The following is a 57,671-nucleotide window of genomic DNA, read 5'->3' as shown; positions in this document are numbered from 1 at the left end:
CGTTCAATATAATCCGAATAAGATTTAACGGCTGCGTCACGGTTTTCAATCATTTCTCCGGAAGATAAGAGGTAATAAGGATATTCTTCCATATCAGAGCCGAGAAGATAGAAAGCAATTTTTTCGCCTTCATATTCTCTCCAGTACGTGCCGTCCACATAATTTAATAGACTGATCAGAGCATCGGGAATGTCAGGATAGAGTTCTGTGAGTTTTTCAATGTTGGCTTCAGTAAGACCATGTTTTATCTTTTCAAAATGCTCCCAGATTTCTTTTCCATTATTTTCATAATATGCTTTTTTCAGTCCCGCTATATATTGTTGTGCGATAGGATTCATTTTTTATTTTAAAATTACGGATTTTTGTGGTATTACATTTATTATTCCTTTTCAAAATTAAAACCGTGAGACCGCAGGTATTCATCAAGTTCAATCTCAAAAGGGAGCTGATAGCTGTTATCTAAATCATATATTCCTCCTGCACCATCTGAAGATTCTAAAAATCCGAGTGTCTTGGAATGCACCTGTTCTTTGGCTTTTTTCCAGTATGTTGATAAGAAACTGATTTCAATGCCGGATTGACTTTCCAAAAAATGAGACAGATCCGGCAGGTCATTTTCGTCCAGGTAGGTTTCATAATGGACATGGTTTTCATCCAAAACCTTTTTGCATAATTCCTGAACATCGGTATAGGTGTAGTCTTCAAACCCATGCTCCTTTAAATTCAGTTCATCCATATAGGCTGTTTTGTCGGGAGAATAATATTCGTAATTTGGCAGGGCGAATAAAATGCTCACAGGGCTTTGAGCATAATAATACACACTGATGACCTCGATTTTACGGTCATCTTCCCGGAACTTGTATTTTGAACTTAAGACATCCGCCAGGAAACCGGTGATTGTCATTTCTCTCGGAAGGAGGAAAGTCTCCCTGAATGCTTCTTCTATTTTTGCTTCGATGTTCTTCATGTTTTATTTACACTATAAAAATAGGAAAGGTTTTTATAGAACATATCATAGTTAATCATGTTTCGAAAGGAATTTTGCAAACAAGTCTATTTGAATCTGATCTACATCAAATTTAAAATTTTTTCTAAAAAAGTTTTCTTGATTTACTTTTTTTTGCCTGAACAGTCAGCCAGAGATTTCATCGCTTAATAACAACGGGATGGCTTTAAACAGCTAATTTAAATTATATTTTGAAATGAGGAGTTCTGCGCTTACAATATTTATAATGAATACTATTTTAAAATTATTTGCGGTTCAGATCCGTTATCAATAATTTATTGTCCTGTTGCATCCTATCAATCATCTTTTTGGTTTCCGAAGGAACGGGATTCTGTTCCAATTGCTTGTACTCATCACTGGTAATGCCAATTATTTGTAGAAATGAAACCTCTCCGTGCGGTGTGTCTGTTTTACCAAGTTTGGGATCAAGGGCAAACGCCAGTGCTGTAATGTCAGTATCGTATTCACTACGGATCGGGCCGTTGGCCGGAATCAGATGGTATTCCTCAAACCATTTTCCGGATTTGAAAACGTACCGCGCCAGGTTTTGAAGCAGGTTGCAAACCCAGGATATGTTTTCATCCGGCTGTTCCATTTTCAGCCTGAATGTAAGTTCAAACCCAAATTTACTGAATTCCCCGCCGGCACTTTTTTCGTTGTAATAGAGTTCTGAAAATCCATAGGTCACAAAATGAAAATGCTTCATCTGCTTTTCGCTTTTATAGACACTGATGCCATCCAGCTGGTCGTTGCCTCCGGCTATGTAATGGAGAGACGGGACAAAATGCAGCGGTTCCTGATCGGGATAAATCTTTTTCAGTTCTTTATCGATACATTCCCAGCCGACGGCATCGTCTTCGGTAAATTGTTTTCTGTATTCTTCTGTGTTCATTGGTATTGCCTTTTAAAGAATTAAGGTACGGAAAAATGAAAAATAGCCATTATGCTTTGCTAAGCAGTATTTAAAATAAAGCCGGATTAACAGGCTGAAAGAGGGAAGCTGGATGCCGGAAGTTTTCGTAAGATCAATCATTGTTTGAAAATAGTCTTTTTGAGGAAAAAAGCTTAGAAAATCAGGTTTTTTGGTTAAAAAGAGTTTAGTTTAAAGCTAAAAGATTGATTGTCTTGATTCTATAGATTCGATGATGCATTGAAAAGGGGGAATTATAATTGAATAGTATTATTATAAATTATAAACCGCTCATATTCGAGCGGTTTTGTTTTGTCATGCTTTAAAATTGAGAGGGATAAATTGCCTGTCTCAGATTGATCTTCACCGATCATGTTTTTACTTCATTCTATTGATTTCGGTGGCACTGTAAAGTCCTCCGATGGCTTCGAAAACCGCATCCTGATCTTTTTTATTGGACCATCCTTTTCCGGCAAGTTCTTTTCTTATTTCCTCTTCCGATTTATTTTTAACAGCATGGTAACAGGCAAAATCCACGACTTCGACAGGTATTCTTTCAAGGACATATTTGGTAAGTACCGTCACTATTTTAAGATAAGCGAAAAGTCCGGTTAATCCCAACTGAATAATCCAGCTGATGATCCAGCCAATCCAGCCCAGATTGATCTTATTTACCGTAAATCCCTGAGAAAACCGAATCTTTAAAAAGCTCAAAAATCCGATTCTTTCCAGATTATTCTCACGAAGAATTATTTCATACTGAAAATACTGGCTCGAGGCATAAATCAGTATGATCATAGCGGCTAATATGTATTGAAGCTTTCTAAAATCGGTATAATTTGAAAATTTAATTAAATATTTCATGGCAAACACAAGTGCCGTTGCTACAAGAAATTCAAACAAGCCGATGAGGTACACTCCTTTTACGGAAAGGTACGCTAAGGTAAATCCCAGAATAAGTGAAACGAATAAACTGCCGATTAAGGGAATGGTAAGATCGGGAGTTTTTGTCTGAGCTGGTTTTGGCAAAGTATCCGGAATGATATAGTCGTCCCAGTTGTTCTTTCTTTCCGCCTCTGTTTCCAATTCCTGCAGTGCTTCCTGATCGAACATTTTTAAAGTTTCCTGGTACGCGTAGATGAATAATTTTACTCTTTTTGAGTTTTTGCCGGCATCCCAGATCTCGTTTCCCAAAGATTCGCTTTTTACGAAAATGTTTCCGTCTTTGTATGTTGCGGTAATGATTTCCGTCCAGCGTTCATTCATCCAGCCGGCTTCCTTGCGTTTTGCTTCGATATTAAAATCGTCTTTGTAAACGAGGTCCCACCCAAGTTTTTCAAATGCTTTTTCCGCAACTGCAATAAAAATGATCTCATTAACCAGTGTCTTAAATTCTTCTTTGTATTTTGGCGAAAAGCTGATCCGGTGCTTTCTGGGAATTGTTTCTTCGTAATTTTTGAAATTTTTATCCATTGATGATCTGAAAATGGTTGATCAGTTTGATTTTACCTGCAAATGTAGTAAATAGGGGGTTTTATGAAGAAAGACATTGTGAAACAATCATGGACTAATTTTTTTATCTTTCCGTTTAATGTGGAATAAACGCGATACTTGCGCCAGTGAAAGAAAGCATCAAGATTTTCTTTTATATTTTCTTTTCCCAAATATAAAAGAAATTCCCAGGACTAAAATACCGGCAATTATACACAGGAGAATCGTTAAATTTCTATTTTCATTTTTCAGTGCTTCGTACCTGGACTCCGCCATGTCGGCTTTTCTTTTTAGCTTTTTAATGTAGATATCCGGCTTATTCGTTTCAAGCTCAAAGTCTTCTATGAAAGGCTTAAAAATCACATCTTCATCCCGATTGAGATATTCTTTCTCCAGATCCTGTAAAATTTTCAGTTCGTCTTTCGTGACGTTTTTCAGAGGTCTGGTATAGCTGCAGAATTCAGAGTAGAGTAAGCCGGTATCGGGTTCGATATAGGCGAAAATCAGATACTCGGTATTTTTATCGTAAGACAGATTGCATGATCTGAGCTCGGATGAAAAAAGGGTTGCATCGTTTTTGTAAAATTCTTCGTAAGCCTGCGACTTATAAATTGTATTGACCTGTATTTTACTGAGATAGTTATTTAAAGTTTTGAATCAGGAAGGGATCTGAACAATGTCATATACTTTTCCCGTAAATACAAAATCTGCATATTTAAACGATTCCTGAATACTCATGTTCTCGCATTTGCATCCGAATAATTTTACTGAAATCAGAAAAGATAAGATAAGTAGCTTTATTTTCATGGTTATTGAATGCTTATTTTTTGCCTGTTTATATTTTCTTTTTCGCCAAAGGCAGCTGCATGACATCGACTCTCCCTTTCCTGTTCGGATAATACAGGAATTTTCCGTCAAGAATAAAAAATTCGTCCCTGATGGTATCTTCTTCTGTAGCAATATCCTCAATGTCAAACTCGAAAACGTTGGAATCTTTGTCTGCCCTGTTGAAAATAATATAATCGTTGAGGTTGTAGGTCCTGAAACCGAGCTGTGAAAAGTCTTTTTTGGGAATGGTTACCGAATTTTCATTATTCAGGATGCTTTGTCTTCTTATATGCGGAGCCCAGCCGCGGTTTCTTACGTAAGGCGATTTCAGGATGTTGATGTCATTTCCTTTTTTGTCAAAATAAACGGTTGCCATTATAAATCCATTGCTTATTGACTTTCCGGAACCGTCTTTTTTTGGAATGTAGTTGATCTTGATGGTAATGGAATCAGAGTCGTTCCTGGATTCTCTCATTTTTATTTTGGCAAATTCTTTCTTAAGGTCAGGATTTAGCAGCACCTTATTCTCGGAAAGTTTCCAGCTTCCCTCATAATTTTTTTCCATAGTAATTGTAGACGAAAGTGGAGTCGGGTTTTAATTCAATATAATTCGCTCCCGGATTGAATTTGTTGAGAAGTCCTTCACCATACATTCCTGCAACGTCTTTGGTTTGGGAATGAAAAACAGAAGCGATTAAAGTTAAAGCAGTCGAAAGAATAGTTCTCATTGATTTTACCTGATGATTTAGAGTTATAAAATAAGTATGCAGGGAAAGAATTCTCAATCACTTAAAGGCTGTCCGTTCAGATCTGTAGTGAGCACTTCGCTCATATAATCAAAGAAGGGACGCATGGCTAATAAAGTGAGAACTGCTTCTTTACGGAAATTATCCGAAAAAACTTCCTGATCGGTAAAAGGTCTCATCACGACATACTGCTTTTTCCTGATAAGGTCGATGGCGGGATGGTTTTTATCGAAGCCTCTCGGTGCAGTTTTCACGGCATCGCCTTTTATTTCTTTAAAATAATAGATGAAGGTATCATCTGACGTGATCTTTTCAATTTCTGCAGTACTGATTTCAAATTCTTTACGGATGCGCAGAAGATCTCTGGCATCCGGTCCCCAGAATCCGCCTCCCACAAAACTGTTGCCGGGTTCAAGATGGATATAATAACCTCCTCTCAGCATCGGTTTTAAGCGGGAATACCCGACTCCGAAATGGTTTTTGTATGGCGTCTGGTCTTTTGAAAACCGGATATCCCGGTAAATCCTGTACATATGAATCCCTGTTACCTGGTCATGGTTCTGAAGTTCGGCATAGATCTGATCGAAAAGCATTTTGTTTTCTTTTACTAATGCGTCATATTCCGCTTTATGGGCGGCAAACCATTCCCGGTTGTTGTTTCTTTCGAGCTGTTTAAGGAATTCAAAGGCTTTTTTCATCTTTATGATTTTTAGTAAATTTAATTATTTTACGCACGGATTACAAAATCCATGAGATCGAGAGGCAAAACTTAAGAGAATCAACTGGTTGGTTTTCTTTTAAATGATCCGATTTCTATTTGTAAAATTTTAATGTGCTGCATTTATATTAATTAGCTATAATATGTAAAAGTCCATCAATTCCACGTTTTCCATATAAACTTACTGATTTGTCTTTCGGAGTATAATCAATTTGTTTAATATCTAAGTGATTTAAGGTCTCAATCAGTTTTCCTTCTTCATAATTTACAATATTCCAATTTACCATTAATAAAGGGTCATTACCTAATTCATTATTTTCTATTTTTGTTTTTATAAATGCAGAAACATTATATTTTTTTGAGAAATTTTCTATAATAAAGTAATCCGGTTTTTTAATATCTAAATTATATTCATTGATTAAGCTCCAAAATTTTTCAGACCAGTTTCCTGTATCCCAAATTTTGATTTTTGAGTTGAGTATCCATTCTATGTTAGATTTGTTTTCTTTATTGTCAACTAACAAATTTGTCAATATATTAATGTCATAAGGGTATTGGGCTTTTTTTAATTTATTAATTAAAAGCTGATCAAAAGGTCTCAATTCTATTTTAGATTCTTGTAAATGAAAAATAAAATTACCGAGATTAACACCGTTATTAATTTTTAAATTTGAAGAAATGAAGTTGTAGCGTTCCGCTTCACTCATCCTTTGAAGGTTAAACGGATCATTTGTTTTACAGCTTAAGATTATGGTAAAGGAAAAGAAGAATAATAATAATCTCATTGGATATTTTTGTTTTGAATGGAAGTTGCAGACATTGTTCTGCTGCTAATCAAACCTGAGAAATCGGTAATCCGCTTGATCGGGGGTGAGTAACATGAGAATAATTCTGGTCACAGTTTGTAAATCCTCAATAAGATGTTTATCTTATAATTCTAACCTGCTTCAAAATTCCTTTTTCATTTTTATACATAAAAATATACGTTCCGCTAGGTACTTTTGATAAATCTATATTTTTATTATAATAAGCAAAACCTTTTCCGCTTTCTTTTCCATCTATTGTATAGACAGTGTATTCAAACTGATTGCTGTTATTTTTATTGCTGATGACAAAACCGTCTCTTTGTGTATTGGTATAGACCTTTGATTCAAATATATCTTTATTAGTGTTTTCAGCGGAAAGTGCTTCTTCGCTGATATCCGCAACCTGAAGGCTTTTAAGGGCTGATTTGGTTGAAGACGTTGTACTTCCGCCGATGATGTATAATTTATTGTTATAGATTTCGGCGGCAGCATGTCTTCTGGGAATCATATTGGATGATAACTGATGCAGTGTATTGGTTTCTGTATCGAAGTAGGCTAGGAAAGTTTGATTATTATATCCTCCTGCAATAAAGATCTTATGACCGGATACCGCCAATGAATGACCGGATATCCCGATAGGCATGGTGTATTGCTCAGTCCAAAGATTTTTGTTGAGATCATACACATTCACCAACCGGGAAGACGTACCGTTGAAACCACCAATAACATAGAGCTTATCATTCACAACTTTGCCTTTTGTTTCTCTGGCCATGGGCATATCGGGTAGGGGATGCCAGGTATCGGAAGCAATATCATAGTACTGGAACCTGTTGGAAAATACAGTGGTGGCAGCATTGTTCAGCCCGCTGCCGCCGAACACATAGATTTTTCCGTTATGGATGGCAGAACCTGCATTTCCCGTGTAGGCACGGTTCACAGCTCCCTTTGTGATCTTATTTGTTTCGAGGTCCAGAATTTCAAGATGGCTGTTTCCCCAGCCGTTAAAAATATAAATTTTATGACCATCAGTCTCCGAATTGGCGAATCTTCTGGGAAGCAGCTTAGCATTGACGACACTCCAGCGGTTATCTTTAATGCTGTATTTCTCGATAAAAGAGGCGTTGCCGTCATTGTCTCTATACCCGTTACTCACATAGATATGGTCATCTGCAACAGCACTGCTGATCCCTCCTCTGCGAACGGACATATCCGCAAGATGTTTAAAATTCAGGGTTTGTGCATTGGCTAAACATAAACCGAAAAGCGAAAGGAGGAATGATTTTGTTTTCAATAAAGTTGGGATTTGATTTTAAAGATAGGAAAAAGTCACGGATTGCAAATCCGCGACATCGGGTTTCCATAATTTAATTTTTTTACGATTCAAAAGAGTTCTAAAGCAATATTGGCAATTTTAGTTTTACTCGCCTAATTCTGAAAAATGTCTTACTACATTTAGTAAAAAGGTTGTCATATTTGTCTTAAGCAAAATATATTCTGGAGTATTAGTAAAAGCCATCCAACAAATATTTCTAGCTTGTCCTTCATCAGCCGCTAATCCTAAACTAACCATAACTTGAAATAAAGCATGATGATCAGAATGTGTTAATGCAGTTGCTAACTGAGCATTTGGATTAGCATTTAGGTAAGCTGTCACCAAGAATTTCTCAGGAGCAACGTATGGATATAAAAAAAAGGTAAATTCATCAGGGTTTTCATGATACAAAGAATACTGTGGATGAGTAATATGATCACCGTCAAAAATGCAACAATATCCAATTTTTAAATGCATTTGACGATAATTTCTTTTATGTCTTAGATAGTCATTTTTAACTTGGTCAATCGGTCCTGAAGTAATTATGTTTATTAGTTTACTAAAATGCTTTTTGTTTTGATTTATAGTCATCAAAATATTTTTAATTATAAATTCTGCTTCAGTGTCTTCGCAATATAATCTTATTAATGGATAAGCATCTAAATCCATTCTTGAAAAGGTAGCATTAACCGATATAGCCGAAATCACTTCAAAATCTCCATTAGTCTTTTTATCAATAAATTTTCTAGATTTTTGTGGTAAGGCAGATAATAAAGTTGGTGAATGAGTCGTAATAATAAATTGTTTTTTATGATGCCATGATATATATTGTATTATGTCTGTAAGACGTCTTTGAATATTTGGATGAATTCCAGCTTCAAGTTCATCAATCATAATTAAAGAGTCTACTGGGGCATCAAATATGTCTACAAGAATATTTATTAGAGATTCTTCACCCGATGCAGCATTAAAACTTGAATATGAATCTTGATGTGGATTCGCAGCAAGATTTGAGGGAATTAATAAATATGAAATTTTGTTTATATGTGAGCCAATTTTATATATTTCAAATGGAATATCATTCTCAAATATATAATTGAATGCTTGCTCAATATCTTCATGTAATCTAACACGATTTGCGCTGTTTGTTTTACGCCTTAAACTTGAAGAAAAATTTCGTGCTGGCAAAAGTCTGTCTAAATCAATTAGTCGAACTTCTTTATCTCTTATTTTAGCATTCATCCTTGTGGAATCACTACTAAATTTACCCAAGCCTGTCCAAGATTGGCTTCCAATAGCTCTCTTTCCTTCTCCAGTTCGGTTTGTATTCCCAACTCTCCAAAATAACTCATAAGAATAACGTCTGGTAGAAGATTCCACAGCAGTAAATGTAAATACATCTCGCCAAATATGAAGTCTCAAAATTGTTTCTGGTTTTGTAGAATCATATTTCTGAAAATTTACATGACTACATGCAATAAGTAAAAGTAAACTAGTTTTACCTATTTTATTTGTTCCAGTTATTACTGTAACTGGATGATCAAATGTTAAATCGAGATTATGTATATGGCGAAAATCATTAACTTTTATTTCATTTAAAAAATAACGGAAGCTATTGTTATTATTTTGAAATATACTTGGATCACAATGAAGTAAATTGTTTTTTGCAGAATTTAAGTTTTGTAGATTTAACATGTCCTTATCTGTTTACATATAGTTAAAAAACTGAATGTTCTTGGTTTTTACTTTGAGCTAGTAACACTTTTATATAGCATTGATTTTTATAGAAATATAATACTCATAGTGTTAATCTTATTAGTGACAGATTTTCTTTTTTTCTGCAAACTAATTGCTATTTGTTTTAAAACTGGAATTTATGTTTAAAAGTGGGATGTAAGGTAAGAAGTAATCGATATTTTTCCATGGTTTAATTAGTTTTCTCAAATATAATTAAAAAAATAATACAAAATAAAAACCGCTCTGAAAATCAGAACGGTTAGTATATAAAATTGCCTCGGTCGCTGACCGTTACATCATTCCGGGCATTCCTCCGCCCATTGGCATGGCTGGTTCGTCTTTTTTCACTTCAGTGATCACACATTCGGCGGTTAATAACATTCCGGATACGGAAGCAGCGTTTTCAAGGGCTACTCTGGTTACTTTCGTAGGGTCGATGATTCCTGCTTCAAGCATGTTGAAGTATTCGTCGGTTTTGGCGTTGTATTCAAATTCTTTTCGTTTATTAAAGCTTACTTATATCATCATACCTCCCAAAACTTCCAGTTCCTGTCCTTTCGTTGGTGGTCCATCCAATATCGGCATGGCTTTCATAATAAGTTCCCGGACACCTTCTACTTTCAGAGAATCGTCATGATTGGTTTTACTAGTCCATATTTCTGTAACATAAACAGAATCTTCATCTCCTTTGTCGTAACTCACAACATACAGCTGGCAGCCTTTAGCCATTGATATAAGTTTAGATGCTTGTATTAAGATATCAGCAAGCTCCTTTCGCTGTCCTGGTTTTGCGGTGAGTTTTCCATGAAGTAAATATTTGTTTTCCATAGTTACTATAATCGTTTTTACAAATATATCTATTTAAAGGGATATTTTTAATGAAATGATAAGTGAATAAAAAAAAACCGCCCTATAAATAAAGCGGTTAGTATATTAATGGTCTCAGCGAAACGCTATTTATAAGCTATTTAAAATACGCTTGAAATTGAAAGGTTAGATTATAAATCCGAAACATTTTGATCCTACAATTCGTTGTATTTTTTTATGTACGTATCTAGCTTGGCTTCATTTATAGTTCCTTCTTCATCAAAAACTTTATCTTGAAATAAAAGCTTCAATTCATCTTTAAAGGAGTTGATTATTTTTTTAAAGAAAAATTTGTCCTGCACAGGAAAATAAAATTTCCAGTAATTTCCTTGTCTTTCCGGAGTATTCTGTAAATTAATAAATAAGACTTCCTCATTATCCTTAAGAGTATAGACTTGAAATTTTGATCCCATGTCTGATCTTTTGTAAGTAAGAACATTTTTTTCTCCCAGAATAACGTTATCATTTTTTAGTTTTATCTGTTGTGCATTTATTAGTGTACCCAACATAAGGATTATTACTAATGAAAGACTTTTTTTCAAGTCTAATTTGGAATTTTTCATTGGATCAGTATTAATTTTTAATATCGTCTATTGTATTCTTTATAATTAAAACCGCCCAGAAATCTGGACGGTTTTAATTTATCTGTATCGGTTAAGACTACATCATTCCCGGCATTCCGCCACCCATTGGCATGGCCGGTTCGTCTTTTTTCACTTCAGTGATTACACATTCGGTGGTTAATAACATTCCGGATACGGAAGCAGCGTTTTCAAGGGCTACTCTCGTTACTTTCGTAGGGTCGATGATTCCTGCTTCAAGCATGTTGACGTATTCGTCGGTTTTCGCGTTGTACCCGAAGTCGGCAGTTCCTTCTGCCACTTTGGCTACGATAACGGAACCTTCACCACCTGCATTCGCAACGATTTGTCTCAATGGCTCTTCGATCGCTCTTTTCACGATTTTGATCCCTGTCGTTTCATCAGAGTTGATTCCTGTAAGGTTTTCCAATGCAGTGATCGCTCTTACCAAAGCAACACCACCACCGGCAACGATTCCTTCTTCAACAGCTGCTCTTGTCGCGTGAAGCGCATCATCCACTCTGTCTTTTTTCTCTTTCATTTCCACTTCAGAAGCGGCACCTACGTAAAGAACTGCAACACCACCAGCTAGTTTAGCCAATCTCTCCTGTAATTTTTCTTTATCATAATCAGAAGTAGACGTTTCCATCTGAGCTTTGATCTGAGCTACTCTTCCTTTGATTTTGCTTTCTTCACCACCACCGTTTACGATCGTTGTGTTGTCTTTGTCGATGGTTACTTTTTCAGCAGTTCCCAACATATCCAGGGTAATGTTTTCCATAGTGAAGCCTTGCTCTTCGGAAATAACCGTACCACCTGTTAAGATCGCGATATCTTCCAACATTGCTTTTCTTCTGTCTCCGAATCCAGGAGCTTTTACGGCAGCAATTTTAAGAGACCCTCTTAACTTATTTACCACTAAAGTAGCCAAAGCTTCTCCTTCAACCTCTTCAGAAATAATCAGTAAAGATTTACCGCCTTGAGCGATCGGTTCAAGAACTGGAAGCAATTCTTTCATCGAAGAAATTTTCTTCTCTACCAAAAGAATATACGGGTTTTCAACTTCAGCAACCATTTTCTCAGGATTCGTCACGAAATATGGGGACTGGTATCCTCTGTCGAACTGCATTCCCTCTACAACATCTACTGTTGTATCGATCCCTTTTGCTTCTTCTACGGTGATTACCCCTTCTTTACCTACTTTTCCGAACGCTTCAGCAATCAAAGATCCGATTGTTTCGTCGTTGTTCGCAGAAACGGAAGCAACCTGCTTCACCATTTCCGTAGAATCTCCAACCGTTTTAGACTGAGATTTCAAGTTTTCAACAACGGCAGTTACCGCTTTGTCGATCCCTCTTTTCAAATCCATTGGATTTGCACCGGCAGCCACGTTTTTAAGACCTTCTCTTACGATAGCCTGTGCCAAAACGGTAGCGGTAGTAGTACCGTCTCCTGCGATATCATTGGTTTTGGAAGCGACTTCTTTTACCATCTGCGCTCCCATGTTTTCTACCCGGTCTTCAAGCTCGATTTCTTTAGCTACAGACACACCGTCTTTTGTTACGTGAGGTGCACCGAAAGATTTTTCAATCACTACATTTCTTCCTTTTGGTCCTAACGTTACTTTTACTGCGTTAGCCAATGCATCAACCCCTCTTTTTAAAGCGTCTCTTGACTCGATATCGAATTTTATTTCTTTTGCCATAATATTTTGATTGTATTAATGTACTTTGTACAATGTATTAATGAATTTTTATACCCATGAAGTCATTTTACATGAATACATTTTACTTTTTACGAATTACCCGATGATTCCTAAAAGATCTCCCTCTTTTACAATTAAATAATCTTTTCCGTCTAATTTCAATTCAGAACCTGAATATTTCCCGTAAAGAACTTTGTCACCTACTTTCACAGTGGTAGGCTCATCTTTTTTACCTGGACCTGCTGCCACAACTGTACCTTCCTGTGGTTTTTCTTTTGCAGTGTCCGGAATAATAATACCTGAAGCTGTTTTAGTTTCTGCAGCGATTGGCTCGATCAGAACTCTGTCTGCTAATGGTTTAAAGTTTACTGACATAATATATTTAATTTTTTAATTATTCTGTCTTGTAATTCCCTAAATGCATGCCATCACTGGTCTTTGGCTGAAATGGCAGGATTTTTTTAAGGCGATGTGAAATTTTGGCAGAAAAAAAGTCACTCTGTTTTCAGGGTGACTGTATTTGTTATTTACAGGATTCTTTATAATCGTCAATCAGCTTTTTATAAATATCCGTATATATCCGGGATCTGTATTTCATATTAATTATGGAGGCTTCCGCTCCTCTTTTTCCTTTAAGCAAAGCCTTTCTTTCGGCATCCGATGCTTTCTTTTTTTCTCTGAATGTTTTATTGGAAAAGTAATCGTTCTGTCTTGCCTCATCTACTTTTTTCAGGAATTCCGGGCAGTCGGCTCCTACCATTTCATACGCCGTGTAGAACTTTTTATACAGACTGTTCATGTTAAGTAATGCCAAGGGCGTTAATGAAGGGTAGTCTACCGGTGCTACGGCAAAAGTATCATTCGGTTTGCTTAAATAAACCATGACATACGTCAGTTGACAATTATCTTCGTTTCCATCAGATCCTGCAGAAAAATTATTTCCGAAATCTGCCTTGCACAGCATGCTCCTGTAACCGTAAAGATTAATTGGTCCTTTTTCCATTAAAGGCAGCATCAGAACTTTTCCTTCGGATTCCAGTTCCTGTTTGTTGTTAATCTCTTTTACAAGACGTTTATCCAGTTGGAACTGTTCCTGTGTCTGTTCGTTGGTATAGATCAGACTCTTGATATCTGAAACCGGAATAAGCTGTACCTGGGTATCGCTTTTTGAGGATTTAAATTTTACTTCTTTGCGGTCCAGATTGGCGTATTTCGGACCTCTTCCCATGATGGTAAAAGTAGCAACATCAGGAAGCATAAAATCCTGTGCAAACCCTGTTTTGCTGCTTCCGTCTTCCATTAAAATTTCAATGGGGATAAAATCTCTTTGTCCTGTATAAAATTGTAAAGACTGGGCAAAGAAGTTCTGTGCTGAAATCAGTAATAGAAGAAGTGTGGTAAGTTGTTTCATGGGATTTTACGCTTTTAATTTAATACGTGCAAATCTAAAAAAAGGATTTACTTTTCGAATGTTTTTTAAAGAAATATTAATTGAAAGTTTTTAATGGAAGTTAAGGACAGATGTTTCCGTAGTCTTCAATTAAAGTGACGTAAGGTTTGATATTGTAATCATTGTCTATTTTCTGGAGAACTTCAACTTCCATATCTTTATCCTTGATACTTTTTCGAGCCTCCTTTTTTTTTGCATCTCTTTCTCTGTTTATTTCTTTCATCAGTTTTTTATCCATTAATTGGTCTACGGCAGCATCTAAGTGTGTCTGATATTGCACACAATCAGAAGTTACCATTTCAAAAGCTTTCTTGAATTTACCCTTTGTTTTGCCGGAATTAAATAAGCCGATATTATCATAATCAAGAGGAATATAAGCATATTCATCATCAGCTCTTTTAAGGTAAGGCAGGGAAAAAAGACATATAATAAAATTTTCCCATAAAAACCGAGACCGAAAATCCATAAAGATTTATTTTACCTTCGGATTGTAGCGGAAGTATGACCGTAAGATCCAAATCTTCAACCTGATATTTTGAGTTGATCGTTTTGAGTTTCATCTTATCAAATCTTGTTGTATCGGAACCGTCTTCATCTATAATAATGATTGATTTGATCTCGGTGAGTGAGATTTCCTGGGCATCTTCATCTTTATTATTTTTGAATTTAAATATTTTTGTATCAAAATGATAAACACTTTCGACTCTTTTAAAATCATTTACTATACCGCTTTCTAAAAACTTTGGGATGAGAAAATCTTTTAAATACCCATGCCTGGTTTGTCCGTTTTCCATCAAAAGATCTGCTTTCACGTAAGGCCTTTTTCCGAAGTTAATGTCTAAGCCCTGACAAAATGATTGAGCGAAAAAGAATCCCAGAAGAAGAATAAATAATTTTTTCATTGTTGAGTTAATAGTTAAAAGTTTGGGTGTAAATCTAAAAAAAAGTACTCAGCTTGTGAGTACTTTTATGAATTCTTTTAGTTTTTCTTTCCTGCCGCCTGCATCGGGTTAACTTTTCCGTTAGAAGCGCCTCGTGTAGCCCCGGCTTCTTTTTGCTTAAACAGGTCGAATTTCGAAACCTGGGTATTTCCGCCGTCATTGCTCCAAAAGTTGTTGGAGGTATCAATGTCAGCGGTTTCCCTCATCGGATCCAGCTGAATGGATTTTAATTTCTTATCGAAATAATACGTCTTGGAAACTTTCTGCTCGTTCAGTCTCCAGATCTGGGCTGAAGATTTGTCTTTCAGTTTTGTTCCGTCCTCAAAAGTAAATTCAAGAATAATTGGCATGACCAGTCCGCCTTTGTTGGTGAAATCGATCTGGTATGCAGTAAGGTTTTTGAATTTATCTTTTTCCTTTTGGGTCAGAGGCTCGGTTCCTTCAAATTTGGAAACATATTCTTTGGTATTGTCCACTTTTTCCTGGCCTCTGTCGTATCGGTAATAGAAATCCTGGGCTTCTTTGTCTTTATCTACATAGAAGGTAATAGTCTTATCGGTTCTGTTCCTGATTTTTGAAATATCTTCAAAATCATTCTGTGCAGGTTTGTCTACCTTGTATTTTGTTTCCTTGGCTTCTCTCGGAGGTGTTTCTAAATCCGGAGTGGCAATGGTGACTTTATCGATGGCAATATCCACAGGATCGGTCCCGAAGAACCATCCTCTCCAGAACCAGTCGAGGTCTTCGCCGCTTGCGTCTTCCATTGTTCTGAAGAAATCCGCAGGCTCAGGATGCCTGAAGGCCCATCTTTTCGCATAGGTTTTAAATGCTTTGTCGAAAAGCTCTCTTCCCATGATGGTTTCACGGAGGATATTAAGTCCCGTTGCCGGTTTTGAATAGGCATTCGGACCAAACTGGATAATGTTTTCTGAGTTCGACATAATCGGTTCCAGCTGATCTTTCGGAAGTTTCATGTAATCTACGATCGTCCAAGCCGGGCCTCTTTTGGAAGGGAATTTATTGTCCCATCGTTCTTCCGTAAGATATTCCACAAAAGTATTCAGCCCTTCATCCATCCATGACCACTGTCTTTCGTCAGAATTGATGATCATTGGGAAGAAGTTATGTCCTACCTCGTGGATTACTACGCCGAGCATTCCGTTTTTGATCCCTTCGGAATAGGTTCCGTCTTTTTCCGTTCTTCCGTAGTTGAAGCAGATCATCGGATATTCCATGCCGTTAGCGGCTTCCACCGACTGGGCGACAGGGTAAGGGTACGGAATCGTGAATTCTGAATATGTTTTAATAGTATGCGCTACCGCTTTCGTTGAATATTTACGGTATAAGTTATACGCTTCTTTAGGATAAAAGCTCATCGCCATGACCTTATTGTTATTTTCAGGGATCGTAACACCCATTCCGTCCCATACGAATTTCCTTGAAGACGTCCAGGCAAAGTCTCTTACATCATTGGCCTCGAAATTCCATGTTTTTCTCTGCTTTGAGTGATTCTTTTCTGATTTTTTCGCTTCATCCAACGTTACAATTTCAACAGGCTCCGATGAAGTTTTGGATTTATTATATCGGGCCAGCTGCTCTGCCGTTAGAACCTGGTCATAGTTTTTGCATTCTCCTGTTCCGCCAACCACGTGGTCTGCCGGAACATTCATGGATACTTTAAAGTTTCCGAAAACCAAAGCAAATTCCCCCCTTCCGGTAAACTGGTGGTTCTGCCATCCGTGGAAGTCACTGTAGACACACATTCTCGGATACCATTGCGTCATGGTATAAAGATCGTTTCCGTCTTCAGCGAAGTTTTCGTACCCGCCGCGGCCGCCCATTTTGATCCGGTTCGGGATATTATAGTTCCAGTCGATTTTAAAGACCAGTTTTTCACCTTTCTTTAATACTTTAGGTAAATCAATACGCATCATGGTTTTGTTGACAGTGTATTTCAGCGGTGTTCCGGAAGCATCGGTTACTTTTTCAAGGTTGACCCCGTAACCGTTATCGATAGCAGGAAGTTCCGTCGGACGGAGCTGCTGGTCATTAGACGCTTTCGGAAGGGTAGAGGAAGATGGGAAATCTGCTTTCTTCACCGTCGACTGCTGGTTTTCGTCCAGCTGAAGCCAGATGTAATCCAGGTCGTCGGGAGAATTGTTGTAATACGTAATGGTTTCCGAACCTTTCAGATTTCTTTTGTCTTCATCAAGATATGCCGTAATATTATAGTCAGCTTTGTTCTGCCAGTAGCCATGGCCCGGTGCTCCGGAGGCAGTTCTGTAGATATTAGGAGTAGGAAGAATGGTTTCCAGCTGTTCGAACCGGTTTCCGTGGTTGCTCCCCGGATTGTTCTGGATATTTTGTGCGGTGAAACCTGTATACGCAAATACAGAAAGGGAAAGTATGGCAACTTTTAGTTTCATAACCGAAATTTGTTTAAGGATTTTCAAATATAATGATAAGTAGCTGAAAATTTGGAAATGTTCAGTGTTAAAAAGGAATTCTTTCCAATGTCATTTTTAAAGACAACGCAAAAACTCCCGAAGAAACGAACAATACCCAATCTTTCTGGTTTACTTTAAAGATTTTCAGTAAAATAAATAAGATAATCAGGATCCCGAAAACGATGGCGATCTGTCCCAGTTCCAGCCCGATGTTAAAGCCCAAAAGCGGTAGGGTGAGGCTCTGGCTTTTGGCGATCATTACCCGTGCGGTGTTGGCAAATCCCATTCCGTGGATCAGTCCGAAGATTAAGGCTAAATAATAATTGGCCTTCATCAGCGTCTGCTTTTTATTTTTCATTACAATATTATCAAGAGAAGTCAGAACGATTGTCAGCGGAATCAGGAATTCCACCCACGCTGAGTTGATCCTTACAATATTAAACGTGCTTAACGCCAAGGTAATCGAATGTCCAATGGTAAAAGCGGTGACCAGAATTAAAATCTTCTTGAGATCGTTAAAAGAATAAACGGCGATCAGGGCCAATACAAAAAGCTGATGATCAAGCGCGTCCAGTGAAATGATGTGTTCCCAGCCGAGGTTGAGATAAAATAAAAAATCCTGCATTATTAAATGATTTTTTCGAAATGCGATGATACAAAATTTATTTTAACTTTGTGTAAAATTGAAGTGATGAATCTGACTATAGAAATCGATAAAGAACATTATTCATTTATCAAAGAACTTCTGGAAAGACTGGAAGGCGTAAGGATTGTGAAAAGCGATTACGAAACCATAGAAGGTCTGCCGGCACATGTTTTTGATAAAATCGAAGCGTATGGTGAATCTCTGAAAGATGAAGATATGATTTCCAAAAAAGATTTCTTTAAATTTATCGATGAAGAAATATGCAGGTTGAATTTTCAGAAATAGCCAGACAGACATTAGCAGAAAACATTGAGTTTCTCAGTAAAGTATGGACCAGACGTGAAGTTACTGTTTTTCTTTATGATGTTAAAAGAATTACCGAAGATCTGGAAAACGGAAAATATCTGCAATTTGAAAATTCATCCCGTAAAACTAAAAGTGTTTTAATCGGTAAAAAGCACGTACGGATGTTCTTCAGAAAAGAAAACGACAATCTGATCAAAGTCCTTCTCTTCTTTGATATGCGGCAGGACCCGCAAAAACTCCTAGATTTGTTGTCATGAAAAAACTCCTTTTCTTTTTTCCTGTTTTATTTGTTTTTTTCTCTTTTACCGGAAGCAAGCACCCTTATCATGTAGGATCGGTGGAAATCAATTACAATCAGAAATCAAAGACTTTTGAAATCACTGGACGTTTTTTTCTGGATGATCTGGAAAACGGCCTAAATACCAAATACGGAAAATCCCTGCACTTTAATGATCCGAAATTCAAAGCCCAGCTCAACGAATCCCTGAAAAACTACACTTCCGAATATTTCAAGCTCAAAGCCAATAACAAATTTCTGAACGTAAATTATGTAGGTTACGAGGAAGATCATGAGTCCGTCAACATCTATCTTGAATCGGAAAAGATCGAAGGACCTAAAAAAGTAGAAGCCGCCGTGAGTTTCCTGTATAACTTATTTGATGATCAGATCAATATCGTCCATATTATCGTGAACGGCGAACGGAAAAGTGAAAAGCTGACCTATCCGAACCGGTATCTGTTTCAGCAATTCTGAATCAGTTTTCCAGCTGCAATAGGGCATTGATTCCTTTTGCGTGTTCCAGCAGATCGGGAAAAAAATCATCATAACATTCCTGAAGGAAATTCTTATTTTTTAAAAAGGCTTCATGAACGGGAATATCCGTGTTTAAATATTTAGCTTTGTTGAGCACATTCCGCATGCTGTATCCGATATTTTTTTCGTACCGGTAGTTGTACAGCCAGTCACCTTCTTCCATTTTTTCCAGCATTCTTCTGAAATTTTCAGGTAGGTATTCGTAATTTTTATTCAAAACCTGATAGACTTTTACAGAATGGTTTTTCCAATCTTTTAAGGAATGTAAAGTCAGATCGTTGGCTACAAAATAATCCATCGAAACATCCACAAAAGCTCCTGCATACAATCTTACTAAAGGCGCGAAAACCTTTTTCGCTTCATGAATGGCCGGATGAGCGTCCGTAAACGTATCAATCGCCCGGTGTAGCGTAATTCCGTCCTGAATCTCTTTCGGGAACGAAAACCGGTCCCTGTTCCGGATAAAATCTTCCAGGAACTGGCCGACAATCTGCCCGTCGGTAAATGTGAGAAAGGAATGGGCCAGGTAATTCATAAACGAATATAAAAATTTTTAAACAAAAATTTATTATTGCTGAATGTCTCTACCCAGACTCCTTTTTCAGTTTCAGACCTTCTGAAATCAATGATGTTTAAGTCAAGTTTATTTGGAGAAATAAGATTCAGGGAAAGTCTTTCATCATCTATGGAGCATTTCAACTGAACGGGAAATGAAAACGGATTCTGGATCTGCAGATCTTTATAGCCGTACACAACGGTGCAGTCTGAGCCTAACGGTGTAAAACGTTCATGTTCTTTATAGATGTCCATCGAATGTGAGAACCTTTCAAGAATTCTCAGTCCGGATTGCAGGGCCATAAAATATAAAATCGAGGAAAACTGGCAGATTCCGCCACCGAAATCACTCGAAATACGAGTGTTAATTAAATTTCTTCCCTCTTTAAAATGATTCTTCTTATTGGGCTTTCCTATTAACTCCCAAAAGGAGAAAACTTCATCAGGTCCGATTATTAAATTGTTTATTTTATCTCCAACTATTTTTAAATTATGAACTTTATTTTCATAAAATTCGCCTTTTCTGATCACCTGATTCAGCTCTAATTTATAGTCACCGATATCTTCTGAGATGTAATTCTTTGAATAAACATATTGATTTTTCTTTTTTTCAAAATACCGCTGTAATAATTTGAATTGCAGCTTACAGCGATAAGGGATGAGATTTTTTATTCGCTGTCTCATATTTTTTCTAAAACGGCAATATGATAGGATGCCCAATTTTTAAGAAAAGTTTTACACAGCAAAATATCCAGTGGTAAAAGATATTTTCTCAAACCTCTGGGACACCTGTGAATTGGAAACAACAATATTCCTGTTGTATTTTTTACTGCAAACCGGTTTTTGGTAAGCTTTGAAATTTCTTCAGCTGTAAAACTGTTGTTAGCGTGCCAGTCTTCCTGAGGCGAAATTATTTTACGTCTTCCTCTTGTCGGGTAATCGAAAATTAAAATTCCGTTTGCTTCTAATTTCTGATAACATTCATTTAAAAAAGATCTTGTTTCTTCTATATCCTGATGCATAATAACATGAAAACAAAAAATACAGCCGAATTCATCCTTGAAAGGAATCGCTGAAATTTCCCCTTTTGCTATAATTTTTTCAGGATGTTTTTCTTTAGCAATAGTTAGCATAGCTTCACTGAAATCCGTCCCGTGGGTTGCAAAATTTAACAGTCTCCCTGTGCCACATCCCAAATCCAGAACTCTTGAGTATTTTTTATCCTTAAAGAAATCCGTTAAAAAAGTTCTTTCCTGCCGATCAATATATTGTCCATATGAATTAGCGAACCGATTTTGATCATACGTTTCTGCGAGAGTATTGTAATAATTAAGAATATTTTTTTTCACGATTAATATGGTGTCTTTGTGTTTAATTAAAAAAGTCTTTCGTGAAAATCTTCAATTTTGCTTACTTCTTCAATTTTGATCCCGTATTTTTTCTTTGGCAGTTTATTTAAATTAGAAATAAAAATTTTCTCATAGCCTAATTTTTCAGCTTCGGTAATCCGCTGTTCAGCCTGAGCGATGGGACGGATTTCCCCGCTTAGTCCGATTTCCCCTGCGAAACAATAATGTTCGGAAATCGCCATATCTTCATTGGAGGAAAGAATGGAAGCTACAACAGCCAGATCCAAAGCCGGATCATCGGTTTTTATCCCTCCGGTAATATTTAAGAAAACGTCTTTTGCACCCAGCTGGAAACCGGCTCTTTTTTCAAGAACGGCAAGAAGCATATTTAACCGTTTGGCATCAAAACCTGTCGAGCTTCTCTGCGGAGTTCCGTACACCGCAGTACTTACCAGCGCCTGGATTTCCAATAGCATCGGCCGGTTGCCTTCCAGTGTCACGGCTACCGAATTCCCGGAAAGTTCTTCAAACTTTTTGGTAATGAGAATTTCAGAAGGATTTTTAATTTCTTTTAACCCTTGGGAAACCATTTCGTAAATTCCGATCTCAGAAGTAGATCCGAAACGGTTTTTATTAGCCCTTAACAACCGGAAAAGGTGATTCCTGTCACCGTCGAAATTCAATACGACATCTACCATGTGCTCCAGTACTTTCGGACCGGCGATCTGTCCGTCTTTGGTAATGTGCCCTACCAGGAAAACGGGAACATTATTTTCTTTGGCATATTTAATGATTTCATTGGAGCATTCCCTGATCTGGGAAACCGTTCCGGGCGAGCTTTCAATCAGTTGGGATTGCAAAGTTTGTATGGAATCAATAATAACAAAATCCGGTTCCAGCTTTTTAGCTTCATGGAGAATTTTTTCCAAAGAGGTTTCCGTAAAAAGGAAACAGTTGGGATTTTGAATATCCGTTAATCTGTCGGCTCTCATTTTAATTTGTGATGCACTTTCTTCTCCCGAAACATAGAATATTTTTTTCTTCATTTTAAGAGCCAGCTGAAGAAGTAAAGTGGATTTCCCAATTCCCGGTTCTCCACCGATTAAAGTAACGGAGCCTAAAACAATCCCACCTCCCAAAACTCTGTTCAACTCTTCAGAAGGGGTTTTAATTCTCGGTTCTTCGCTGGTCTCCACTTCAACAATATTGATGACATGCTGTTTGGATTTTGAAAACGGCGGTGTTTTTGAAGAGGGCTTTTCCACCACTTCTTCCACCAAAGTGTTCCACTCTCCACAGTTTTTGCATTGCCCCATCCATTGGGAATACTGGGTTCCGCAATTCTGACAGAAATATGCTGTTCTTAATTTTGCCATATTGCGAAGTTCAAAATTTTTTTTGAATTTTTCTTTCGAATTTTAATTAATTTTCAGGGATGAAAAATATTTTACTGAAAAGTCTGGTGGTTTTTGTAGCAATGAGTCTTTTAAATGCTCAATGTGCAGAATGGACTGTAAAGTTTTTGAAGTTACCTGGTGGGAGTTATGGGATGTTCTCTATATTAATTCTGATTTTTTGTTCAATAATTACGGCAATAGGATGGTTGACAGTACTGATTTTCAAAAAGAGTTATCATTCAATAGTAAGAATTGCAGCTTTATTTGAAGTGATTTATTTGGCTTTTTTTATAATTTCAGGGAATAATCCATTTTTATATTTTTCAGATGCTACTAATGAAAATCTTTTAGAAATTCTTATTTATATAAATTCATTTGTAGTTTTTCTCATTATGTTTTTATTTGATTTAATCTATTCAAAAACAATTTTATCTAAAGTTGAAAAACTACCATAGATCAAGGTTGAGCTATCCTAATCAACATATCTTTGTTTTAAAATTAATTTAAAAAATAGATAATGAAAAAAACAATCTTAACTTTTGTATTTGCTCTTTTAAGTGTTATTGGTTTTGCGCAGACGGTCTGGAAGGCAGATCCTATGCATTCTTCCGTGAACTTTAATGTTAAGCACATGGGCATCAGTTTTGTGCAGGGTAGATTCGATAAATTTGAAGGGAAAGCTGTAACGAAGGCCAATACTCTTGATAATGCTCAACTTTCTTTTGTGGTTTATGCTAATTCCATCAATACAGGTGTTGAAATGAGGGATAAACATCTGAACAGTGCCGATTTCTTTGACAGCGAAAAATTTCAAACAATGACTTTTAAGTCTGGTTCGCTGATAAAGGATAAAAACAATATGTATACTTTAAAAGGAAAGCTTACCATTAAAGATGTGACCAAAGAAATCACTGTTCCTGTAACTTTTGGCGGTATTGCAAAAAACCAGCAAGGGAAAGAGGTAATGGGTTTCCAGGCTGCATTTAAAGTAAACCGTCTGGATTACAATATCAAATATGATCCTACCGGTGCAGGCGTAGCTAAAGATGTTGATGTCAGTTTGTATTTTGAGTTGGTTAAGCAATAGAAGAATTTCCATCTATAATGTAGTTTAGAAAAAGGTTTTCAATATTTTGGAAACCTTTTCTGTTTTTAGCTGTTGAGTTTGAAGAGTTCAGGTCATATATTTAATTAAAACCATTGTTAGAAATTTAAAATTGAAATGAAATTGCTTTGTATTTCTTTTTCCCATAACTTTGCACAAACCTAATCTAATGAGTAAAAAGAATACAAAGTACATCTTTGTGACAGGAGGTGTAACTTCATCTTTGGGGAAAGGAATCGTTTCTGCTTCTCTGGGACTTCTGCTAAAATCACGCGGCTTTAACGTAACAATCCAAAAATTAGATCCTTATATTAATATCGATCCGGGAACACTGAATCCTTATGAACATGGAGAATGTTATGTAACTGAAGATGGTGCGGAAACAGATCTGGATTTAGGTCATTATGAGCGTTATCTTGATGCTCCCACTTCCCAAAACAATAACGTTACTACAGGGAAAATCTATCAGACGGTTATTGAAAAAGAAAGGAAAGGAGATTTCCTTGGGAAAACAGTTCAGGTAATTCCTCATATTACCAATGAAATCAAGCGTAGAATTAAAATTTTATCAAAGCAGAATTACGATATCATCATTACTGAGATCGGTGGAACGGTAGGAGATATTGAATCTTTGCCTTATATCGAAACGGTTCGTCAGCTGAAATGGGAATTAGGGGAAAGCAATTCTATGGTCATTCACCTTACTTTATTGCCTTATCTGGCTTCAAGCGGGGAATTGAAGACAAAACCTTCCCAGCATTCTGTCCGTCAACTGATGGAAAGTGGAATCATGGCTGATGTTTTGGTCTGCAGAACGGAACATAAAATTCCGAAGGACCAACGCGCAAAACTGGCTCAGTTCTGTAATGTTCCTTTGGATAATGTTATTGAATGTAAAGATTTGGAAACGATCTATGAAGTTCCTATGTATCTTCAAAAGCAAAACTTTGACGATGTGGTTTTGAAGGAGCTGGATCTTAAGAGTGATAAAGAAGCTGACCTTAAAGACTGGAAAACATTTCTTAAGAAGTTCCAGAATCCGAAAAGAACAGTAGAAATAGCATTGGTAGGGAAATATATTTCTCTTCAGGATTCTTATATTTCCATTGCTGAAGCTTTTAAGCATGCAGGTGCCGACCTTGAAACTGAAGTGAAGATCAGATGGGTATACAGTGGTGATCTGACCAATGAAAACATCAAAGAAACCCTTGCAGGTGTAAGCGGTATTCTTATCGCTCCCGGCTTTGGTGACAGGGGAATTGAAGGGAAAGTTCTTACCGCCCAATACGCAAGAGAAAATAAAGTGCCGATGTTGGGGATCTGCCTGGGCATGCAGATTATGACTATTGAATTTGCCAGAAATGTTTTAGGATATTCAAAAGCCAACTCTATGGAATTCGATACATCTACGGAGCATCCCGTAATTTCATTAATGGAAGAGCAGAAAAATGTAGTGGATAAAGGAGGGACTATGCGTCTTGGCGCCTGGAAGTGTGCTGTAAAAAACGGTTCCAGACTAAGCGATATTTACGGAAGCAAACATATTTCAGAAAGACATCGTCACAGATATGAATTCAACAGTGATTATATCAGTGAATTTGAAAAGAACGGTTTCCTGGCAACCGGGACCAATCCGGAAACCGGTTTGGTAGAAGCATTGGAGATGCCTGATCATCCGTTCTACGTGGGCGTGCAGTATCACCCGGAATATAAAAGTACGGTAGCGACGCCGCATCCTTTATTCAGGGCTTTCATTAAAGCATGTGAAAAGAAGTAAATAAGGTAATTTAAAAATTACAAACGTCATAAATAAACTCAGGTTGACTTTTATCAGCCTGAGTTTATTATATAGTAATCGATTATACAATAGAGTTTTGATAAAAAAACAGTATTTTTGTCGACTCAAAATGTATGGCTTTTGCAATACAGTTTCAATAGTAAAAATTTAATTAAGATAAAATGCAACAGAACAACGGACTCGATAAAAGTCAAATGATTAGTTTTGCGGTTTTATGTTTGGTTCTTTTTGGTTTCATGTTTTATTTCCAGAACAAGCAGTCAAAAGAAGAAGAGGTAAAAGCTCAGCAACAGAAAACTGAACAGGCAAAAAACCCTGTAAAACAAACTCAGGCCAGCAATATCAATCCAAACGTAACTCCAAATGCGATCCAGACCGCGAATCTTTCTAACAAACAGCTGAACATTGAGTTCGCCAGCTTAGGAGGGCAGGTTTCCAAAGTGGAGCTTGCGGAGTACAAAGCATATGATCATAAAACGGATAAGGCAGATCTTCCTCTTCTACTGATCACTAAAAGTAATTCCAACTATGGTTTTCAGTTTAAAGATAAAACAGGCAAAATAATCAATACCAAAGATCTGGTTTTTTCTCCGGTTGTTAACGGAAATGTTGCTACTTTAACGGCCAGTTACAATGGCGCAACAATTCAGTTCGTTTACACCCTGAATAATAACCCGAAAGCAGAGTTGAAAGACCAGTATGCGGTAGATTTTAAAGTGAGAACACAGGGGCTTGCAAACATTACCTCAGATAATAAGGCGGATTTCATCTGGGATTACAGTGTCAGAAATCTTGAAAAAGGGAGAGCACAGGAGCAATCCCACTCAGAGTTCTCATATGCTTTCAATAATTATAAAGATTATGAGTATGACGGAAGAACAACGATGGAAGAAGAAAAAGAGACGCTTAACTGGATCGGAGTAAAACAACAGTTTTTTGCCTCAGTAATAGAATCTAAAACCGGCTTTACCCAGAGTAAGGGAAATCAGGAAAATGTTGAAGAGGGAGAGTATCTTAAGAAACTGAATTATGAAGGGTTTATTCAGATGACCGCAGGTGAACTGAATCAGGATTTTACCTGGTACTTTATGCCATTGGATTTGCCCTTACTAAAATCTTACGATAAAAACTTTGACGAAATTCTTCCGTTAGGATGGGCTTTCATCGGAGGAATGAACCGTTATTTCTTTATGCCCATGTATAATATCATTGCAGGGTGGGGAATAACTGCAGGTTGGGTCATTTTCTTAATGACCATTATTGTTAAATTGATTCTGTCACCGATTATGTATAAACAGCATAAATTGAGTGCCATGATGAGAGTCATCCGTCCTGAAATTGATGAAGCGAATGCGAAATTAAAAGATGCAGATGCGATGAAAAAGCAGCAGGCGACCATGGAAATTTATAGGAAAGCCGGCGTCAACCAAATGGCAGGGTGCTTACCGGCATTGGTGCAGATTCCTATTTTCTATGCCTTGTTCCGCTTCTTCCCTAATTTTATTGATTTAAGAGGTCAGGGCTTCTGGTTTGCAAAAGATCTGACGGCTTATGATGATCTGATCAAATTACCTTTTAAAGTTCCTTTTCTGGGAGATCATTTAAGTGTTTTTGCCATTGCATGTACCATTGTAATTTTAATCTATACCATCATGACTTCCGGAAACATGCAGCAGCCGCAGCAGGAAGGAATGCCTAATATGAAAGTGCTGATGTATATTTTCCCGATTACATTCTTGTTTTTCTTGAATACTTCCGCATCTGGATTATCCTGGTACTATTTTGTATCGAATGCCATTAACATTTTAATTATTTTAGTCATTAAATATGTAATTCTGGATGAAAAGAAAATTCATGCCCAGATTCAGGCCAATAAGGAAAAGCCGAAATCTGAAGGCAAATTCCAAAAGCGTATGAGAGAAATGATGGAAAAAGCTCAGGAGCAGCAGAGATATCAGGAGCAGCAGAAAAAGAAAAAATAATCATTAATGATAATAGACAAACGGGAAGCAATTTTGCTTCCCGTTTTTGATTGTATATATAATAAGGTATCTAATAAATCGGTTTCCTTTCTTCTGTCGGTTAATCATATTTTAACCTGAAAGACTGCCGGTGGTATTTTGTAGGTCCAAATTCTATCAAAGCTTGCTGGTGTTTTTTTGTAGCATATCCAAAGTTCGTGTCCCATCCGTATTCCGGATGCTCATCGTGAAGTTCAATCATTAGCCGGTCCCTGTAGTTTTTTGCCAATATTGAAGCAGCGGCAATGGAAAGAAGTTTTGAATCCCCTTTAACAATACATTCGTGAGGAATATAATTATAAGGATGGAATTTGTTGCCGTCTACCAGAATCAGTTCAGGGCGTATGGTTAATTTGTCAAGGGCATTGTGCATAGCATGAATGCTGGCATTTAGGATATTGTGCCGATCAATAAAATCGGGTGATAGTTCAGCGATAGCATAATCTTTAACATGATCTTTTATATACTGATCAAGACTCAATCTGGTTTTAAAATTTAATTTTTTAGAATCATTAACTAAATTTTGGTTAAAATTTTCATCAAGGATCACTGCAGCTGCCACCACAGGGCCACATAAGCAACCCCTACCTACCTCATCGCATCCGGCTTCAACGTAAAAAACTGACCATTTTTTTAACAAATCCATAATTATGTTACGTCTTAAAATACAAAAACATACAAAATTAAATATTTTTAACAAAATATTTGGTCACTTTAAGAAAGTTTTACATATTTGCAGATAATAAAAAAATAATCAATTTAAATATGAAGAAATTAACTACAAGTGTGTTAGCTGTGGTTCTTACCTCTACTTTCGCAATGGTAAGTGCACAGGACACACTGAGAACTCAGAATATCCGAGAGGTTGTTGTTACGGGAGCATTAGGTTTAAAGAAAAAAAATGATGCCTTTACAGGTAATAATGCAGTGGTTAAGACAGAGCAGCTTACTGTTGCAGGAAATCCTAATGCAGTGCAGGCATTGACAGGGAAGGTTTCTGGTTTACAAATTAATATCCCCAATAGTACGGTGAATTCTCAGGCAACAATTAATTTGCGTGGACAGAGATCGATTACCGGAGATAATAGTGCCTTGGTAGTAATAGATGGCGCTATCTCTACAGCAACGATATTTCAGCAATTACCGCCAGAGATTATTGAAAGTGTTAATGTCCTGAAAGGACAGCAAGGGTCTGCCTTATATGGAGAAAAAGGGAATAATGGTGTTCTTATAGTTACGACAAAAAAAGGAACTAATTCAGAAAAAATTACTTTTACACTTACCTCTAATATTGATTTTTCTACTGTTTATAAGCTTCCTATTTATCAAAAAACATATGGTCAAGGTTGGCCAGATGATCCTACTTATGACACTACAGATTATAATGGAACGAATTGGGTACCGTATGAAAATAGTAATTGGGGACCTGCGTACAGTGAATCTATTGGAGGACAGAACGTTATAGTCGGTTTACCTCAGGCTGACGGTTCTTTTAAGACCGGGGCATTTTCTCCAATTGATAATCATCTTAAAAATTTCTTTAAAACCGGAGTTTTGTTTCAGAATGGTCTGTCGATGAACGTTGGGGGCAGAGATTCTTATGCGTTTTTATCAGTTAACAGAACTCAGAACGATTTTGTTGTAGACAGAGACCGATTAATAAGAAATAATATCTTATTCAAGGGTGGTAAAAAGCTTGGGGATTTTAGAGTAGAAGCTACCTTTAATTTAATTGATCAAAATACTTCTGAGACGGATTCTAACCTGTACAGTGATCTATTAAACACTCCTACCAATGTAGATGTTAGACAATTTGCAAATTCGGGAATTATGGGAGGATGGAGTCCTTATATTGAAAACCCTTATTGGACGATTGCTAATTCAAGATATGACAATAAACGCACCAATTTTACAGGGAATATTAAGGCTATTTATGAGATCAATAAAAATATTAGTGTTTCATATTTAGCGAATGTTATAACAGAATCTACATTAGGTGAAAGTCATAATAATGGATTTAAATACGATGAATTTTGGAAAGCACCAGGTACGATATTTGATGGAGGTAATGGTTCAGTAACTTTTGCTGCAACACCTGTTAATTCTAATTATTATAAAAGTATTGGTAAGAGACTTGATTATTATGGAGATTTGATGGTTAATTTTGATTATGATTTAACTAATGATATCAATATGAAATTAAACCTTGGTTTCAATAATACAGATTTAAGCAGTTCTGTTGTTACACAAGGAGGTTCAAACTTGCAAATTCCTGGTTTTTATCATATTAATAATGTGTTAACCTTAGACGCTACCAGAAATTTAGCTAATACACAGTCAAGAAGAAGATCGGTAGCGGGTTTTGCAAATTTAGACTTATCATATAAAGATTATTTATATTTTAATAGTACTTTTAGATATGAGCAAAGTTCTGGTACAGCAAAAAGAGATACCGGTACTGGTGAATTTTCAATAAGCGGACAGCCTTATTATTCTTTCGGATTGTCTTTTATCCCTACAAAAGCATTCGAATTTCTTAAAAATAATTCTGTACTGAACTATGCGAAAATTACGGCAGGTTACACCAAAGTGGGTAATTCCTCAGCAATTGGGACCTATGGTATAGACGAAGTTACCGGCTTAATACCAGTTGGTTTCCCTTTTAATGTAGCTTCATTTGCTATTAATAGGAACCCCGTAGACCCTAATATTACTCCAGAATTTAGTTATTCTAAAGAGGCTTCTGTACAGTTAGGATTTTTTAAAGACAGAATTTCATTAGGGGCAGCGTTTTTCAAAACGGATGTTGATGATCTTATCACAAGAAAGACAACATCATCAGCTGCAGGGATAAGTACTCTATTAGCTAACGTGGGAGATATGACTAATAAAGGATACGAATTAGACTTAGAACTCGTACCTTTTAGGTCAAAAGATTTTGAATGGAGAGTTAGCGGATCATATTCTACTTATAGGTCAGAAGTAACTGCCTTGGATGATCCTTCTGGTGTAGTAAATTTATTAGCTTATGCTACTCCAAATGTGGGAGTTTATGCAAAAGTAGGAGAGCAGTTTCCTTTAATTATGGGGTCTGCTTATGAAAGAGATCCAGAGGGAAGAATTGTTGTTGGTACTGATGGTAATCCTTTGGTAAAATCAGGGCAACAAGTATTAGGTAAGGTTACTCCAGATTATATTTTAGGATTTAGTACCTCAATTAGATATAAAGGCTTTACTTTGTCGGGGACTGCAGATTACAGAACAGGTAATAGTTTTGTAGCATTAACAAAAAGGACTTTGGCTGCTGCTGGTGCATTGGAAGAAACGGCTTCATTTGACCGATCTCAGGGTTATGTTGTTCCAAACTCAGTTCAGTTAGTGGGTGGGCAATACGTAGCGAACACAACACCGGTAGTAGGAGATTATAAAGGGGTAAATAATTATTTTGCTAATGGTCCATATGGTGCTGTGGGTGAGAATTTTGTTGTCGACGGTAGTGCTCTTAAAATAAGAGAGATTGCTCTTAGCTATACATTGCCAAAATCTATTTTGAGAGATACTTTTGTCAATAGTGTTACTTTTGGAGTCTATGCTAGAAATCCGTTTATTTGGTATGCTAAATCAAATAGAAACTATGCAGATCCGGAAACTACCAGTAATTCTGGCTCGATTGATAGAACTCCTGGGCAAGCATTAGGTACAGGGGGACCAAATGCATTAGGAATCGCTTTTACTGGCCAATATCCTACAACAAGAACGTTCGGGTTTAGTTTTAATGCAACCTTTTAAAAATTTACAAAAATGAAAACAATAAAAAATACGATTTTACTACTCGCTCTGTCTTTAGGTGCAGTGTCTTGTAATCAATACTTAGATATCAATGAAAATCCTAATGCAGCTCATATTGAAGATATAACACCTGCTTTTGTTTTTCCTGGCGCAGCTAGCGAAATTCACAGAATTCAGACTGCTGGTGATGGTTCGATGATGCATTATGGAAGTTTAATGGCAAACAATTGGGGATCCAATGTGTATGCCTTTTCAGGTTTTTTTAGTAGAGAATTTAATTTATCCACAGTAGACGCATCTTTCTATTCCGGTATTTGGTCTACCATCTACTTCCAATCTGCTAACCTTAAATTAATTGAGGAGTACCCAAATGCTGATCACAAGCAGGATTATTATGTCGCAATGGCAAAAATTTTGAAAGCTTTTTATATGCAGTATATTGTTGATTTATATGGTGATGCCCCATATTCTGATGCTTTCGGAAGAGGATTAAATACTAAACCTAAGTACGATGACGATAAAGAGATCTATAAGGCTTTAATCAATGATATTGATAATGGTATAGCTCTTATTAATGCAGGTAATATAGACGCTATAAGTCCTGGCGGTACTGATGTTATTTTTGGAGGTAACATGACGAACTGGAAAGCGTTTGCCAATACCATTAAATTAAGAATGCTTTTAAGAATGTCTAATGTAACTGGCGATATGGCTACATTCAGAGATGCTAAATTAGCAACTTTACCTAGTTCTACAGCGGCATACATTACTCAAAATGTGGTTGTTAATCCTGGATATTCTAATGCGACAGCTGAAAAAATGAATCCTTTTTTAGCAGCTTATAGAATTAGTGCTACAGCACTAATTCCACAAGCTTACAATCAAATAACTGCATCAGAACATATTGCATTAGCACTTAATGGTAATAGATTCGGAAGCGTACAGCCATATTCTTCTAATCCGATTTATACTAAATTTAATAATATTACAGATCCAAGAAGTACTAGATTATTTACTGCTATTAACTATCAAGGTTTTCCTCAAGTGAAAGGAGTGAGACAGGGTGCAAGTTCTGGGGATCCTGGAGCTCCTTTAGATGTTACTACCGTTTCTAAATTTGGTACGGGGACATTTGCTGGTTCTACAACAGTGACTTCTAATGCTCAGCTTATCAGTGCTGGAAATGCAAGGGGTGGTATGATTATGTCATTGGCTGAAGCTAAATTTTTACAAGCCGAAGCTGCGTTACGTTATCCTTCTTTGTTCTCCGGGGGATCTGCTAGATTTGAAGAGGGTATAGATGCTTCAGGCGTTTGGTTAGGTGCAAATATGGCAACTTATAAAACACAGATTGCAACAAGGGAAGGTTTAGGTTGGACAGGTAGCAATACACAAATTTTAGAGTCGATTATGACTCAAAAATGGTTGGCGTTGGCTAACGTATCTCCAATAGAATCTTTCCTTGATTTCTTAAGAACGGGTTATCCGGCTACTCCAATGCCTGTTGGTGCAAGTGTTGCTAATAAGCCATACCGTTTAATGTACCCTATAACAGAATTTTCTGCAAATAGTGAGAATGTTCCGAATATTACTTCGGCTCAGTTGTTTGTTAAAAATCAGTATACTCCATTCTGGAATCAAAACTAATTTTGCTAAGTGAATTTTAACACTAGACCGCCTTCGGGCGGTTTTTTTATTTCCTATTTTAAAATTTTGTCAGTAATATACGATATTAATCCTTTTAAAATAAGAAGGAATAATAACAGACAAAAATAAATCTACATGATCTAACTTTTTATCTTGTTTGTGCAAAATTAAAAGTTTAGACAAAATCTTACTTTAAACATGCTGTAAGTGTTAAAATTTTACTTTTTAAATAAAAAAATATATGCAATGCATTACTTGTATTTTTTTATTAACGATAATATTGAGAAATCTTAATAGTTAATCAACTGTATATCACATATAGTAGATGTTTTTTTATCTTTAAAAATTAATTATAGATTATTCTTATAAAAATTTTAATTTAATTAATATTTTTTCATCTTAATGTGATTTTTTTGTTAAAATTTAATTTATTAACATAATTTATTAAATTTTATTGGGGGATTTATCTTTATAATTGATTAATTGTTAATTTTTATGTTAATTGTTTTGTTATTTTGGCAAAGTTTAACACCTTTGTTACAACAAAATCAATTAATATGAAGAAAATTACGGCAGGTGTACTTGTCTTAGTACTATCCTCATCTTTGGCTGTAACCAATGCTCAACAAATAAAGAGTGATACAGTAAAAACTCAGGACATCGAAGGAGTAGTAGTAACCGCACTAGGTATTAAAAGGGAGAAAAAATCTCTAGGCTATGCAACTCAAGAAGTAAAAGGAGATGCAGTAAATAAAAATCCAACTGCTAACTTTTTGAATAACCTCTCTGGTAAAGTAGCAGGCTTAGAGATAAAACAAAGTTCAAATTTTGGTGGTTCAGTGAATGTTGTCACAAGAGGATATAAGTCATTGCTGGGTGATAATCAAGCTCTTTTCGTTATTGATGGGGTGCCAATAATGAATAAAAATATTAATACAGTTAATCAGACAACAGGTAGGGGAGGTAGCGATTATGGAAGTTCCGTGTCGGATATTAATCCTAATGATATTGAAACAATCAATGTTCTAAAAGGAGCTGCAGCAACAGCCTTGTATGGATCAAGAGCACAAAACGGTGCCATTATCATTACTACCAAAAGAGGTAAAAAGAATAAAGATGAGATAGGAATAGAATTTTCTACATCTCTTACTATGTCTACAATAGATAAATCAACATTTCCGGAATATCAAACTCAATATGGACAAGGGTATTATGGTACCAGCTTTAGTGCAACTCCATATCAAGGCAGCCCGAGAGTAGCATTCGGAAATGATGCTTCCTATGGTTCTGCATATGACGGTTCAATGGTATGGCAATATGGAGCATTTATTCCTGGATCGTCAACTTTTGGACAAAAAACACCTTGGCAGGCAGCTAAAAATGGCCCTATCACTTTCTTTGATACAGGAACTAATTATGTCAATAATATATCTTTTAGTGGAGGAAATGATAAGTCAACTTATCGTTTTGGCTATGCTAATACTAAAGCAACAGATATTTTACCTAACAGTGAGCTAATAAAAAATAACTTTAGTGGTAATGCTTCATATAAATTGACTGATAAATTAACTGCCAATCTTTATGCAAACTATGTTACGCAGAAAACGACAGGTAGAAATACAACAGGTTATAATGATAATATTATGACTAATTTCAGACAATGGTGGGCAAACAATACTGATTTAAAACAGCTTCAACAGCTCTATGAAATGTCAAAACAAAATTATACTTGGAATATGGTGAGCCCAACTAACCTAACACCTGCTTTTTGGGATAATCCTTATTTTCAACGTTATGAAAATTATCAAAATGATTCTAGGGATAGATTTGCTGGTAATTTTAGTTTGAATTATGATGTTTCTAAAGAGTTTAACTTGTTATTCAGGGCAGGAACAGATGGCTATACTATGATTACCGAAGAAAGAAAAGCTGTGGGATCATATACAGGAAATAGTTTTGGATTGAATGGTAATACAAATCAGCCATCGGGCTATGCTACAAGTACATATAAATTTTCTGAAACAAATTATGATTTTATAGCAACTTATAAAAAGAATATAACTGAAGATTTTAATATTAATGCATTAGTTGGTGGAAATATAAATGTTCAAAAATCATATTCTAATCAGCAATCCACTTCAGGAGGATTATATATACCGGGGCTATATACAATAGCCAATTCTAAGTCATCTCCAGTAAGGCCGCTTATATCTGATCTCTCTAAAAATATATGGGGTGCGTTTGCTCAGGTTTCATTAGGATATAAGAATACTTATTTTTTAGAAGGAACTTATAGAAGAGATCAATCCACAGCACTTCCGGAAACAAATGCTGTTTATTGGTATCCCTCATTATCTGCAAGTGTCGTATTTTCTAATCTTATAAAAGCAAATTGGCTGAGCTTTGGTAAAGTACGCGCTGCATATGCCGAAGTTGGATCAGACACAAATGCTGATCAATTATTAAACAGGTATTTTGTGCAGCCATCTTATGGCGATATTCCTATTTATGCTTATAATACGACATTAAAAAACTTTGATTTAAGATCGCAAAATCTTAAAAATATGGAATTTGGTATAGAAACAAAAATGTTTAAAAATCGTTTTGGATTTGATGTGGCATGGTTCCAAAACAAGGCTTTTGATCAGATTTTGGCATTACCTATATCTTTGTCATCGGGTTCTATTGCTAAAATTCAGAATACAGGAGAACTTACAACGAATGGTTTTGAAGTTTCTGTTAATGGTACTCCCTTTAAGTCAAATAATTTTTCCTGGGATATTAATTTAAATTGGTCAAATCCTTGGACTAAAGTTACAGCTCTAGCACCAGGTATAGAAAATATAACTATGAGCGGTGCAACCCCTTTACAAGGTGGTGTTAGCATCAATGCTCCTTTAAATGGAGATTATGGCTCAATATGGACAACAGATTATGTATATGATTCTAATGGAAACAAAATCGTTGGTCCCAATGGAATGTATTTATCAACTCCACAAGCTACATCCAATCAAGGCAGTTTTCAGGCTAAATGGTTTGCAGGATTAAGCAATACGATTAATTATAAAAATTTATCAGTAAGCTTTTTAATTGATTGGAGGGAAGGAGGTAAGGTATATTCATTGGATCAATTTTACGGATATGGTACAGGAGTTTATGCAAATTCAGTAGGTATTAATGATTTAGGGAACCCAATTCGAAATACTCTAGCAAACGGAGGTGGTGAGGTTTTACCAGGTGTAATGTTACAGAATGGTGCGTATGTTACCAATACTATTAGACTAGACAGGTCTCAATCCAGTCAGGTTCTAGGAACTGATTATCCAGGTGCGGCTTATGTATATGATGCAAGTTTTGTTAAATTAAGAGAAGCCTCTATTACGTACAGATTTACTAAAGAAGTATTAAATTCTAAATATATACAAGGATTATCATTGAGTTTAATAGGAAATAATCTATGGATTATTCATAAAAATTTACCATATGCTGATCCAGAAGCAGGTCTGTCATCTGGTAATCTACAAGGCTACCAATCTGGAGTTATGCCGACAACAAGAAATATTTCGTTCAATGTAAAAGTTAATTTTTAAATAATGAAAAAATATATAATAACATCAGTTTTTGTTCTTTCACTTATAGGTTGTTCTACTAGTGACGATATAAATTTAGATCCCCATGCTACCTATAATACAACTGCAGAATCATTGGTGACCTATTCTCAGAAAGAGCTGAGTGATTATCTTACTACTTTAAATGTTAATGAGAATAATTTCAGACTGACAATGCAGTATACGCAGGAAACAATTTATGTAAATGAAAGCAATTACGATTTTGCAAATAGAAATGTTTCAAATTCAGTTTGGCAGGATAATTATGTTAATGTATTAAAGAATCTTGATCAAGCAAGAAAGATAACTGAGGCATATTCTCCTACTCCATCTGAATTGGCCACTTGGCCTGTTGAAAAAGCGAATAAACTTGCTGTAATAGATATGATGAAAGTATTTACATATCAAGTATTAGTGGACACATTTGGTGATATACCTTATACACAATCTTTAGATATTGATGCATATCCATTACCAAAATACGATAAAGCCTCTGATATATATTCTTCATTAATTGCGAGATTAAAAATAGATCTGGCAAATTTATCTCAATCTGGAACCATTCTAAGAGGAGGTGATATATATTTTAATGGTGATAATGCTAAATGGGGAAAATTTGGAAACTCATTATTATTAAAGCTGGGTATAGCTTTAGCTGATGTAAATCCTAGCCTTGCCCAAAGTGCTGTCTCTGATGCGATTACAGGCGGGGTGATGACATCTTCAGATGATAATTGCGAATTTAAATATTTAGAATCTTCCCCTAATGACAATCCGATTTATCAAGATATAAGTAGTAGAGATGATTTTGTTGCGGGTAAAACATTAATTGATTTTATGAACAACACCAATGATACCCGAATTACTAAATATTATGGTGATGTAAATGGATCCTATATCGGTCAAATAATAGGTGCTCCTGCTGAATTCGCAGAATTCTCTCCTCTAGGAGAATTTGCATATGATCCAACGACTCCAGGTACTGTTATGAGTTATACAGAAGTACTATTTTATTTAACAGAAGCAGCAGCCAGATGGGGTATAGGAGGTAATCCTACTGCATTATATAGTCAAGCTGTTACGTCATCTTTTACAGATTGGGGTCTTTCTGGTGATGCTGCTGCATATATTGCTGCGCATCCTTATAATTCTGCAAATTGGAAAAAATCAGTAGGAGAACAAGCATGGGTTGCTATGTTTAATCAGCCAAAAGCAGCTTGGAATTTTTATAGAAGGTTGGATTTTCCTCAATTGATTGCTCCATCAACAGCAATTAATAATGCAGAAGGAAAAGTACCAGTTAGGCTGACTTACCCTTCTTCAGAGGCTACAACAAATGGGAATAATTATTCAGCCGCAAGTTCTTCTATAGGTGGAGACAAATTAACAACAAAACTCTTCTGGGATAAATTCTAAAAATAAAAACATATTAATTAATTTCATTCATATTTATTCCGCCTTCGGGCGGTTTTTTTATTTCCGTATATTTGTATTTCGAATTTTTAAATAAAAAGATCATTACGCTCTTATAAATAACAGATAATGAATATCAAAAATATAATAGAAGAAAAGCTGTCGGAGGTGATTCTTAATGTGTATCAGCTTAAAGACATTAGCCTGGAGGTTCAGGAAAATAAAACGGAATTTGAAGGAGATTTCACTGTTGTTACGTTCCCGTTGGTCAAGCAGTTGAAGAAAAACCCGGAAACGATCGGAACGGAATTGGGACAGGCTTTAACCGAGCAGACTGAATTGCTTGAAAGCTTTAATGTTGTAAAAGGGTTTTTGAATGTTAAAGTTAAAAATCAGTTTTTCATAGATAACTTCAGTTCTGTAGCAGATGATTTTGATACCATTGCTAAAAAAAATGCTACGGTTATGATCGAGTATTCTTCGCCCAATACCAATAAGCCTCTTCACCTGGGGCATATCAGAAATAATTTATTGGGATTTTCTGTGGCCGAAATTCTTAAGGAGGCAGGATACGATGTTATTAAAACACAGATTATTAATGACCGTGGGATCCATATCTGCAAATCCATGCTGGCTTGGGAAAAATTCGGGAAGGGAGAAACTCTGCATGTAACAGGAACAAAAGGTGATAAATTCGTAGGCAATTATTACGTAAAATTCGATCAGGAATATAAAAAAGAAATTGCTGAACTGGTAAATCAGGGAATTGATGAAGAACAGGCGAAAAAAGAAGCGCCTTTGATGAAAGAAGCTCAGAAGATGTTACTGGATTGGGAAAACGGGGATGAAAAAGTAAGAAACCTTTGGAGCGAAATGAATGCCTGGGTGTATAAAGGTTTTAACGAAACCTATGACAGATTAGGAGTGGATTTTGATCAGGTTCAGTATGAAAGCAATACTTATATTTTAGGAAAGGACCTGATCCAGGAAGGATTGGATAAAGGAATTTTATACCAGAAAGAGGACGGGTCGGTATGGTGTGATCTGACAGACGAAGGATTAGATCAGAAACTATTACTGCGTTCAGACGGAACTTCGGTATACATGACCCAGGATTTGGGAACAGCTGTTGAGCGTTTCAAACAGAATGATATCAAGAAGCTAATTTATACGGTTGGAAATGAACAGGATTACCATTTCCAGGTTCTGTTTAAAATTTTAGCTAAATTGGGATATGCTTGGGCTGACCAGCTATACCACTTGTCTTACGGGATGGTGGAACTTCCGAATGGTAAAATGAAATCCCGTGAAGGAACTGTAGTGGATGCTGATGACCTGATGCAGGAAATGCATGAAACAGCCAAAGTAAAGACCCAGGAACTTGGCAAGCTTGAAAGTCTTTCGGAAGAAGAAAAGGAAATCTCTTATGAAATTATTGGGCAGGCTGCTTTAAAGTATTTCATGCTGAAAGTGGATCCTAAGAAAAAAATGCTGTTTAACCCAGCGGAGAGTATTGACTTTAATGGTAATACAGGACCCTTTATCCTTTATACCTATGCCAGAACACAATCTTTATTGAATAAGGCCAATTATCAATATAAGGCAGTGGAAAAAATTAATTTCAATACCCAGGAGAAAGAATTGATTATGTTGCTTTCCAATTATAAGGGTATTGTTGAAAAAGCTGCGGAACTGTTAAGTCCTGCTTTAGTGGCCAACTATCTTTATGACCTGGTTAAATCGTACAATTCATTTTACCAGAGCAATCAGATTTTAAAACTTGAAGATGAAAATGTAAAACAGGCACGGTTAAACTTAACGGATTTAACGGCTAAAACCATAAAAAAATCATTGCATCTCTTGGGAATAAAAACCGTAAACAGAATGTAAAGATAAAGAGAGGCCTTCAGAAATTTCTAAAGGCCTTTTTTATATATCATATATTCGAGGATAATGAATCTTTCTGAAGTGTATTCGGTGCTTTCGTATTTTTTTCTTCTTTCAGGCTGTATTGATACATTTTAGCTTCGCTCCACTTGGCATGTTTGGAAGGGACAATTCTATATCCTTTTTTTAGAGCGTACACCTTGGTGTATTCTGCTCCGAAGAAGACCAGCATACAGGAATAATTAATCCACATCATAATTAAGATTACCGTTCCGGCTGCTCCGAAAGTAGAGGTTGGCTGTGCAGTCCCAAAATAAAGCCCTAATAGGAATTTCCCCAGCGTAAACAGGATTGCAGTAAGGAAAGCTCCTCCCCAGATGGGTTTCCACCCGATCTGAACATCCGGCAATACTTTAAACATGAGGGCAAATAAAAGCATAACCACTCCAAAGCCGATTAAATAATTAATCACCTCAATAACCAGATAGGTTTCAAAACCGAAATAAGAAGTAATCCAGTTATTAAAAAAGCTGATCAGATTCGAAAGGATCATCGTGACCATCAGTAAAAATCCAAGAATAAGAATCATTCCCAATGAATTGGCTCTGTCTAGTAAGAACTTAGTAAATGCTTTCTTGGGAGCTGCCTGTACATCCCAAAGGCTGTTTAAAGAACGCTGCAACTGGAAGAAAAGAGTGGTGGAACCGAATACAAGCGAACCGATCCCGATAATTTTCATAATAATATTTTCTTTGTCAATTAAGGCTCCTGCAATCATGGCTTCAACACTTTTTGCTGCCTCAGCTCCCATTACACCTCTTATCTGTTTACTGATTTCTCCGCTGATCGCTTCCTGGCCAAAGAAATAGCCGGCAATCCATATAATAATAATCAGCAGACCCGGAATCGAAAAAATAGCATAATAAGCCAGACTCGCCGAATCATTCGATGCTGAAGAATTGTTCCATTGGGTATAGGTTTCCTTTAATGTTTCCCAGAAAAATTTTGCTCTTTTTACCATGTATAAAAATTTAGAACGGATAACCGATGGCAATGTTCAGAATCAAATTATCTCTCCTCCAGTTGGAATCCCCGAAATTAATTTTATCAAAAGCCCATCGGTCACCTCTTTGATAATAAGGTACCCGAAGCGGCATCGCCAGATCAAGCCTTAAAATTAAAATAGAGAAATCAAGTCTTAGACCAACTCCGGCTCCTACGGCAATTTCGCTAAGGAATTCTTTAGAAAATTTTGCGCCCGGCCTTTCAGCATCTTCATTCACAAGCCATACGTTTCCGGCATCTGCAAAAACGGCAACATTTAAAAATTTATATAAATTAGCACGGTATTCTGCATTCAGTTCCAGTTTCACATCGCCTGACTGATCAAAATAATAACCTTCCTGAATAGTTCTCGGATCAAAACTTCCGGGACCTAAAGTTCTCGCCCTGAAAGCTCTCACACTGTTACTCCCTCCTGAAAAAAACTGTCTTGAGAAAGGAATGTGTTCAGAATTTCCGTAAGGATAAGCTACACCGGCAATAAGCCTTGTTGCTAAAGATGTCTTTTCGGTGAACTTATGGTAGAACCTGAAGTCATTTTCTATTTTGGCATATTGGCTGAACGGTACTCCGAAAATAGTTTTTTCCTTATCTTTTTTTGCATTTGCGCCTGTTACCAAACCTGTAATATTTCCTGCAAGATCTAAAGTTCCTTTATAATAGATTGTATTTTTTCTCGGAAGCATTGTAGTTGTATATGTGTAAGAATAGGTTGGTCCGAAAATTAATTGCTTCTGAACAACTCTTCTCATTGCATCACTGTTTGCTGATATTGAATCATACAAAGGAGTTACTTTTGCGGGCGCAACCAACGTAACATCAAGGATTTTTAAATCATGTTCTTTCCTCACGTTTTCTTTCCATACATATCCGAATGAACCGCTGAATGTATTTAATGTATAATATTCCGTACGGTTCTGGAATTCGTAACCCAATGTGATATTGGTTCTCGGTACAAAGGCGCTGGAAGAATTAAAACGGAAAGGCGCTACGATCCTCGGAATCGAAAGCTGTACATTGCTTCCTGCCCTGAAAATATTTTTGGCATTTTCCGGACCTCCGATCTGTACGTCAAAAGCTCCGTAAACGGAAGCTTTAAACTGCTCCGCACCTCTGAAAAAATTTCTGTGGGTCCAGTTCAGGTTAAGTTCGCTTCCTGCATAGTTGGCGGAATTCGTTCTTCCTAAGGCTTCCAGCCGAAGTGACTGAAGCTCTCTCGGTGTCAGGAGGTAATAGGCATCAAACTTATGCTGCAGAGAGTCTGAAACAACAAATTCATTTTTTACAAATTTAAAAACGCCTAAACTGATCAGTCGGTTTAAAGTAAGATTATGGTTGGTCCTGTTATATAGGTCGCCTTTTTTAAAATATAAAGCCCTGTCAAAAATTTTAGGTTTAAATTTATGCTGGGGGTCGATAACATAAATGTCCTGATAAGCATATTTCTGAATCGAATCCGTATCCATAGGAATCTTGTATTTTCCGTTTTTTACGTCCTGGATATTATAATTAGGGAAAACGACTACTTTATCAATACTAAACTGCTGGGTCGAAAGTTCCGGTGTGTTGTCTTTCAGCTTCACGTTCAGTTCAACCTTATGGTTTTTACTTATCGTACTGTCTGCCTGTACGATAATATTATCGGGATGAAAATAGTAAAACCCTTTTTCCTTTAAACTGTTGTCAATCCTCTGTCTTTCAGATTTAATTATATCAAGATCGAACGGCTTTCCCTTCTTCAAAAAAGTATTTGCAGCAGTATTTCGGATTTCTTTATTAACCAATGAAGAATCCTGTTGAAACTTAACGTCACTGATCAGATATCGGGCTCCCGGCCTTACGGTATAGATCACCTGGGCTTTTTTATTTTTGGAAACCGTATCATAAGTTGCGCTGGCATTGAAGTAACCTTTGTTTTCAGAATAGTTTTCAATAATTTCTTTATTGAACTCACGGTCTACATCACCTAAGAGAACCGGTTTTTCGCCTATTTTATATTTGAGCCAGTAATTAAAGCCTTTTTCTTTCTTAGGTTCTTTAGCAATATTGTAGAAAAATAACTTTGGTCTTAATCCTAAAAATGATGAATTCGGCTTAGGCGTAAGATTGGCTTCAAGAGCTGCTTTAAGATCCTTTTTTTCATTTTTGGAAATGGTGTCATTCTCTATATTAATCTTTGCGCCGGTGTATAGCATCTGTCCTTGCTTCAGGTATTTCGTATTGCTGCAGGAAAGGGTTGCCGAAGCCATTCCGAACGTTAATATATATCTGAAGTATGTTTTATAGTTTTTTTTCATTATTTAAATTCTACAACTTGGTTCTGCTTGTTCTTTCTGGATTCTTTCTGCTTCTTATTTTTTGACTTCTGGAAAATATCCCGGAATTTGTCATAGTCCAAAGTGATGATGAATCCAAGCCCTGTTTCTACAATCTGACCCTGAAGAGCAACCTGATATTCATTTTTACGGTAAGCCCTGAGCATGTACCTCTCATCTTTGGAAAGGCTGTAGTCCACTGTTACATCACCTGCAATATTGGTCATGCTTTCATTCTGGCGGGCTTCACCTTCCAGACCGAAATTACTTCCTACCGAAACCTTCAGGCGGTCATTAAGCAATTTTTTGCTGATATCTACATTCAGATCGGTTCTTGTATTTTGTGTTCCGGTAGAATAATCTTCCGAAGATTCCAGGTCAAAATTCAGATCGACTCCCTTGATAAGATCCGAAGCCAGGTTATTCAGCTGCTGTGATAAAATTTTACTTACACTCTGTCTGGCCATCATCTCTCCGGAAAGTCCGGCCCCGGACTGGAACGGATTTTCCCCGATGAATCTGTTAAGCAGCAGCAGGGCAAAAACCTGTTTGTTCATTTCAGACTCCTGGGTTCTCAGCTGAGACAGTTTTTGGTCTACAATATCTGTAACGGTAGAGGAAACAGCATTGTTTTTTTCAGCGGTTGTAATATCAAAAGTAATAACGGGTTTCAGCAGTTCACCATTCATCTTTAGTAAAGTATTGAAAGGAATCCTCTGTTTAAACTGATTCAGGATGCCTGAACTTTCCCCGCTGATCTGCTGCTCCACAAGATCAATTGGTGCGGCTTCGGTGGTATATACCGCTGTAATGTCGAGATTCGCAGTGGTCGGTTCCCCGGTCCACGTAATGGTGCTCCCTTTCTGAATATCGAACTTACGCTTTAAGACACTGACGGTCATTTCATAACTTCCGGACTCCACTTCGTAAACACCCACCAGAGTGGTTTTTCCTGAAGGATCAATTCCGCCGGTAAGTTCCGCTTCACCCTGGAGTTTTACGAAATCCCCGTTGGCTTTATCAATTAATAAAGAAAGTTTGGCCTCTTTGCTCAGTTCAATATTCACGCTTACATCCATTCCTTTGATATGGGTCTGGCTGTTTAAAGAATCTGCTTTAATGGTTTTATTTAAAGCCACCTGGTCCTGGTCTATAAACTCAACGATACCTTCTCTTTCCTGTAATGTAGGGGAGGATTGAGGAAGTACAAACGTAAAATCCGTATTGTCGGCAACAGCCAGTCTTCCATCCACCTTTGGTAAATCCAGGTTGCCTCTGATATGCAGTCCTGCGTCAATAGCAAGAATTCCATACATGATGGCATCATTGGATTTTTCAGAATTCACCACTTTGAAATCTTTGGCATTCACATCAAAATTAAATGCGAAATCCCTGTAGGTTTGGGTTAGGACCTGCCCGTCAATAACGAGTGAATTCCCATCTTTATCATTGATTTTGAAATCATTGAACTCAATTCCGCGGTTGGTAAAATCAATGTCATCATTCAGTTTTCTGAAATCACTTCCTGTTTTGGCAATTTCCAGTCCTACATCATTGAATTTCACTTTACCTAAAATATTAGGCTGTTTAGGAGTTCCTGTAATTTTCAGGTTTCCTGAAATATATCCTTCCGTGTTGGTAATTGCATTCATGGAGAATCCCTGCACTGATTTCATCTGTAACTGGTTAATGGTCATATTCAGGTCAAAAGTACTTGATGAGGTATTGTAATCTCCGAGAATCTTCACATCATTATTATTTCCTGACAGATTAATATCTGCTCTTAAAAGATTGGAAGATGTATTATTCACTTTTACGGCAAGGTTTCCAACCGGACTTCCATACACAATTAAATCAGAAATATTTAAATCAGAAGTAAAGGTCATCTTCTTCGTCAGATCACGCAATTGTGCTGTTCCGTTAATAGTACCTCTTGCCAGAACCGTATCCTTTTTTATCAGTTCTGTGATGGTCTCTATTTTAAAATCTTTCAGCGAAACATTAAGAGGTGCGTTGGGTGACTGGGTTTCCGACTGAAGTAAAATTTCACTGCCTGCATTCGAAAGTCTAAAGTTATCTGCAAGAATTCCCTTGTTGCTGATCTGGATTTTATTTCCTTCTCCTACAGTCCAGTTGGTATAATTTAATTTCAAGCCATCCGGATTTAATGAAATTTCCGTAATATCGTTCATTGATTTTGCATTACCGGCAATCAGGAACTGGGTTTCATCTTTTTCGTCTTTAGTGGTGATGTTATAATTGATGATGTTATTGGCAACATCTCCACCTACATTTACCCTGTTTAAAGCAAAACTGGAGCTTTTTAATGAGGCAACGCTAAGATTATACTGTAAAGCCTGGTTTTCATTAGTGACCCTGATGGCCGCATTTTCAATAGAATTCTCCCCATACAGAACCCGCGGGATTTGTCCGTCGATTTCAATCTTCTGAGAATCGGCATCATAATTTCCGACCAGATTAATGGTCTCAAAGCTTTTCAGCTCCGGCACAAATTTCCTGATCAGGTCATCATTCTTAATCTTGGCATTAAAGGTGAAAAACTGCCCGGCCTGGATCTTCTGAACTTTTGCGGGTTTCTGGAACTGATAATACTGATTAACGGTTTGAGTTAATGCTCCGAAAATCTGGGTCAGTTTATATTTTCCTCTTAGTTCTACATCCGCAATCTGAGAATTGAAAACAATATTGGTAGAATCATTCGTAGAAGAGGCTTTTAAATTCACTTCCTGGATCGGATAAATTTCTTTTGCATCAGAAAAAGCAAAGTCCTTAAGATTTAAATATCCATTTAGATGATCGGGATCCAGATTCTTAAAATCACCGTCTATTTTTCCGGCGAGGATCATCGGGTCTTTATAGAATCCTAATTTGTTCAGGTCAAGCTTGATCACCGTACCATTGACTTTTACCGTAGGATTTTTATTACTGTAAATTCCAGAAGCAGTCAACATTAGGTTGGCATTCGGATCTTTTGAATTTAAAATGATGTTGTAGGCACCACGTCTGATTTTCCCGGTCAGGTTCATGTTCTGATAACGGTATCCTTTGTACACAGCTGAAGCAACATGCCCTCTGAGGTCCGCATTGGCATTTTTAAAATCAAAACTTTCACCTTTAGCATAAATCTGCGCTGAAATTGCTCCTATATCTTTGTTCTGTATAATCTTTCCGATCTGCAGACCCTGAAGATTGGCTTTCACATCATACAGTTCACGGTTTTTTCTGCGCATATCCACCTTGGCAATAACAGCTGCATTTCCAAGAGTAGAGTAAAGGTTCAGGTTGGCATTTACTACTTTGGTCGTTCCTTTCGCAGTTCCTTTAATGCTCATATTGGAAGGCAGGGAAATATTGGAAGGAATGGTATTTTTCGGAACCAGATTAAAGATGGTTCTTGCTGATGAAGACAATTCTGCGATTTTCAAATCATAATATAAATTCTCAGGATTCATCGCATTCCTGATTCTTCCTGATGCGGCCACTCTCAATTGGTCGAGACCTGAAACTTTAAGGTTGTTGATCAGAAGGTCATTAACATTTCCTTTTACATTCGCATTCACATTGAGAATTGCATTTGGATATTTATTAAACGGAGCTGTACCTCTTAATGTCGGAACCAGATTTAAAATGTCAGAGAATCCTATTTTTGAATCTTTTATATTGGCTGATATTTTTACGGCTCCTAGATTTGAACTTAGCTGCCCAATGGAATTATAATTCAGAATGACCTCATCACGCAAAACCGTTTTCGGGGTTTGAAGATAGAGATCCTTTAAATAAGCTTCCTTTTCATTATATACAAAATCGGTATTAAATTTCTGGATATCCAGTCCTCTGGATTCCTGAATTTCTGCTGAATTTACCTGTCCCGCAAATGTATTGTTCTGCATTTTGAAACTCCTTACCTCAACATTCAGTTTGGAAAAATTGAGATGATTGAAGTCCATTCCCTGTTTTGTAGGAGTAATTGCGGTATTATTGTAAACTACTTTTACATCATTCAGAACCAGTTTGCCTAAAAGCAATGCCAGTGCTTTCTGCTGGTCTGATTTTTTTGAAACTTCAGGTTCGTTTTTGTCTTTAGGATTTGCATTCTGAGCCGGAAGATAAAGATTGGCGTTAATGTCCGCTCCTGAAAGAAAAACATTGTCAACATTATACGCATTGTTTTCCAGATCCAGCTTGTTGACTTTTGTACTTAATTCTTTAAACAGGACTTTAGCAAAAGTTTTGGTATTGTCATCTCCGTAATCAATATTGAAGTTGGTGAGTTTGATTCCTCTTAAACCAAGCTGCATCGGCTTTTTATTGTTCAGTGAATCTACTTTCTTTTCTACTTTTTTTGAAACTTCTTCTATGAGATCCTGTTTCAACTTTAAGTTTAATCCATCAAGATTGATGTCATTAACCGCATAAGAATTATTTTGGAGATCAAAAGTTTTTACTCTCGTATCAAAAGATTTAAAATAGACTTTAATATCATTTCTTGACTGCTGATCATTAAAAGTAATACCAATATCTTTCAGCCTGATTTTATCCAGAGAAATAATGAAGGGCTTGGAAGGGCTTTCTTCTTTATCACTTGTGGCAAAGGCATCAAGGATATAATCGAAATTAAATTTACCGTCAGGCTTTCTGACCACGTTGGCCCTTGCGCCTTCAAGATCTACCGAGGTGATGTCTGCTGTGGAGCTGATCAGTTTCATCATATTCAATCCGACATCCAGCTTTTTAACAGCTAAAAGGGTATCGATATCCTGACCCTTTAAATACAGGTTTTCCATAACAAGGCTGTTTGGAAACCCTATGTAAACCCTTTCCAGGCTTACTTTTGTTTTGATTTTTTTCTCCAGGTAAACAACCAGTTTGTCTTTGATAAAATTCTGAACGGCCGGAAGTCTTAAACTAAAGATAAGCAACGTAAAAAAAACCAATATGGATATAATGGTTATTACGAAACGCTTTAAGAGTTTTCTTTTGGTAAATTTCAATTTCAAGAGTGATAGGTTTAAAACAAATATAACAATACTAAATGTACTGTTATCCTGTTATGGTACCCTTTATGTATGCAAAAATCCTGCCTTGGCTGCCTATTATGGAATTTAGTTGATTAACTATTAGTGAATAAGCTGATGGAAGACAGCCAAAGCCGGGATTAAGTTTGTTTAAAAGCCCCCTTTTATCATTTTATCTTGTTGAAAAGGTTTAGCAAAAATGAAATTTAGTTTAGTTATAAAAAGGGGGCTATTTCCATGGTTTAAATATATTTGAGTTTATAATTTTTAATTATTCCCGTTTTCCCAGTGTACGGATTCTCCCTGTGGAGCCGCACCTCCCTGCTGTGGAGTAACAGGCGGGGTTTCCTGATTGATATGATAAATATAGGCTGCAATTTTTTCTGCATCTCTTCCCGTAATGGTTCCTTCCTTAATGAAAGGACGCATGGTGGGATTATTGGGCGAACCGTTTTCAAGCATCCAGAAAACATTTTTAAACAGGCTTTTTTCTTTAATATTGATCCAGTGTGTGTCTGTTAAATTTGGTCCGATTCCACCTTTTCCGTTTTCTCCATGGCAGGTTACGCAATTGGTTTTAAAAAGTTCTTTTCCTTCAGCAGCATAATCTGCATTATATTTTGCCGATTCAAGAGTAATCTGAGGTGCTGTTTTTTCAAATTCCTCAATAGAAGCAAGCATGATTTTGGTCTCGTCCGTTAATTCCGCTTCGGGATGGGCATAATCTGTGAATGCAAATGCTGCCATATATACCGCACAGAAAATAAACCCGAAGTAGAAAAGTCCGACCCACCATTTGGGGAGGGAGTTGTCGAGTTCTGTGATCCCGTCAAAGCCGTGATCAATCAGAATATCTTTTTCTTCCGTAGCCGGCTGCTTTTTGAAGGCCGAATTCCAGAGCTTTTGGAAATATGGTGTATTCTTTTCTTTGATGTATGCTGCTTTATCTTCATCCGATAAATGGGTGAAATTCTGATTTTCAATTAAATCCCCGATGGAATTCATAATGAGCAGCAGAATAACCGCAATGGCCATCAACCCCCAGAAAAACGGAGAAGAAAAGTATCCTGAACCTGGTGCGAACATTTCGAACGCCATAATGGTTAAGCCAATGGTAACAAAAATGTATACGGAGACGGGAGTTCTTGTTTTCATGTTGATTGATTTAAATTATTCAGCACTTGCAGTTTGTATCTGTGTTGTTTTAATATCTGTCCCCAGTCTTTGCAGGTAAGCAATCATGGCTACAATCTCTCTCTGTTCAAGAGGTACAAATGAGTTTCCTTTTGCTATTCTGTCTTTCTCTACCTGCTGCTTGACATCTGTAGCTTCGGCATAAATTCTTTTTACAATACCCTCTGCCTGATGGTTTGCCCACTGATTGGCAGAATCGATCTGGGATTTGGTGTATGGAACGTCGAAATAATTTTTCATCAGTTTCATCTTATCCACCATCTGCTTTTTATCCAGTTTATTGGTGATCAGCCATGGAAAACGCGGCATGATTGATCCTGCGGACGTAATTCTTGGGTTGTACATATGTTTGAAGTGCCATGAATCGGGGTTTCTTCCGCCTTCTCTGTGAAGATCCGGCCCGGTTCTTTTAGATCCCCAAAGGAATGGTCTGTCGTAAATAAATTCTCCTGCTTTGGAATACTGTCCGTTTTTTCCTTCAAACCGTACAATTTCATCACGGAACGGTCTGATCATCTGTGAGTGGCAGGCATTACATCCTTCTCTGATATAAAGATCTCTGCCTTCCAGCTCTAACGGAGAATAAGGCTTTACTGAAGTAATCGTTGGAACACTTTGTTTTAATGTTAAGGTCGGGATGATTTCTACCAGACCACCTATAGCGATGGTGATAAAAGCCAGTATGGCCATAAGTCTAGGTGTTCTTTCGATCCATAAATGTACGCCTTCACCTTCTTTTCTTCTGCTTCCTATCTGTGCTAAAGCCGGGGCTTCTGCAGGGACGTTTTTCTGGAATGAACCGGCTTTGATGGTTTTTATGACATTGACTACCATTAAAATGGCTCCTGACAGATAAAATATGCCTCCTAAAAATCTCAGCTTATAATAAGGGATAATAGCGGTTACGGTATCCAGCCAGTTTTTCCAAACCAGTGTTCCGTCCGGGTTAAACTGCTTCCACATCAATCCTTGCGTAAATCCTGAGATATACATAGGAACCGCATAGAAGATAATTCCTAAAGTTCCCAGCCAGAAATGCCAATTAGCCAGTTTTACCGAATATAATTTAGTTCTCCACATCACAGGAATCAGATAGTAAACAATACCGAAAGCCATAAAACCGTTCCAGCCCAATGCCCCGATGTGTACGTGACCAATCACCCAATCTGTGTAATGTCCAATCTTGTTTAATGATTTTGTTGCTAAAAGCGGACCTTCAAATGTGGCCATCCCATAACAGGTAACGGCTACCACGAAGAACTTCAGGATTGGGTTTTCCCTTACTTTGTCCCAGGCTCCTCTTAACGTAAGAAGTCCATTTAACATACCTCCCCAGGATGGAGCAATCAGCATGATGGAGAAACCTGTTCCCACCGCCTGAGCCCACGCAGGCAAGGAAGTGTACTGGAGGTGGTGAGGACCAGCCCAAAGGTAAACGAAGATGAGTGACCAGAAGTGAATAATTGAAAGTTTATAAGAAAAAACAGGTCGGTCTGCGGCTTTTGGTAAGAAATAATACATCAAACCTAAAACCGGAGTTGTCAGTACGAAAGCTACCGCATTGTGACCGTACCACCATTGAACCAGAGCATCTTTTGTTCCGGCGTAAATCGAATAGGATTTCCAGCTGGTAAATGATAATGGAACTTCAAGGTTGTTGAAAATATGAAGCATGGCAACCGCAATCCAGGTTCCGATATAGAACCAGATGGCTACATATAAATGCCGTACTCTTCTCTTGGCAATGGTCCCGAACATATTGATCCCGAAAATGACCCATGAAATCGTAATTAAAATATCAATCGGCCATTCGTGTTCCGCATATTCTTTTGAGGTATTGATTCCCATTAAGAATGTAATCACGACACTGATAATCATGATCTGCCAGGTCCAGAAATGGATCCATGATAAAGTATCACTGTACATTCTGGTTTTCAGTAACCGCTGCATGCTGTAATAGGCTCCGCAGAAAAATGAATTACAGACAAACGCAAAAATTACGGCGCTGGTATGCAGCATCCTGATTCTTCCGAAGCCTAATGCTCCCTGGGTATTAATCAGTCCCTGGATATTTCCTGAAGCAAGGCTTTTGATGGTGGTGTCATCTGTTCCGAACAGAAATTCCGGGAGTTCAGGGTAGAAAAGCATCAGGGCGGCCGTAAGTCCGAGTAGGAAGCCTACCAGGCCAAATGCGATCGTAGCATAGAGAAATGCCTTGACAATGCTGTTGTCATAAGTAAATTGTTGCGTCTCCATAATTCCAATGTATTGTACTGAAGTGATATCTATTCTGAAGGCAAAAGCTTTTATATGAATGATCAGCCTAAAACTCCGTTAAATAAATATCATGTAGTGTGGTAATGTTTTGACAAAGGTATTCACTAACTTTGTGGAAGTCTAATAGGTATACTTCTAAAATATACTGAAAACTACTAAAAGAAAAGTGATGAAAATTTGCGGTCAAAATATCAGAAAAATCAGGAGAAATAAGGACTTTACTCAGGAATATATGGCTTTTGAAATGGGAATTTCACAGAAGGCTTATTCAGATATTGAAAACTCCAAAGTAAAGATCAATCTCGATATCCTTACTAAAATATCTGCTATCCTTGAGATCAAACCTTCCGATATCTGCAGCATCTCCCACAAATGCGGAAATGATTTTGAAGATAAGTATCATGATCTTGTAGAATATATGAAGCAGAAGGGCATCGAAGTACCTGATAAGTTTTTATTATGAAGAAGATAGATATGTCATATATTATTTTCAATTATTGAATAATTGAATTGAGTTTTAAAATTAAGTCAACTTAAGAAGATACTTGGAACCTGAACTCTCTGACATAAGTAGCTTAGTAATCTGCATAAAAAAACCATCCAAAAAGGATGGTTTCCGTAGACTCACAGGGATTCGAACCCCAGATGACTGAACCAAAATCAGTAGTGTTACCGCTACACCATGAGTCTGTGTTTGTTTTAGTGGTGCAAATTTACAGCTTTTTTCATTATTTGCAAGAAGTTTTTAAATTTTTTTTAAATTTACTATACTTTTTATTTACGATTATAATGCTGGTAGACTTTAAAAATCTCAATGATAACCCTTTACCGTTTAAAACCGAATTTGAAATAAAAATCAAAATTTTTTTGGAAGAATGGTTTTCTGATAATGATACAGTAAAAGTACAGACCTCGGGCTCTACAGGGATTCCGAAAATTTTTGATATTGAAAAAAGCAAAATGATCAGCTCAGCAGAGATGACCTGTAACTTTCTAGGTTTGAAAGAAGGAAATACGGCTCTTATTTGTCTTCCGGTGGAATACATTTCGGGAAAAATGATGATAGTACGGTCTATAGTCCGAAAACTAAAATTAATGATTGTTGATCCCTCTGTAAAACCTCTGCGAGAACTGAACGGAAAAATAAACTTCTGTGCCATGACACCGCTTCAGGTAGAAAATTCAATGGATAAACTGTTTTTGATTAAAAATCTGATTATTGGAGGAGCGGCCGTATCCGAGTCTTTAAGAAAAGCAATTTTTAATAATGATCTTCCTGACAGTAACTTGATTTTTGAAACGTATGGAATGTCTGAAACACTTTCGCATATTGCCTTAAAACAGGTTTTTCCCGAACCGGAAGATTATTTTACGGTATTTAATGAAGTGAAAATTTCTAAAGATGACCGGGGATGCCTTGCCATTTTTGCTCCGGCTTTGAATGATGAGGTTTTACAAACGAATGATTTAGTTGAAATAAGGAGTGGAAATCAGTTCAGGTTTTTAGGAAGAATCGATCATGTGATTAATTCCGGAGGAGCTAAGATCTTTCCGGAACAACTGGAAGCTTTGGTTAAAAAAAGAATTTCTAATGAAGTTGTTTTTTTAGGCATGGAAGATGATACGCTTGGGCAAAAGCTTGTACTTGTTATCGAAGGAGCAAAATCTCAGGAGATCATTAAAAAGATTTGGGAAATACCGTTTGAAAAAAAATTTCATAAGCCGAAAGAGATTATTTTCGTGGAAAAAATACCAAGAACGCCTAACGGAAAAATAAGCAGAATCGAATTGAAAAAAATATTGTAACCCTTACCTTATTAACAGCTCAAGAGCATGAAAGATTTTTCAAAAGAACTTGGTTTTAAAACGTCCCGAAGCAGCGGGGCAGGAGGCCAGAATGTAAACAAGGTGGAAACCTCCGTGACCGTACTTTGGAATGTTGCTGAATCTGAATTTTTTAATGAGAATCAAAAAGAGTTAATCCATAATAAATTAAAAAACAGAATCAATACGGAAGGGTTCCTGTTTTTAAATGTTTCTGAGAGCCGGACACAGCTGGCCAATAAAAATAAAGCCATTGAGAAAATTCTTGAACTTGTAGATCAGGCGCTTGTTATTCCTAAAAAACGTCTCGCAACAAAGCCTTCTAAAGGACAGAAACAGAAAAGGCTTGACACCAAAAAGAAATTATCTGATAAAAAAGAAAACAGAAAATTCAGGTATTAATGGTATTTTCATTCTGAACATTAAATTTGATGCCACTGCAATCGTGTGTTAAATTGTTTCTTTTCTGAGCATAATTCAGATTATTCATATATTTTTGCGCGAAAATAGTAAACTAATGATCAAGAAACTTGTTGTAGCCGCATTCATTTCTATATCGGCTTTTTCAACCGCTCAAAAATTCTCAATTATTCCATCCGTAGGGTATGCATGGAGAACTACAAAAACAATTTCAGGACTTTCCAGAGAGGAAGAAGAATATGTAAAAGGACTTAAAAGCGGAATGAATTTCGATATTTCGGCTTATTACGAGGTGAGCAATATCGTCTCGGTCGGGCTAAAATATTCCAATTACAGTGCATCCAGCGACGGATATATTCTGGGTTATGTGAACAATATGCCGGTATCAGTTCCGGTAACGACAAAAGACCAGATCAATTTTTACGGACCGGCCCTTATGATTTCCAACTTCAGTGGGGAAACAAGGCATAAAATGTTCATTGATATGGGATTGGGTGTTATTTCTTATTCCACTAAAACCGCAAATGTAAAGGGAACAGGCTCTAATTTGGGAGCTGAGCTTAATTTTGCCTATCAATATCAAATCACGAAAAATATTTTAATCGGTCCGAAACTCGGACTTACGGCAGGAACACTTACCAAAATGAAAATCAACGGGGTTACCTACGACTTTGATGATGATCAAAAAGAAGGTTTACACAGAGTTTCTTTAAGCGCGGCGGCCACATTCCGTTTTTAAGTTTTATCTTTGCAAAAATTATCATAATGAACAAACCGATTACAGAATTCATAGAAAAATATTACCTGCACTTCAATGCAGCCGCTTTGGTGGATGCATCCAAAGGATATGTTGCGCATCTTAAAGAAGGCGGAAAAATGATGATCACTCTGGCAGGAGCTATGTCTACGGCAGAGTTGGGAAAAATCCTTGCAGAAATGATCCGTCAGGATAAAGTGGATTTTATTTCCTGTACAGGAGCGAACCTTGAAGAGGATTTGATGAATCTGGTAGCTCATTCTCATTACGAAAGAGTTCCTCATTACAGGGATTTAACCGCACAGGATGAATGGGATCTTCTTGAAAGAGGCTTGAACAGGGTTACGGATACCTGTATTCCGGAAGAAGAAGCTTTCAGGAGATTACAAAAACATATTGTTGAAATCTGGAAAGATGCTGAAGCAAAAGGTGAAAGGTATTTTCCGCATGAATTTATGTATAAAATGATACTTTCAGGGGTTTTAGAGCAATATTATGAAATTCCAAGAGAGAATTCATGGATGATTGCAGCAGCAGAGAAAAATCTTCCGATTGTAGTTCCGGGTTGGGAAGATTCTACCATGGGAAATATTTTTGCATCATATTGCATTAAAGGTGAACTGAAGGCTACCACGATGAAGTCTGGTATTGAATATATGACGTATCTGGCAGACTGGTATACCAAAAATTCGGCAGGAAAAGGAGTAGGATTCTTTCAGATTGGTGGAGGTATTGCAGGGGATTTCCCGATTTGCGTGGTTCCGATGCTGTATCAGGATATGGAAATGCATGACATTCCGTTCTGGTCATATTTCTGTCAGATTTCAGATTCTACGACTTCTTACGGTTCTTATTCCGGAGCGGTTCCGAATGAAAAAATTACCTGGGGAAAACTGGATATCACTACACCGAAATTTATCGTTGAAAGTGATGCAACCATCTGTGCCCCATTGATGTTCTCTTATATTCTGGAGAACTAATACGCTGAAGCATTAAATAAAATTTATATAAGCGTCCGGTCTTCGGGCGCTTTTTATTTGTAGGATAGGTTTTTCTTTTTGGGCGTATCCTTCAATCGTTCATTCCGCTGTGCTTCATTCACTCATTCAGGCCGGGCTTTTCCAGGCTCCACTTCGTTCCGGTCTCATTGCCGGAGCAATAAGACCGCTCGCTGCGCTCGCGCCTTTCATATCCCTTACGCAGATCAATCCATAGAATTAACCAGTACGAAATACCGGTAGGCTAAAATACCTTTCTGTAGCTTGGTCAGTTGAGTAGGGTCTTTATCGCTTAATTTTGGCAATACCATTTTATTGATCTTATTTAAAAATCTGAACACTGATTTTTTCATAACTTTAGACTTTAGTAGAATTGTTAAATATCATCAAAAACAATGCAAAGCATATTGTGAGGCTTAAAATCCAACGGCTTATGGGCAAACAAACAACATATTCTTGCTAAACTTTAATGAAAAATAAAAATGAACGAAATATTCAAGCAGCAGGTCTGGGAAATCACTAAGCTGGTTCCGGAAGGAAGGGTTACAAGCTATGGGGCCATTGCAAAGGCGGTCGGGTATCCCAATCACTCACGCCATGTAGGAAAAGCGATGGGCGGATGTCCGGAAGATGTCCCCGCGCACCGTGTGATATCAAGTTCCGGAACGTTATCTGTACCCGGTTTTCAGAAAAGATTGGAAGCAGAAGGGATTGAGGTAGAGAATTTTAGAATTAAAAATTTCAAAAAATTATTTTGGAATCCTTTGGAAGAATTATAAGTAATTTAATGATAAAAAATAATATTTCTAAATTTCCTAAGCGTATTTTTTTTTGTCAATGGTTGATTGCTGGGAAAAATCAAATGATATATATAAACCTTTTGAATTCTAATTTTGCCTAATATAGCAACTTTAATTACAAAAAATGGGATTTTTACGGTTCAGTAAGGAAAAATTACAAATCGGTATCATTTGTTGGTGAGTTATGATGGCAGCGTTTACATTTGCAGTATAAAAATAATCTATGAAAACTAAACTTTTATTCTCTGCACTTTTCTTATTGACCATCTTTTTTTCTAAAGCACAAATGGATGACAAATTTTACCAGCCTGATAAAGTAATGAAGCCTTTGGAATTTTCAAACCCATCATTTATTTCGCTTCCTGTAGAAAATGATACGATTACTGCACTATTTTTAAAACCTCAGATTAATACTAAAAAGAAAACCGTTTTCTTTTTTCATGGTGCCAACGGAAATGTTTCCACCTATCAATATATCACCAAGCCATTGGTAGATGACGGTTTCCAAGTAGTGATGATCGATTTCAGAGGATATGGGAAATCGACAGGAACGCCAACCCATCTTAATGTAGCAGCTGACGGACAAAAGATGTTTGAATTTTTACTAAATAAACCTGAAATTAGAAACACTAAGATTTATATTTACGGAGCTTCGTTAGGTTCTCAAATTGCGGTACATCTGACAAGAGAAAACAAAGATAAAATTTCGGGATTAATTATTGATGGCGGAATGTCTTCATTTGCAGATATTGCTTCCGTTCATGCTCCTCAGTACAAAGCTTTTATTAACCAAATGTTACAAAATGTATATGCTGCCAAAGAAGATGTGAAATATACGGAAGGTCTTCCAAAATTATTTATCTACAGTCAGAATGATACAACAATTCCTTTTTCGCAAGGGCAGGAAATGTTTAAAAATGCTTCAGAGCCAAAACAACTTCTTGAAAATAAAGCAGAACACATTCAAGGGTTGAAAGATGAGCCTGAAGAAATTCTAAAGGCAATTAATAATTTGTAAGATTAGCTGTTTAAAGGTAGTGTCTCACTAACTGTGTAAGTTAAAAAGTTATTCTGGAAAATTTTGAGCCCTTACAGCTCAAAAAATTTT

50 protein-coding genes, 1 tRNA gene and 1 pseudogene (1 of these 52 running past the window's edge) are annotated in these 57,671 nt (G+C 36.8%); 19 read left to right on the top strand and 33 right to left on the bottom strand.

The features are described from left to right. The 21 genes and pseudogenes from MKJ01_RS15565 to MKJ01_RS15465 form a co-directional block, all read right to left on the bottom strand. Window positions 1-338 carry the 5' portion of an SMI1/KNR4 family protein gene (locus MKJ01_RS15565; RefSeq protein WP_241615021.1) on the bottom strand. 268 nt of this gene lie to the left of the window's left edge, so the window shows 338 of its 606 coding nt (coding positions 1-338); its start codon is at window positions 336-338; the stop codon falls past the left edge of the window. 41 nt (window positions 339-379) lie between these two features. Then, the gene (locus MKJ01_RS15560; RefSeq protein WP_241615020.1) at window positions 380-967 is read right to left on the bottom strand and encodes a hypothetical protein; all 588 of its coding nucleotides are present in this window, start codon (window positions 965-967) and stop codon (window positions 380-382) included. Between the two features lie 283 nt (window positions 968-1,250). Continuing rightward, window positions 1,251-1,898 carry a suppressor of fused domain protein gene (locus tag MKJ01_RS15555; protein ID WP_241615019.1) on the bottom strand — a complete coding sequence of 216 codons (648 nt, stop codon included), beginning with the start codon at window positions 1,896-1,898 and terminating at the stop codon, window positions 1,251-1,253. A 396-nt stretch (window positions 1,899-2,294) separates the two neighbouring features. Continuing rightward, window positions 2,295-3,389: a hypothetical protein gene (locus MKJ01_RS15550; RefSeq protein ID WP_241615018.1), complete on the bottom strand. Its 1,095-nt coding sequence runs from the start codon at window positions 3,387-3,389 to the stop codon at window positions 2,295-2,297. A gap of 675 nt (window positions 3,390-4,064) precedes the next feature. Beyond that, window positions 4,065-4,214 (bottom strand): hypothetical protein, encoded by a 150-nt coding sequence (locus MKJ01_RS15545; RefSeq protein ID WP_241615017.1) that lies wholly within the window; start codon window positions 4,212-4,214, stop codon window positions 4,065-4,067. A gap of 28 nt (window positions 4,215-4,242) precedes the next feature. Continuing rightward, entirely contained in the window at window positions 4,243-4,800 is a 558-nt protein-coding gene (locus MKJ01_RS15540) for a hypothetical protein (protein ID WP_241615016.1), read from the bottom strand. Beyond that, entirely contained in the window at window positions 4,784-4,963 is a 180-nt protein-coding gene (locus tag MKJ01_RS15535) for a hypothetical protein (protein WP_241615015.1), read from the bottom strand. Before MKJ01_RS15535 ends, MKJ01_RS15540 begins: the two co-directional genes overlap by 17 nt. Window positions 4,964-5,016: 53 nt before the next feature. Next, the gene (locus MKJ01_RS15530; RefSeq protein ID WP_241615014.1) at window positions 5,017-5,679 is read right to left on the bottom strand and encodes a DUF2461 domain-containing protein; all 663 of its coding nucleotides are present in this window, start codon (window positions 5,677-5,679) and stop codon (window positions 5,017-5,019) included. 148 nt (window positions 5,680-5,827) lie between these two features. Beyond that, entirely contained in the window at window positions 5,828-6,406 is a 579-nt protein-coding gene (locus MKJ01_RS15525; protein WP_241615013.1) for a hypothetical protein, read from the bottom strand. Between the two features lie 217 nt (window positions 6,407-6,623). Continuing rightward, window positions 6,624-7,796 carry a T9SS C-terminal target domain-containing protein gene (locus MKJ01_RS15520; RefSeq protein WP_241615012.1) on the bottom strand — a complete coding sequence of 391 codons (1,173 nt, stop codon included), beginning with the start codon at window positions 7,794-7,796 and terminating at the stop codon, window positions 6,624-6,626. Window positions 7,797-7,922: 126 nt separating this feature from the next. Beyond that, the gene (locus MKJ01_RS15515; protein ID WP_241615011.1) at window positions 7,923-9,512 is read right to left on the bottom strand and encodes an AAA family ATPase; all 1,590 of its coding nucleotides are present in this window, start codon (window positions 9,510-9,512) and stop codon (window positions 7,923-7,925) included. 333 nt (window positions 9,513-9,845) lie between these two features. Further along, window positions 9,846-10,055 (bottom strand): annotated as a pseudogene (gene groEL / locus MKJ01_RS15510) (chaperonin GroEL); the annotation flags it as partial. Between the two features lie 15 nt (window positions 10,056-10,070). Beyond that, window positions 10,071-10,382, bottom strand: coding sequence for a putative quinol monooxygenase (locus MKJ01_RS15505; protein ID WP_241615010.1), 312 nt, complete (start codon window positions 10,380-10,382; stop codon window positions 10,071-10,073). 194 nt (window positions 10,383-10,576) lie between these two features. After that, a complete protein-coding gene (locus tag MKJ01_RS15500) occupies window positions 10,577-10,984 on the bottom strand; it encodes a hypothetical protein (protein WP_241615009.1) in 408 nt (135 codons plus the stop codon). Between the two features lie 97 nt (window positions 10,985-11,081). Then, window positions 11,082-12,707, bottom strand: coding sequence for a chaperonin GroEL (groL, locus tag MKJ01_RS15495; protein WP_241615008.1), 1,626 nt, complete (start codon window positions 12,705-12,707; stop codon window positions 11,082-11,084). A 96-nt stretch (window positions 12,708-12,803) separates the two neighbouring features. Beyond that, window positions 12,804-13,082 carry a co-chaperone GroES gene (gene groES / locus MKJ01_RS15490; RefSeq protein WP_027387975.1) on the bottom strand — a complete coding sequence of 93 codons (279 nt, stop codon included), beginning with the start codon at window positions 13,080-13,082 and terminating at the stop codon, window positions 12,804-12,806. A 148-nt stretch (window positions 13,083-13,230) separates the two neighbouring features. Beyond that, window positions 13,231-14,118: a hypothetical protein gene (locus MKJ01_RS15485; RefSeq protein WP_241615007.1), complete on the bottom strand. Its 888-nt coding sequence runs from the start codon at window positions 14,116-14,118 to the stop codon at window positions 13,231-13,233. Between the two features lie 100 nt (window positions 14,119-14,218). Next, entirely contained in the window at window positions 14,219-14,437 is a 219-nt protein-coding gene (locus MKJ01_RS15480) for a hypothetical protein (protein ID WP_241615006.1), read from the bottom strand. Window positions 14,438-14,555: 118 nt separating this feature from the next. Next, window positions 14,556-15,059, bottom strand: coding sequence for a hypothetical protein (locus tag MKJ01_RS15475; protein WP_241615005.1), 504 nt, complete (start codon window positions 15,057-15,059; stop codon window positions 14,556-14,558). 77 nt (window positions 15,060-15,136) lie between these two features. Beyond that, window positions 15,137-17,524, bottom strand: a complete 2,388-nt coding sequence (locus tag MKJ01_RS15470) for a M1 family metallopeptidase (protein WP_241615004.1) — start codon at window positions 17,522-17,524, stop codon at window positions 15,137-15,139. Between the two features lie 67 nt (window positions 17,525-17,591). Then, window positions 17,592-18,170: a HupE/UreJ family protein gene (locus tag MKJ01_RS15465; RefSeq protein WP_241615003.1), complete on the bottom strand. Its 579-nt coding sequence runs from the start codon at window positions 18,168-18,170 to the stop codon at window positions 17,592-17,594. Window positions 18,171-18,236: 66 nt separating this feature from the next. On the opposite strand from MKJ01_RS15465, the gene MKJ01_RS15460 reads away from it, so the two are divergent. From MKJ01_RS15460 to MKJ01_RS15450, 3 genes are read left to right on the top strand one after another with little or no spacing between them, the layout of a single operon-like run. Continuing rightward, on the top strand, window positions 18,237-18,476 hold the full coding sequence (locus MKJ01_RS15460; RefSeq protein ID WP_241615002.1) for a hypothetical protein: 240 nt from the start codon (window positions 18,237-18,239) through the stop codon (window positions 18,474-18,476). Next, window positions 18,452-18,754 carry a hypothetical protein gene (locus tag MKJ01_RS15455; RefSeq protein ID WP_241615001.1) on the top strand — a complete coding sequence of 101 codons (303 nt, stop codon included), beginning with the start codon at window positions 18,452-18,454 and terminating at the stop codon, window positions 18,752-18,754. The genes MKJ01_RS15460 and MKJ01_RS15455 overlap by 25 nt, the downstream gene beginning before the upstream one ends. After that, complete coding sequence (locus MKJ01_RS15450; protein WP_241615000.1) at window positions 18,751-19,251, top strand: DUF6702 family protein; 501 nt, start codon at window positions 18,751-18,753, stop codon at window positions 19,249-19,251. Before MKJ01_RS15455 ends, MKJ01_RS15450 begins: the two co-directional genes overlap by 4 nt. A 1-nt stretch (window position 19,252) precedes the next feature. Here MKJ01_RS15450 and MKJ01_RS15445 read toward each other — a convergent pair whose 3' ends face one another. The 4 genes from MKJ01_RS15445 to radA are packed head-to-tail and all read right to left on the bottom strand — an operon-like array spanning window position 19,253 to window position 22,591. Continuing rightward, complete coding sequence (locus tag MKJ01_RS15445; protein ID WP_241614999.1) at window positions 19,253-19,846, bottom strand: ACP phosphodiesterase; 594 nt, start codon at window positions 19,844-19,846, stop codon at window positions 19,253-19,255. Further along, window positions 19,843-20,550, bottom strand: coding sequence for a VanW family protein (locus MKJ01_RS15440; protein WP_241614998.1), 708 nt, complete (start codon window positions 20,548-20,550; stop codon window positions 19,843-19,845). The genes MKJ01_RS15445 and MKJ01_RS15440 overlap by 4 nt, the downstream gene beginning before the upstream one ends. Beyond that, window positions 20,547-21,215, bottom strand: coding sequence for a class I SAM-dependent methyltransferase (locus tag MKJ01_RS15435; RefSeq protein ID WP_241614997.1), 669 nt, complete (start codon window positions 21,213-21,215; stop codon window positions 20,547-20,549). The genes MKJ01_RS15440 and MKJ01_RS15435 overlap by 4 nt, the downstream gene beginning before the upstream one ends. 26 nt (window positions 21,216-21,241) lie before the next feature. Further along, on the bottom strand, window positions 21,242-22,591 hold the full coding sequence (gene radA / locus MKJ01_RS15430) for a DNA repair protein RadA (RefSeq protein WP_241614996.1): 1,350 nt from the start codon (window positions 22,589-22,591) through the stop codon (window positions 21,242-21,244). Between the two features lie 59 nt (window positions 22,592-22,650). Between radA and MKJ01_RS15425 the strand changes: the two genes are divergently transcribed. The 4 genes from MKJ01_RS15425 (at window position 22,651) to yidC (ending at window position 27,497) form a co-directional block, all read left to right on the top strand. Beyond that, window positions 22,651-23,067: a hypothetical protein gene (locus MKJ01_RS15425; RefSeq protein WP_241614995.1), complete on the top strand. Its 417-nt coding sequence runs from the start codon at window positions 22,651-22,653 to the stop codon at window positions 23,065-23,067. Window positions 23,068-23,129: 62 nt separating this feature from the next. Next, on the top strand, window positions 23,130-23,699 hold the full coding sequence (locus tag MKJ01_RS15420) for a YceI family protein (RefSeq protein WP_241614994.1): 570 nt from the start codon (window positions 23,130-23,132) through the stop codon (window positions 23,697-23,699). Between the two features lie 187 nt (window positions 23,700-23,886). Next, window positions 23,887-25,494 (top strand): CTP synthase, encoded by a 1,608-nt coding sequence (locus MKJ01_RS15415; RefSeq protein ID WP_241614993.1) that lies wholly within the window; start codon window positions 23,887-23,889, stop codon window positions 25,492-25,494. Between the two features lie 182 nt (window positions 25,495-25,676). After that, window positions 25,677-27,497 (top strand): membrane protein insertase YidC, encoded by a 1,821-nt coding sequence (yidC, locus tag MKJ01_RS15410; protein ID WP_241614992.1) that lies wholly within the window; start codon window positions 25,677-25,679, stop codon window positions 27,495-27,497. Between the two features lie 100 nt (window positions 27,498-27,597). Here the strand turns inward: yidC and MKJ01_RS15405 are convergent, their stop codons facing one another. Further along, on the bottom strand, window positions 27,598-28,182 hold the full coding sequence (locus MKJ01_RS15405; protein ID WP_241614991.1) for a ribonuclease HII: 585 nt from the start codon (window positions 28,180-28,182) through the stop codon (window positions 27,598-27,600). A gap of 119 nt (window positions 28,183-28,301) precedes the next feature. Between MKJ01_RS15405 and MKJ01_RS15400 the strand changes: the two genes are divergently transcribed. The 5 genes from MKJ01_RS15400 (at window position 28,302) to argS (ending at window position 39,883) form a co-directional block, all read left to right on the top strand. Continuing rightward, a complete protein-coding gene (locus MKJ01_RS15400) occupies window positions 28,302-31,325 on the top strand; it encodes a SusC/RagA family TonB-linked outer membrane protein (RefSeq protein ID WP_241614990.1) in 3,024 nt (1,007 codons plus the stop codon). Window positions 31,326-31,337: 12 nt separating this feature from the next. After that, window positions 31,338-32,972: a SusD/RagB family nutrient-binding outer membrane lipoprotein gene (locus MKJ01_RS15395; protein ID WP_241614989.1), complete on the top strand. Its 1,635-nt coding sequence runs from the start codon at window positions 31,338-31,340 to the stop codon at window positions 32,970-32,972. 557 nt (window positions 32,973-33,529) lie between these two features. Continuing rightward, window positions 33,530-36,562: a SusC/RagA family TonB-linked outer membrane protein gene (locus tag MKJ01_RS15390; RefSeq protein WP_241614988.1), complete on the top strand. Its 3,033-nt coding sequence runs from the start codon at window positions 33,530-33,532 to the stop codon at window positions 36,560-36,562. Between the two features lie 3 nt (window positions 36,563-36,565). Beyond that, complete coding sequence (locus tag MKJ01_RS15385; RefSeq protein WP_241614987.1) at window positions 36,566-37,996, top strand: SusD/RagB family nutrient-binding outer membrane lipoprotein; 1,431 nt, start codon at window positions 36,566-36,568, stop codon at window positions 37,994-37,996. A 126-nt stretch (window positions 37,997-38,122) separates the two neighbouring features. Beyond that, the gene (gene argS, locus MKJ01_RS15380; RefSeq protein WP_241614986.1) at window positions 38,123-39,883 is read left to right on the top strand and encodes an arginine--tRNA ligase; all 1,761 of its coding nucleotides are present in this window, start codon (window positions 38,123-38,125) and stop codon (window positions 39,881-39,883) included. Window positions 39,884-39,929: 46 nt separating this feature from the next. Here the strand turns inward: argS and MKJ01_RS15375 are convergent, their stop codons facing one another. The 5 genes from MKJ01_RS15375 to ccoN form a co-directional block, all read right to left on the bottom strand. Then, window positions 39,930-40,901 carry a YihY/virulence factor BrkB family protein gene (locus MKJ01_RS15375; protein ID WP_241614985.1) on the bottom strand — a complete coding sequence of 324 codons (972 nt, stop codon included), beginning with the start codon at window positions 40,899-40,901 and terminating at the stop codon, window positions 39,930-39,932. 10 nt (window positions 40,902-40,911) lie between these two features. Beyond that, complete coding sequence (locus tag MKJ01_RS15370; protein WP_241614984.1) at window positions 40,912-43,239, bottom strand: BamA/TamA family outer membrane protein; 2,328 nt, start codon at window positions 43,237-43,239, stop codon at window positions 40,912-40,914. Continuing rightward, window positions 43,239-48,275: a translocation/assembly module TamB gene (locus tag MKJ01_RS15365; RefSeq protein ID WP_241614983.1), complete on the bottom strand. Its 5,037-nt coding sequence runs from the start codon at window positions 48,273-48,275 to the stop codon at window positions 43,239-43,241. The genes MKJ01_RS15370 and MKJ01_RS15365 overlap by 1 nt, the downstream gene beginning before the upstream one ends. A gap of 285 nt (window positions 48,276-48,560) precedes the next feature. After that, window positions 48,561-49,448 carry a cbb3-type cytochrome c oxidase N-terminal domain-containing protein gene (locus MKJ01_RS15360; protein WP_241614982.1) on the bottom strand — a complete coding sequence of 296 codons (888 nt, stop codon included), beginning with the start codon at window positions 49,446-49,448 and terminating at the stop codon, window positions 48,561-48,563. A gap of 15 nt (window positions 49,449-49,463) precedes the next feature. Beyond that, window positions 49,464-51,743, bottom strand: a complete 2,280-nt coding sequence (gene ccoN, locus MKJ01_RS15355) for a cytochrome-c oxidase, cbb3-type subunit I (RefSeq protein WP_241614981.1) — start codon at window positions 51,741-51,743, stop codon at window positions 49,464-49,466. A gap of 190 nt (window positions 51,744-51,933) precedes the next feature. Here ccoN and MKJ01_RS15350 point away from each other — a divergent pair, with 190 nt between their 5' ends. Further along, window positions 51,934-52,227 carry a helix-turn-helix domain-containing protein gene (locus MKJ01_RS15350; protein ID WP_241614980.1) on the top strand — a complete coding sequence of 98 codons (294 nt, stop codon included), beginning with the start codon at window positions 51,934-51,936 and terminating at the stop codon, window positions 52,225-52,227. Between the two features lie 156 nt (window positions 52,228-52,383). On the opposite strand, the gene MKJ01_RS15345 is transcribed toward MKJ01_RS15350, so the two are convergent. After that, window positions 52,384-52,454: transfer RNA gene (locus MKJ01_RS15345), tRNA-Gln, on the bottom strand. A 99-nt stretch (window positions 52,455-52,553) separates the two neighbouring features. Here MKJ01_RS15345 and MKJ01_RS15340 point away from each other — a divergent pair. The 4 genes from MKJ01_RS15340 (at window position 52,554) to MKJ01_RS15325 (ending at window position 55,745) form a co-directional block, all read left to right on the top strand. Then, window positions 52,554-53,570 carry an AMP-binding protein gene (locus MKJ01_RS15340; protein WP_241614979.1) on the top strand — a complete coding sequence of 339 codons (1,017 nt, stop codon included), beginning with the start codon at window positions 52,554-52,556 and terminating at the stop codon, window positions 53,568-53,570. A 27-nt stretch (window positions 53,571-53,597) separates the two neighbouring features. Continuing rightward, entirely contained in the window at window positions 53,598-53,990 is a 393-nt protein-coding gene (gene arfB / locus MKJ01_RS15335; protein WP_241614978.1) for an alternative ribosome rescue aminoacyl-tRNA hydrolase ArfB, read from the top strand. A gap of 115 nt (window positions 53,991-54,105) precedes the next feature. After that, the gene (locus MKJ01_RS15330; RefSeq protein WP_241614977.1) at window positions 54,106-54,747 is read left to right on the top strand and encodes a hypothetical protein; all 642 of its coding nucleotides are present in this window, start codon (window positions 54,106-54,108) and stop codon (window positions 54,745-54,747) included. 26 nt (window positions 54,748-54,773) lie between these two features. Then, window positions 54,774-55,745, top strand: a complete 972-nt coding sequence (locus MKJ01_RS15325) for a deoxyhypusine synthase family protein (protein WP_241614976.1) — start codon at window positions 54,774-54,776, stop codon at window positions 55,743-55,745. A 224-nt stretch (window positions 55,746-55,969) separates the two neighbouring features. On the opposite strand, the gene MKJ01_RS15320 is transcribed toward MKJ01_RS15325, so the two are convergent. Then, entirely contained in the window at window positions 55,970-56,116 is a 147-nt protein-coding gene (locus tag MKJ01_RS15320; protein ID WP_241614975.1) for a hypothetical protein, read from the bottom strand. A 129-nt stretch (window positions 56,117-56,245) separates the two neighbouring features. Here MKJ01_RS15320 and MKJ01_RS15315 point away from each other — a divergent pair, with 129 nt between their 5' ends. Both MKJ01_RS15315 and MKJ01_RS15310 read left to right on the top strand, forming a co-directional pair. Further along, on the top strand, window positions 56,246-56,542 hold the full coding sequence (locus MKJ01_RS15315) for an MGMT family protein (RefSeq protein ID WP_241614974.1): 297 nt from the start codon (window positions 56,246-56,248) through the stop codon (window positions 56,540-56,542). A 244-nt stretch (window positions 56,543-56,786) separates the two neighbouring features. Then, complete coding sequence (locus tag MKJ01_RS15310) at window positions 56,787-57,581, top strand: alpha/beta hydrolase (protein ID WP_241614973.1); 795 nt, start codon at window positions 56,787-56,789, stop codon at window positions 57,579-57,581. Window positions 57,582-57,671 lie beyond the last annotated feature (90 nt).

The sequence above is a fragment of the Chryseobacterium sp. SSA4.19 genome, from assembly GCF_022601875.1.
In the GTDB taxonomy this organism is placed as follows: domain Bacteria; phylum Bacteroidota; class Bacteroidia; order Flavobacteriales; family Weeksellaceae; genus Chryseobacterium.
The sequence above is the reverse complement of the archived record's forward strand: the minus strand, read 5'-3'. Positions and strand labels throughout refer to the sequence as shown.

Coding starts and splice junctions, on each gene's coding strand:
- MKJ01_RS15560 (WP_241615020.1), bottom strand. CDS start 967: ATGAAGAACATCGAAGCAAAAATAGAAGAAGCATTCAGGGAGACTTTC.
- MKJ01_RS15555 (WP_241615019.1), bottom strand. CDS start 1,898: ATGAACACAGAAGAATACAGAAAACAATTTACCGAAGACGATGCCGTC.
- MKJ01_RS15550 (WP_241615018.1), bottom strand. CDS start 3,389: ATGGATAAAAATTTCAAAAATTACGAAGAAACAATTCCCAGAAAGCAC.
- MKJ01_RS15545 (WP_241615017.1), bottom strand. CDS start 4,214: ATGAAAATAAAGCTACTTATCTTATCTTTTCTGATTTCAGTAAAATTA.
- MKJ01_RS15540 (WP_241615016.1), bottom strand. CDS start 4,800: ATGGAAAAAAATTATGAGGGAAGCTGGAAACTTTCCGAGAATAAGGTG.
- MKJ01_RS15535 (WP_241615015.1), bottom strand. CDS start 4,963: ATGAGAACTATTCTTTCGACTGCTTTAACTTTAATCGCTTCTGTTTTT.
- MKJ01_RS15530 (WP_241615014.1), bottom strand. CDS start 5,679: ATGAAAAAAGCCTTTGAATTCCTTAAACAGCTCGAAAGAAACAACAAC.
- MKJ01_RS15525 (WP_241615013.1), bottom strand. CDS start 6,406: ATGAGTGAAGCGGAACGCTACAACTTCATTTCTTCAAATTTAAAAATT.
- MKJ01_RS15515 (WP_241615011.1), bottom strand. CDS start 9,512: ATGTTAAATCTACAAAACTTAAATTCTGCAAAAAACAATTTACTTCAT.
- MKJ01_RS15505 (WP_241615010.1), bottom strand. CDS start 10,382: ATGGAAAACAAATATTTACTTCATGGAAAACTCACCGCAAAACCAGGA.
- MKJ01_RS15500 (WP_241615009.1), bottom strand. CDS start 10,984: ATGAAAAATTCCAAATTAGACTTGAAAAAAAGTCTTTCATTAGTAATA.
- groL (WP_241615008.1), bottom strand. CDS start 12,707: ATGGCAAAAGAAATAAAATTCGATATCGAGTCAAGAGACGCTTTAAAA.
- groES (WP_027387975.1), bottom strand. CDS start 13,082: ATGTCAGTAAACTTTAAACCATTAGCAGACAGAGTTCTGATCGAGCCA.
- MKJ01_RS15485 (WP_241615007.1), bottom strand. CDS start 14,118: ATGAAACAACTTACCACACTTCTTCTATTACTGATTTCAGCACAGAAC.
- MKJ01_RS15475 (WP_241615005.1), bottom strand. CDS start 15,059: ATGAAAAAATTATTTATTCTTCTTCTGGGATTCTTTTTCGCTCAATCA.
- MKJ01_RS15470 (WP_241615004.1), bottom strand. CDS start 17,524: ATGAAACTAAAAGTTGCCATACTTTCCCTTTCTGTATTTGCGTATACA.
- MKJ01_RS15465 (WP_241615003.1), bottom strand. CDS start 18,170: ATGCAGGATTTTTTATTTTATCTCAACCTCGGCTGGGAACACATCATT.
- MKJ01_RS15460 (WP_241615002.1), top strand. CDS start 18,237: ATGAATCTGACTATAGAAATCGATAAAGAACATTATTCATTTATCAAA.
- MKJ01_RS15455 (WP_241615001.1), top strand. CDS start 18,452: ATGCAGGTTGAATTTTCAGAAATAGCCAGACAGACATTAGCAGAAAAC.
- MKJ01_RS15450 (WP_241615000.1), top strand. CDS start 18,751: ATGAAAAAACTCCTTTTCTTTTTTCCTGTTTTATTTGTTTTTTTCTCT.
- MKJ01_RS15445 (WP_241614999.1), bottom strand. CDS start 19,846: ATGAATTACCTGGCCCATTCCTTTCTCACATTTACCGACGGGCAGATT.
- MKJ01_RS15440 (WP_241614998.1), bottom strand. CDS start 20,550: ATGAGACAGCGAATAAAAAATCTCATCCCTTATCGCTGTAAGCTGCAA.
- radA (WP_241614996.1), bottom strand. CDS start 22,591: ATGGCAAAATTAAGAACAGCATATTTCTGTCAGAATTGCGGAACCCAG.
- MKJ01_RS15425 (WP_241614995.1), top strand. CDS start 22,651: ATGAAAAATATTTTACTGAAAAGTCTGGTGGTTTTTGTAGCAATGAGT.
- MKJ01_RS15420 (WP_241614994.1), top strand. CDS start 23,130: ATGAAAAAAACAATCTTAACTTTTGTATTTGCTCTTTTAAGTGTTATT.
- MKJ01_RS15415 (WP_241614993.1), top strand. CDS start 23,887: ATGAGTAAAAAGAATACAAAGTACATCTTTGTGACAGGAGGTGTAACT.
- yidC (WP_241614992.1), top strand. CDS start 25,677: ATGCAACAGAACAACGGACTCGATAAAAGTCAAATGATTAGTTTTGCG.
- MKJ01_RS15405 (WP_241614991.1), bottom strand. CDS start 28,182: ATGGATTTGTTAAAAAAATGGTCAGTTTTTTACGTTGAAGCCGGATGC.
- MKJ01_RS15400 (WP_241614990.1), top strand. CDS start 28,302: ATGAAGAAATTAACTACAAGTGTGTTAGCTGTGGTTCTTACCTCTACT.
- MKJ01_RS15395 (WP_241614989.1), top strand. CDS start 31,338: ATGAAAACAATAAAAAATACGATTTTACTACTCGCTCTGTCTTTAGGT.
- MKJ01_RS15390 (WP_241614988.1), top strand. CDS start 33,530: ATGAAGAAAATTACGGCAGGTGTACTTGTCTTAGTACTATCCTCATCT.
- MKJ01_RS15385 (WP_241614987.1), top strand. CDS start 36,566: ATGAAAAAATATATAATAACATCAGTTTTTGTTCTTTCACTTATAGGT.
- argS (WP_241614986.1), top strand. CDS start 38,123: ATGAATATCAAAAATATAATAGAAGAAAAGCTGTCGGAGGTGATTCTT.
- MKJ01_RS15375 (WP_241614985.1), bottom strand. CDS start 40,901: ATGGTAAAAAGAGCAAAATTTTTCTGGGAAACATTAAAGGAAACCTAT.
- MKJ01_RS15370 (WP_241614984.1), bottom strand. CDS start 43,239: ATGAAAAAAAACTATAAAACATACTTCAGATATATATTAACGTTCGGA.
- MKJ01_RS15360 (WP_241614982.1), bottom strand. CDS start 49,448: ATGAAAACAAGAACTCCCGTCTCCGTATACATTTTTGTTACCATTGGC.
- ccoN (WP_241614981.1), bottom strand. CDS start 51,743: ATGGAGACGCAACAATTTACTTATGACAACAGCATTGTCAAGGCATTT.
- MKJ01_RS15350 (WP_241614980.1), top strand. CDS start 51,934: ATGAAAATTTGCGGTCAAAATATCAGAAAAATCAGGAGAAATAAGGAC.
- MKJ01_RS15340 (WP_241614979.1), top strand. CDS start 52,554: ATGCTGGTAGACTTTAAAAATCTCAATGATAACCCTTTACCGTTTAAA.
- arfB (WP_241614978.1), top strand. CDS start 53,598: ATGAAAGATTTTTCAAAAGAACTTGGTTTTAAAACGTCCCGAAGCAGC.
- MKJ01_RS15330 (WP_241614977.1), top strand. CDS start 54,106: ATGATCAAGAAACTTGTTGTAGCCGCATTCATTTCTATATCGGCTTTT.
- MKJ01_RS15325 (WP_241614976.1), top strand. CDS start 54,774: ATGAACAAACCGATTACAGAATTCATAGAAAAATATTACCTGCACTTC.
- MKJ01_RS15320 (WP_241614975.1), bottom strand. CDS start 56,116: ATGAAAAAATCAGTGTTCAGATTTTTAAATAAGATCAATAAAATGGTA.
- MKJ01_RS15315 (WP_241614974.1), top strand. CDS start 56,246: ATGAACGAAATATTCAAGCAGCAGGTCTGGGAAATCACTAAGCTGGTT.
- MKJ01_RS15310 (WP_241614973.1), top strand. CDS start 56,787: ATGAAAACTAAACTTTTATTCTCTGCACTTTTCTTATTGACCATCTTT.